This is a genomic window from Pseudomonas sp. LBUM1659 (assembly GCF_059716045.1).
Window position 1 is genome coordinate 6,002,795 of record NZ_CP166797.1, and the last position, 55,583, is coordinate 6,058,377.

The window sequence follows — 55,583 nt, forward strand, 5'->3', positions numbered from 1 at the left end:
CTGCTGGAAGAAGTGGACAACCTGACCCTGCCGGCCGATGTGCAATCGCGGATCGGCCAGGTGCATGGGCAACGAGCAGCGGCCAGCCAGGACTTTTTCTCACGGGTTGCGGAGAAATTTCGCGCCCAGCAAGACTTGATCGCCGGCCTGCCCCAATACCGTGAAAGCGTGGTGGCCTTGCTCGACAAGTTGAGTTTCAGCACAGGCGCCACGGCCATTGAAGTCGGCCCCGGTGATGGCGAGTTTCTGCCGGAACTGGCGCGCCGTTTCACTGAAGTCACTGCGCTGGACAACAGCCCGGCGATGCTCGAACTGACCCGCCAGGTCTGTGAACGTGAAAAGCTGGCTAACGTCAGCCTGCAATTGGCCGATGCATTGGACGGTGTAAGCCTTCAAGCCGATTGCGTTGTACTGAACATGGTGCTGCACCATTTCGCCGCGCCGGCCGAAGCACTCAAACACATGGCCGACTTGCTGCAACCGGGCGGTAGCCTGCTCGTAACAGAGTTATGTAGCCACAACCAGAGTTGGGCCAGGGAGGCCTGCGGTGATCTCTGGTTGGGGTTTGAACAGGACGATTTGGCCCGTTGGGCCACCGCTGCGGGACTCGTTCCCGGGGAAAGTCTCTATGTAGGCTTACGCAATGGTTTCCAGATCCAGGTCCGCCACTTTCAGCGACCGACTGGCGACACTCACCATCGGTAAATTCAGGAAAACATCGAGATGAGCGAATACTCCCTCTTCACCTCCGAGTCCGTGTCTGAAGGACATCCGGACAAAATCGCCGACCAGATTTCCGATGCGGTGCTGGACGCCATCATTGCTGAAGACAAGTTCGCCCGTGTGGCGTGCGAGACGCTGGTAAAGACTGGCGTTGCAATCATCGCCGGTGAAGTGACCACGTCGGCCTGGGTCGATCTGGAAGAGATCGTGCGTAACGTCATTCTGGACATCGGCTACAACAGCTCCGATGTCGGCTTCGACGGCGCCACTTGCGGTGTGATGAACATCATCGGCAAGCAGTCCCCTGACATCAACCAGGGTGTCGACCGTGCCAAGCCTGAAGATCAGGGTGCAGGCGACCAGGGCCTGATGTTCGGCTACGCCAGCAACGAAACCGACGTGCTGATGCCAGCACCGATCACTTTCTCGCACCAACTGGTTCAACGCCAGGCCGAAGCCCGTAAATCCGGCCTGCTGCCTTGGCTGCGCCCGGACGCCAAGTCGCAAGTGACTTGCCGTTACGAAGGCGGCAAAGTTGTCGGCATCGACGCCGTCGTACTGTCGACCCAGCACAACCCTGACGTGTCGTACAAAGACCTGCGCGAAGGCGTGATGGAGCTGATCGTCAAGCACGTACTGCCTGCCGAACTGCTGAGCAAAGACACCCAGTTCCACATCAACCCGACTGGCCAGTTCATCATCGGCGGCCCGGTTGGCGACTGCGGTCTGACCGGTCGCAAGATCATCGTCGACAGCTACGGCGGCATGGCCCGTCACGGCGGCGGCGCGTTCTCCGGTAAAGATCCATCGAAGGTTGACCGTTCGGCCGCTTACGCCGGTCGTTACGTGGCCAAAAACATCGTTGCTGCCGGCCTGGCCGAGCGCTGCGAGATTCAGGTTTCCTACGCGATCGGTGTTGCTCAGCCTACATCGATCTCGTTGAACACCTTCGGCACCGGCAAAATCAGCGACGACAAAATCGTCAAACTGGTTCGAGAAATTTTTGACCTGCGTCCATACGCAATCACCACCATGCTCAACCTGCTGCACCCGATGTACCAGGAAACGGCTGCGTACGGCCACTTCGGTCGCACCCCGGCCACCAAGACCGTTGGCGACGATACATTCACCACGTTCACTTGGGAAAAAACCGACCGCGCCGACGACCTGCGCTTGGCTGCCGGTTTGTAAGATTTCCCGGCGGTACCCAAAGCCCTGCACGGTTCGCCGTGCGGGGCTTTTTATTGCGTTATTGCGCGAAATCCAACAAATCGCAGCCTCGTTTCACTCGACAGCTCCTACAGGGATTTGTGTAGCAGCTGTCGATTGAAACGAGGCTGCGAACTTTTGATCTCCGCGTCTCGAAACACACCGAAAAACATCGTCGCTGCCAACGCCCGAAAGCTGGCTAACCTTGAAAGCACTCCACTTGAGCAAGGACGCTCACGATGCTTCTACGCCTGTTGTCCGCTGTCCTCCTGACCTTGTTTTGCCTGAGCTCAAACGCAGCCGACTGCCCCGAGTGGCCGCCCGCCCGCGCCCTGGACGAAATTACCGCCCTGCAAAAACAAATCGACCTTTGGGACGACCACTATCACCGGGGCGAACGCTCACTGGTCGCCGACGAAATCTACGATCAGTCTCGCGCGCAATTGATCGAATGGCGTGAGTGTTTTGACTTGGGCAGTGCGCCCGAACCCTTGCGCACTGCCAGTGGCCAGACAGCCCACCCCATCGCCCACACCGGCCTGGACAAACTCCGTGATGAACAGGCCGTGGAAAACTGGCTGCGCGATCGCAAGGACCTCTGGATACAACCCAAGATCGATGGTGTGGCCGTGACTTTGATCTATCGCGATGGCCTGCTACACCAAGCCATCAGCCGTGGCGACGGGGTGAACGGACAGGACTGGACTACCTCGGCACGATTGATCACCAGCATTCCTCGGCAACTGGCCCAATCAGTCGATTTGCTGGTGCAAGGCGAACTCTATTGGCATCTGACTGACCACGTACAAGCCAAGGCCGGCAGCCTCAATGCCCGCTCCACCGTGGCCGGCCTGATGGCCCGCAAGACGCTCACCCCTGAACACGCCGCCAGCATCAGGCTGTTTGTCTGGGACTGGCCACAAGGCCCGGCCAATCTGCCCGAGCGTAGCGCGACTCTGGATGAGCTGGGCTTCCCGAGCACTGCACCCTACAGGCAACCGATCCAGACATTGACTGATGCGCAACGCTGGCGCGATCTCTGGTATCGCTCGCCCCTGCCGTTTGCCAGCGACGGTGTCGTCCTGCGCCAAAGTCAGCGCCCCTCGACCGAACGCTGGCAGGCAAAACCACCCTACTGGGCCGTCGCCTGGAAATACCCATTCGCTCAGGCGCTGGCTCAGGTGCGAACAATCGACTTCAAGGTCGGTCGCACCGGTCGGATCACACCGGTGCTGAACCTGAAACCGGTGGCACTTGATGACCGGCAGATCAAGCGCGTGAGTGTCAGCTCGCTACGGCGCTGGGAGGAGCTGGACATCCGTCCCGGCGATCAGGTGTCCATCAGCCTCGCGGGACTGACCATTCCCAGGCTCGACAGCGTTGTACTTCGCAACACCGAACGCCCTGAGTTGAATGTTCCGCTGGCAGCCGACTTCCATCTTTTGAGTTGCTGGAAGCCGACACCGGGGTGCGAAAGCCAATTCCTTGCGCGACTGGCCTGGCTCAGTGGCAAGCAGGGGCTGGCCTTACCTCATGTCGGCCCCGGTACTTGGAAGAAACTTTTAGAAACAGGCCGCCTGAATGGCCTGCTGGATTGGTTGACCTTCGACGCTCAAGAGCTTGCTACCATTAACGGCTTCGGCGAACGCAGCAGTGCTCGTCTTTTAAACAGTTTCAACAGCGCTCGACAGCGTCCTTTCAGTCGTTGGTTGAAAGCCTTGGGTTTACCTCCGACAGGGCAGGCGCAGCTTGCCAATTCATGGCAGGAACTGGCGAATCGAAACACCGAACAATGGCAGGCTGAAGCCGGGATCGGCCCGGGACGTGCGGCCCAACTGAGCGCTTTTTTTCGCGACCCGCAGGTCCTGGCCTTGAGTGAAACATTACGAATTGCCGGAATTGACGGTTTCTAGAGACCGACAATGCCCGGCAGCCCGGGAACCCCTAGCTGCCGATGTGCTCAAACGCCCATCGCCACACTGACCCGCTTGCCTTTGCACATGGAGCTTTTATGAAATTTCTTTCACCGCTCGCCCTGCTGACCCTTTGCAGTGTGTTGGCCGCTCCACTGATGGCGGCTGAAGAAGCGCCAGAGCTGACCGGATGCGCGGCCAAGAAACAGGGCATCATCAACCAGATCGAACTGGCCAAGTCACACGGCAACGCCGACCAGCAAGCTGGCCTGGAAACCGCCCTGAGCGAAGTCACGGCTCATTGCACCGACGCCTCGCTGAAGAAAGAGCGAGAAAACAAAGTCCTCGACGCCAAGCATGAAGTCAGCAAGCGTCAGGCCGACCTCGACAAAGCCATGAAGAAAGGTGACCCCGAGAAGATCAACAACCGCAAAGACAAACTCGCCGAGTCCCGCAAAGAATTGCAGGATGCGCTCGACGAGCTGGATAAGTAAGTCCCCCGCAAAGCGAAAGAGGTTGTAGTGATCGTTCCCACGCTCCGCGTGGGAATGCAGCCCATGACGCTCCGCGTCACTGGACGCAGAGCGTCCCTTGAGGCATTCCCACGCAGAGCGTAGGGAACGATCATCTAGCAAAGCGAGAATCAATGATCCCGAAACTGTTTATGGCAAGCACTGCAGGCATCTTCAACTTTCTGCACCGCCGGCCCAAGATTGCTGGCCTTGTAAGGCTGCACCTGGCTGGCGATCACCAATTCACCGGTGGCGGCTTCAAGGTCGCGGGACATTTCCTGAAAACGTGCCTGCTGTTGCCAGACATTGTCCTTGGCGCTGGAGTGATCTTCTTCGCGCACCTGTGGAAAATGTTTCCACGGTTCACGGGACAGCGCATCGAGCTTCACGGCACCGTCGACGAATTTCGGGCCATCAAACGCAATGCGACCACGCAACATGCCGCCCAGGTCTTCACCGGTTTTGAGCATCTGTTTGAAAATCGTCTTGCGCTGACCCAGCGGCGAATTCGGGTCGACACCGCCGCAAGCGGACAACGTCAGGCACGCCAGCAATACAACAGAAAGTCTTTTAAAAATCATGGTGGCTTCAGGTCACGGGAAACGGCGGCCAGTATCCTCGTGTCATCGACAAAGACCAATAGCCCTATTATCAATACGGGTTGTTTGAGCGCATGGAGCACTCAAGCGACCGGCAAAGGAATTACTCCATGAACAGCCGTTTCAAGGCATGGCGTCACCACCTCGCGTGGACTCTTCCAATGGTGGCCGTACTCGCCGGCTGCACCGGCGGCGATAACAACAAGCCAAAAACCCACGCACTGGCCACCTATTCCAGCGCCACTTGGGAAGCGCTGCCAACGGTGTCCGATAACGACCTGGTCGCCGGTTTCGGTTCGTGGCGCAGCGCCTGCAACCGACTCAAGGCCGACCCGGTCTGGGGCACGACCTGCGCGGCTTCCGCCAACGTGTCGCAAACCGCCCCTGATATCCGCAGTTTTCTGAAACAGAATCTGGATGTCTATGGCCTGCGCGCCGCCAATGACAACCCCAACGGTTTGATCACCGGCTACTACGAACCGGTCTACCCGGGCAGCCTGACCCAAACCACGACGGCAAACATCCCGGTCTATGGCGTACCCGAGGACATGATCATTGTCTCGCTGGACAGCCTCTATCCGGAACTCAAGGGCAAACGCCTGCGCGGTCGACTTGAAGGGCGAGTGCTCAAGCCTTACGACGATGCAGCGACGATCGGGACCAAAGGGGTCAAGGCGCCGGTGGTTGCCTGGCTGACTGATCCGATGAACCTGCAATTCCTGCAAATCCAGGGTTCGGGGCGTATCCAGCTCGATGACGGTCGCCAGCTGCGCATCGCTTACGCCGACCAGAACGGCCATCCGTATCGGCCCATCGGTCGCTGGCTGGTGGAGCAAGGTGAGCTGAAGAAAGAAGACGTGACCATGGGCGCGATCAGCACTTGGGCCAAGGCCAATCCGACGCGTATTCCCGAGCTGCTTGCCAGCAACCCTAGCTATGTGTTTTTCACCCGCAACCCGGACAGTAACGAAGGGCCTCGCGGCTCGCTGAATGTGCCGTTGACGGCGGGGTATAGCGCGGCAGTAGACCGCAAGGTGATTCCGCTGGGCAGCCTGTTGTGGCTGTCCACCACCAAACCGGACGGCACTGCACTGGTTCGCCCGGTGGCGGCTCAAGATACCGGCGGCGCGATTGCCGGCGAGGTCCGTGCGGACCTGTTCTGGGGCACAGGCGAAGCGGCCGGGCAATTGGCCGGGGACATGAAGCAGCAAGGGCAGATCTGGATGCTGTGGCCTAAAGGGGCGGCGTTGCCGCAGGTGCCTCAGGTGGCTGATGCGGTGAAGACGACCCCCTGAGCTTTGCAGCGACTGATACATAGCTTTCGCGGGCAAGTCGAATCGTCGCTCCTACAATGGATCTTCAGTGATCCACCAGACCCTGTGGGAGCGAGCCTGCTCGCGATGAGGCCGGCAAAATCACCGGAGCTATGTCAGACAGACACCACAAAGAAACTGACAATCAACCCCATCCCGACAAACCATACCAACGACCGCAAAATCGCCCAGTCCGCCAGATAGCAAATGATGTACAGCAACCGGCTGGTGATGAACATCACCGACAGCACATTGATCGTCACCAGGTCGGCATTGCCGGCCAGGTGCGCGACGATCACCGCCGCAGCGAATGCCGGGGTCACTTCAAAACTGTTCAGTTGCGCTGCATGCGCGCGCCTGCCCAAACCCTCCAGCGAATCGAGAAAATCCCGAGGATCATGGTTGTCTTTCAGCCTGTACCCACCACTGGCCTTGGCAACTCCCGTGCAGATATACGGCAGGAAAATCGCGATCAAAATGCACCACAGGGCAACCGTCATAAAGCAGTCCTTTCTTCAGTTTTGATATTCGGGTTTCGGTTAAAACTTCATCACCAACATGCCGATCAACACCAGCCCACAGGCCAGAAGTCGTGGCCGGCCGAACGGTTCTTTCAGGTAGCGCATGCCGAATAGCACCACCAGAATCACGCTGATTTCACGTAGCGCCGCGGCTTCGGCAATCGAGCCCAGCTGCATCGCCCACAGCACCAGAGCGTAGCTGAACAACACGCAAAACCCGACCGCCAACCCCAGCCGCCATTGCTCCCGCCAGAACAACATGAACGCCGGCCGTTTGCGCACCAGCGCCAATAATGGAAACGGCCAGGCACTGAGCAGTGTGACCCAAACCAGATAATCCAGCGGGTGTGACCAGCGCCTCAATGCCTGGCCGTCGATGAAGGTATAACAACCGATACACAGTCCAATGAGTGCCACCACCGGCAACATCGACCATGGCAAACGGACACCACCCCCACCCTGCCACAACAGGCAAAGCATGCCGAACGGAATCAGCAGGATCCCGAAAATTTGCTGATTCGTCAGCACTTCCCCGGCGAAGATCAGCGTCAGGGCCAGCACCACCAGTGGCGACAGTCCGCGCATCAGCGGATAGACCAGCCCCAGATCACCGACCCGATAGGCCTGGATCAGCAGATAACGATAGAGCAATTCGAACGCCGCCGACGCCAGGATCCATGGCCAGATTTCAACCGGCGGCACGCTCACAAATGGCAACATCACGGCGACAAACAACATCGCCACGCTGTCCATGCAGGCCACCACCAGCAAGCGTTCGGCACTGAATTTGATCAGGGTATTCCACGCTGCGTGCAACAGCGCTGCTACTAACACCAGTGCTGTTGCAAGCACGGCACACTCCTTTCTATGTTTTTGTTCACTGCAGGAAGCGCCCAGATAATTGATTCGCCATATGTCGGCAGTGTTTATACTGCACGCGACCACGCCGCACTCAGTTGCGCACAGACTAATTCCAATAATTTCTGTCCATGCCCGCTCTCAACGAGAACGGTCATCGGCATGCGTATGCATGATCACAGCGTCAAGACTACCGACAGAGACCTTGCGCATGCCACTCGCTTTGCTTGCCCTCGCTGTTGCCGCGTTCGGCATCGGCACCACTGAATTCGTCATCATGGGCCTGCTGCCCGACGTCGCTCGCGACCTCGCCGTCAGCATCCCGAACGCCGGCTTGTTGATCACCGGCTATGCCCTGGGGGTGGTGTTCGGCGCGCCGATCCTTGCGGTCGGCACCGCCAACATGCCGCGCAAGGCGACATTGCTGGGGATGACGCTGATGTTCATCCTCGGCAACGTCTTGTGTGCCCTGGCGCCGAACTACGCCACCTTGATGGCTGCCCGTGTGGTCACCGCGTTGTGCCATGGTGCGTTCTTCGGTATCGGTTCGGTGGTCGCGGCCGGGCTGGTCGCACCGAACAAACGGGCACAAGCCATTGCAATGATGTTCACCGGCCTGACGCTGGCCAATGTGCTGGGCGTGCCATTAGGCACCGCGCTTGGGCAGTACGCCGGCTGGCGATCGACCTTCTGGGCGGTCTCGGTGATTGGTGTAATTGCCGCTATCGCGCAATGGCGCTGGCTGCCGGCACACATCGCCATGGACAAGGCCAATCTTGCCAGCGAGTTCAAGGTGCTGGGCAAGGTCAATGTGGTGTTGGCGCTGGGCATGAGCGTGCTCGCGTCGACCAGTCTGTTCAGCGTGTTCACTTACATCGCGCCGATCCTGCAAGACATCACCGGCGTCAGCCCGCATGGCGTGACTATCATGCTGTTGCTGTTTGGCGTGGGTTTGACGGCGGGCAGCATGCTCGGCGGTCGACTGGCGGACAGTCGTTTACTGCCTTCGCTGGTGGGCATGGCGCTGGCCGTGTTGGTGGTGCTGGCGGCGTTCACGCAGACCAGCCACTCGGTGATTCCCGCAGCGATCACGCTGGTGCTGTGGGGGATTTTTGCTTTCGCCCTGTGCCCGATCCTGCAACTGCTGATCATCGATCAGGCGCACGAAGCACCTAACCTCGGCTCGACGTTGAATCAGAGCGCGTTCAATCTCGGTAATGCCGCGGGTGCGTGGATTGGCGGATTGGTGGTTGCCAGTGGCGCGGACTTGGCGGACTTGCCGTGGACTGGTGCGCTGGTCAGTGGGTTGACGGTGCTGACGGCGTTGTTCTTCATTTACCTGCAACGTCGCGGTGCGACGGCGGTCAATGTGTCCGGTGATTAATTGCTTTGTTGCTGAAACCGCTATCGCGAGCAGGCTCACTCCCACATGGACCGCACCCCTCTCTGTAGGAGTGAGCCTGCTCGCGATGAAGTTGACGCGGTGCACCTGTCTTTACTTCTCTTCGCGCTTGCGCGGATCAGGTGCCTGATCCGCGCTTTTCTTCGGCGGCCCGCTCTCGCTGCGAATCTGTGCATGGCTGATCAAAGCAAAGATAAAGCTGCCACCAATGATATTCCCCGCCAGTGTGGGCCCGGCGAACACCAGCCAGAAATCCTTCCACGGCAATTCACCGGCAAACACCAGGTAAGACACCTCGGCGGAGCCGACCACGATGTGGGTGAAATCACCCAGCGCCATGAGGTAGGTGATGAGGATGATGATCCACATCTTTGCGCTCTCCATGGACGGAATCATCCACACCATCGTGGCGATCATCCAGCCTGAGACGATGCCCTTGGCGAACATTTGACTGGCGTGGTTTTCCATGACTTTGCGGCCGATATCGAGAAAAGCCAGGTCGGTTTTGCTGTCGAAAATCGGCAGATTCAGCATTACATAAGCCACTAGCAACGTACCGCACAGGTTGCCCACCAGCACCACCGTCCACAGGCGCAGCAACCGACCGAAGTTGTTGAATGTGGGCTTGGTCATGACCGGCAGCACGGCGGTCAGGGTGTTTTCGGTGAACAACTGCTGACGAGCGAGGATCACCGCGAGAAAACCGGCGCAGTAGCCGAAACTGGCGATCACCTTGAAGTGTTCACCGTCCGGCAATCGTGAGTTGAGCAAACCCATGGCCATCAGCGACAGGCCCATGGTCAGGCCGGCGGCCAGCGCCGACCACCACAAGGCAGCGACGCTGCGCTCAAGTTCCTGATCGCCTTGAGTGCGGATGATTTCGTGCAGCACCGCCGCACGGGGTGGCTGGTTTTTGTCGACTTCGTGCCGTTCTTCAGCCGAGAGGTTCGGGGTCTTGCCGTCTTTTGGGGTGTCCATAGCGTTCCTGAACCGGTGGCGTGTCATGTAGGTACGACACGCGTGGCTCGGAGCTGTTCAGTACTCGAATAAACGAAACCACTCCTGTAGGAGCCGAGCTTGCTCGCGATGGGTTCACTTCGGTTTCGGCGGTGATGCGAATGACGCCATCGCGAGCAAGCTCGGCTCCTATGGGGCTCGCATTACGAGCCGGCCACATCATCCTGAAACTGGTCTTTGACGTACTTGATCTCGGTACGGCCATGCGGCGCCGGTAAGCCGTCTTCGCCCAGGTTGACGAACACCATCTTTTCCACGGTGAGGATGCTTTTGCGGGTGATCTTGTTACGCACTTCACACGTCAGGCTGATCGAGGTGCGACCGAACTCGGTGGCGGTGATGCCCAGCTCGATGATGTCGCCCTGGCGCGAGGCGCTGACGAAGTTGATTTCGGAAATGTACTTGGTGACGACGCGCTGGTTGCCCAGCTGGACGATGGCATAGATCGCTGCTTCTTCATCGATCCAGCGCAACAGGCTGCCGCCGAACAGCGTGCCGTTGGGGTTGAGGTCTTCAGGTTTTACCCATTTGCGGGTGTGGAAATTCATATTCACTCCTGAGTGTCTTGCGAAATGATGGGGGGCATCATGGCAGAGCCCGGGCTAGAGCTCTATTACGCATAGACTATGGTCTCGATTACCGTTCAGACATTGACCGACAGAAACGCTTTGGAAGTATCGCTCACACGGCTATAATCGCCACCGTTTCAAAACGGTAACGTTCTATTGCTACCGTTTTCCCGCCACCTGTCCGAGGGGCGCTGCAGCAGGTTCGACCTGTCAGGCTCGGATGGGGCGTTGCTTGGCTGTGATCAGCCAGACACTAAACGCACAACGGCGCCCATTCGCATACATTACGAATGGAGGCTCATCATGAGCGCTGTTATCACGCCTGCAGATTTTAACGATTACAAAGTGGCCGACATGTCCCTGGCTGCCTGGGGTCGTCGCGAAACCATCATCGCCGAATCCGAAATGCCTGCCCTGATGGGTCTGCGCCGCAAATACGCCGGTGAGCAGCCGCTCAAAGGCGCGAAAATCCTCGGCTGCATCCACATGACCATTCAGACTGCCGTGCTGATCGAAACCCTGGTTGCCCTGGGTGCCGAAGTGCGTTGGTCGTCCTGCAACATTTTCTCGACTCAAGACCAGGCTGCTGCCGCTATCGCTGCTGCCGGCATCCCGGTTTTCGCCTGGAAAGGCGAGACTGAAGAAGAGTACGAGTGGTGCCTGGAGCAAACCATCCTGAAGGATGGCGCGCCTTGGGATGCCAACATGATCCTCGACGACGGCGGCGACCTGACCGAGCTGCTGCACAAGAAATACCCGGCGATCCTGGACCGCGTCCACGGCGTCACCGAAGAAACCACCACTGGCGTTCACCGCCTGCTGGACATGCTGGCCAAGGGCGAGCTGAAAATCCCGGCCATCAACGTCAACGACTCGGTGACCAAGAGCAAGAACGACAACAAGTACGGCTGCCGTCACAGCCTGAACGACGCGATCAAGCGCGGCACCGACCACCTGCTGTCCGGCAAGCAAGCGCTGGTCATCGGTTACGGTGACGTGGGCAAGGGCTCCGCTCAGTCCCTGCGTCAGGAAGGCATGATCGTTAAAGTCTCCGAAGTTGACCCGATCTGCGCCATGCAAGCCTGCATGGACGGCTACGAGCTGGTTTCGCCGTTCATCGACGGCATCAACGACGGCACCGAAGCCAGCATCGACAAAGCACTGCTGGGCAAGATCGACCTGATCGTGACCACCACCGGCAACGTCAATGTTTGCGACTCGAACATGCTCAAAGCCCTGAAGAAGCGCGCTGTTGTCTGCAACATCGGCCACTTCGACAACGAAATCGACACCGCTTTCATGCGTAAAAACTGGGCGTGGGAAGAAGTGAAGCCACAGGTTCACAAAATCCACCGTACCGGTCCGGGCGCTTTCGACGCTCAGAACGACGACTACCTGATCCTGCTGGCCGAAGGCCGTCTGGTTAACCTGGGTAACGCTACCGGTCACCCAAGCCGCATCATGGACGGTTCGTTCGCCAACCAGGTGCTGGCGCAGATCTTCCTGTTCGGTCAGAAGTACGCCGACCTGTCGCCAGCCCAGAAAGCCGAGCGCCTGACCGTTGAAGTACTGCCGAAGAAACTCGACGAAGAAGTGGCCCTGGAAATGGTCCGCGGTTTCGGCGGCGTTGTGACCCAACTGACCAAGACCCAGGCCGACTACATCGGCGTGACCGTCGAAGGTCCGTTCAAGCCGCACGCTTACCGCTACTGATTCACTGACCGGCGACGCGGTGTTCTGATACACCGCATCGCCTGATTCGCCAGCAAGCCGGCTCTTACAAAGGAAACGCGTACGACGCAATCCCTGTAGGAGCTGGCTTGCCAGCGAAGGCGTCATAACGGACACACCGTTGGCTCTCGCGTTTCCAAGGATATGACCATGTCCCAAGACCGTCGCTACAGCTTCGAGTTCTTCCCTACGAAGACCGACGCTGGGCATGAAAAGCTGCTCGCCACTGCCCGTCAGTTGGCCACGTATAACCCCGATTTCTTCTCCTGCACCTATGGCGCTGGCGGTTCGACCCGTGATCGCACCCTCAACACCGTGTTACAGCTCGAAAGCGAAGTGAAAATCCCTGCCGCACCGCATCTGTCTTGCGTGGGCGACAGCAAGGACGACTTGCGCGGCCTGCTGGCCCAGTACAAAGCTGCCGGCATCAAGCGTATCGTTGCCCTGCGCGGTGACCTGCCTTCGGGCATGGGCATGGCCAGCGGTGAAATGCGCCATGCCAACGACCTGGTCGAATTCATTCGTGAAGAGACCGGCGATCATTTCCACATCGAAGTCGCCGCTTACCCGGAAATGCATCCGCAAGCGCGCAATTACGAAGACGATATCGCCAATTTCGTGCGCAAGGCTAAAGCTGGCGCCGACAGTGCGATCACTCAGTACTTCTTCAACGCTGACAGCTACTTCTACTTCGTTGAGCGTGTACGGGCATTGGGCGTGAATATCCCGATCGTGCCGGGGATCATGCCGATCACCAACTACAGCAAACTGGCGCGCTTCTCTGACGCCTGCGGCGCGGAAATCCCGCGCTGGATCCGCAAACAGCTGGAAGCCTACGGCGACGACACCCAGAGCATTCAAGGCTTTGGTGAGCAAGTCATCACCGAAATGTGCGAACGCCTGTTACAAGGTGGCGCACCGGGGCTGCACTTCTACACACTGAATCAGGCTGAAGCGAGCCTGGCGGTGTGGAACAACCTGAAGTTGCCGCGCTGAAACAGTGCAAAACCATGAAAAGGCTCTGGCGAAATCCAGGGCCTTTTTTATGGAATATGTCTTGTGCCAGAGCTTCTGGATCCAGTTTCTGGCTCTTTATGATTTCTCGTCGTAATCTCAAGCCATGCCTCTGATTTCGCAATGTCTGACAGTGCTGCTTTTTACTTGCCTGAGCTTCGCAGCCCGGGGCGAGAAGCTGCGCATTGTCACTGAGCCGTGGGCGCCTTACGTCTACGAGGAAAATGGCAATGCCCTGGGGCTGGATTACGAAACCACGGCCATCGTCTTCAAACGCCTGGGGATCGAAGTGGAGTGGCAGTTCCTGCCGTGGAAACGCTGCCTGTCGATGCTCGAATCCGGTCAGGCCGATGGCGTGCTGGACATTTTCCACAGCGATGAGCGTGACGCGACCCTGCTCTATCCCGTTGAACCGCTCTCGGATGTCGAGTTCGTGATGTTCTATGCCAACGACCGGCCTTATCCGTTTCGCACCCTGAACGACCTGAAAGGCCTGACCATCGGCACCTCGCCGGGCTATCTCTACAGCAAGGACTTCAGCGAATCGCCGCTATTCACCCGTGAACCGGCGCCGACCCATGAAGCCAACTTTGGCAAGCTAGTGCGTGGGCGGATCGACCTGTTGATCACTGATCGCCGGGTCGGCCAGCACCTGCTCGATGAATTGGGTATCCGCGACAGGATCACTGAAAACCCGACCGTCATCAGCCACCAGAGTCAGTTTCTGGCGGTACGTAAAAATGCCGGTATGGATTTGCTGGTGCAGCGTTTCGGCGCCGAGCTCAAGCGTTTCAAGCGCGAACCCGCCTACGCGGAGTTGAGCACCCGTTACGGTGCCGATCCCAGTGCCGATGTGAGTGCCGATGTGAAAGCCGCCACCGCCACCACCGCCACCGTAAAAACCGTTGAGCAGCAGGAAAGCGGCGCGCAGTGATTGCTCTGTTATACTCCGGCCTTCCCGCCAGGCTCACGCCCGGACGCTCGGACTTGTTCAAGGCATCTTGACCCCGCTACAGCGCAGCTCTTCAGCCCGCGCGAGCGCTCCAGACGAGCTTTCAAGGCCCAGCAGGACCGGACGGGATTGCGTTCCTCATAAACGCCATTCGCGCCAGGCAAGACTCCCATTGGGCCAAGCCCTAACTAAAACAGGATTACTCATGTCCTTTGCTTCCCTCGGTCTCTCCGAGGCTTTAGTCCGCGCCATCGAGGCAGCGGGCTATACCGAGCCTACTCCGGTGCAACAGCGGGCCATTCCCGCCGTGTTGCAAGGTCGCGACCTGATGGTTGCGGCTCAGACAGGTACTGGTAAAACCGGTGGCTTCGCCCTTCCGATCCTGGAACGGCTGTTCCCTAACGGTCACCCGGACAAATCCCAGCGTCATGGCCCGCGCCAACCGCGCGTACTGGTCCTGACCCCGACCCGCGAGCTCGCGGCTCAAGTACACGAGAGTTTCAAGGTCTATGCCCGTGACCTGAAGTTCGTCAGCGCCTGCATCTTCGGCGGCGTCGGCATGAACCCGCAGGTTCAGGCCATGTCCCGTGGTGTTGACGTGCTGGTGGCCTGCCCTGGCCGCCTGCTCGACCTCGCCGGCCAAGGCAGCGTCGATTTGTCCCACGTGGAAATCCTCGTGCTGGACGAAGCCGACCGCATGCTCGACATGGGCTTTGTCCATGACGTGAAAAAGGTTCTGGCCCGCCTGCCAGCCAAACGGCAGAACCTGCTGTTCTCGGCGACGTTCTCCAAGGACATCACCGACCTCGCCGGCAAGCTGCTGCACAACCCGGAACGCATCGAAGTCACGCCGCCGAACACCACGGTCGAGCGTATCGAACAGCGCGTATTCCGCCTGCCAGCCAACCACAAGCGTTCGCTGCTGGCCCACTTGATCACCGCTGGCGCCTGGGAACAGGTGTTGGTGTTCACTCGCACCAAACACGGCGCCAACCGTCTGGCCGAGTACCTGGACAAACACGGCCTCAGCGCCGTCGCGATCCACGGCAACAAGAGCCAGAACGCCCGCACCAAAGCCCTGGCCGACTTCAAGGCCGGTGAAGTGCGCATTCTGGTAGCCACCGATATCGCCGCTCGCGGTCTGGACATCGATCAGTTGCCACACGTGGTCAACTTCGAACTGCCGAACGTCGACGAAGACTACGTGCACCGTATCGGCCGTACGGGCCGCGCCGGTCGTTCGGGCGAAGCGATCTCGCTGGTCGCGCCGGACGAAGAGAAGCTGCTGAAAAGCATCGAGCGCATGACCAAGCAGAAGATTGCCGACGGCAACCTGATGGGCTTCGACTCCAGCGCAGTAGAAGCCGAGAAGCCTGAAGTTCGCGAGCGTCCGGATGTGCGTAACCCGCGCAACCCACGTGGCCCACGCGGCGACGGCCCGAACGGCACCGGTGGTGGTGGCGGTCGCAAGGACAAGGGCAAGGACAAGGGCGGCAAGGAAAAACCTGCCGCGACTGGCCGTGGCGATCGCCCGGCGCGTGAACACAAGCCACGCGAAGGCACCCCGGCACGTGAACAACAGCGTCCGGCGCCACGCGCTGCTGCTGATCGTGCTCCGGACGAGTTCCTGGACGACGACGTGGATAACTTCGGTAACCGCGTTGACTACGTTCCCCAGGCCAAACCGGCTCAGGGCCGTGGTCGCCGTCCGGGTGCTCCGGCACAAAGCACGACGGCTGGCGCAGGTGCTCCGCGCACCGGCGGCAAGCCTCAGGGTCGCCAAAGCGGTCCGCGCAGCAGCGACGGCGCCACCACTGGCACGCCGCCTGCCAAGCGCAGCGGTCCACGCAGCGGTGCACCACGTGACGGTCAGGCCCGTCGCGAAGAAGGCCGCAACCGTCGCCCTGCTCGTGACGATCAGCCACGGTCGGAACCAGCCGTGCAAAACCCGCGCGGTCCAGCGCCGAAGATCATTCACAAGGAGTCGAAAACCGATCGTTTCCCGACTCCCGAGCAACTTGATCAACTGCCAGGCCGTCCGCGTGGCGAAAAACCAGCGTTGCTGACCCGCAATCGCTGATTTATCGCTGCCATAAAAAATGCCCCTGATTTCGCGATCAGGGGCATTTTTTATGCACTAACGTAAACCTGTAGGAGCAAGGCTTGCCCGCGATGGATTCACCTCGGTTTCGCAACTGTTGCCAATAGTGCTATCGCGAGCGAGCTCGGCTCCTGCAATCTCAGCATTACTTCGCTTTGACACCTTCAAACGTCACGTACAACTCGAGCGCATCGGACGCTGGGCCCAGGTCTTTCTGCTTGCCGAAATCGGAACGCTTGATGCTGGTGGTGCCTTCGAAGCCGGCACGGTAGCCACCCCATGGATCCTTGCCTTCACCCAGGAAAGTGGCCTTGACCACGACGGGCTTGGTCACGCCAAGAATGGTCAGGTCGCCGGTCACATCGGCAGTGTCTTTGCCAGCAGCGTTTTTGCCGGTGGGTTTGACGCTGGTGGAAACAAACGTGGCTTTGGTGCCGTTCAGGAAGTCTTTGCTGGAGATGTGCTTGTCACGCTCAGCGTTGTTGGTGAAAACGCTCGCAGTATTCACGTTGAACTCGATCTTGCTGTCTTCTGGCTTGGCAGCATCAAAGCTGAACTTGCCGTCGATGTCCTTGAAGGTACCGATGATGTAGCTGTAGCCAAGGTGGCTGATCTTGAAGTCAACGAAGGCGTGCTGGCCTTCTTTGTCGACGACGTAGTCAGCAGCCATCACGTTGGCAGACAGCAGGGCCGAACCGATTGCCAGAGCAGCGAGTGTTTTTTTCAACATGCTTTCTATTCCTTTGGAGTCGTGGTTGAACATCAGGCTTTGCGGCCCAGCATTCGTTTCAGGGTCGCATCACGATCGATAAAGTGGTGCTTCAGTGCTGCCAACGCATGGAGACCGGAAAAAATGACCAGCGCCCAAGCCAGATACAGGTGAATCACACCGGCGGTGTCTGCCTGGTTCGGTAGTCCGGACACCAGTGCAGGAACTTCAAACAGGCCAAACACCGGAATCCCGACACCCTCTGCGGTGGAAATCAGGTAACCGGTAATCATCACAGCGAACAAACCGAAATACAGGAACAAATGACCGAACTTGGCGCCCAGGTGCGTCATGCGGCTATAGCTTTCCAGTGCCGGTGGCGGCGGGCTGATGAAGCGCCACAGCAACCGCAGAACCATGACGGCCAGCAACACCAGACCAATGCTCTTGTGAAGGTCCGGCCCTTCTTTGCGCCAAGTGCTGTAGTAGTCGAGATCGACCATCCACAAACCCAATGCAAACAGACCGAAGACTGCCAGCGCCACGCCCCAGTGCATGAAGATGCTGACCCAGCCGTAGCGAGAGGTAGAGTTTCGTAGTTGCATTGCCGAGTCCCTGTAAGTGCTGGCCCAAGACTAACGAGTTATCTATCGAATTAAAGCGGAAAATTTCGCTTTGAAATATCGAGAAATACGATCAAGAGCTTGAAATGAGCGTGTTAAGGAAAGATTAAAGACTACTCTGTGAGAAAAAATGAAACCCAACTGAAGAACACCTGCGCCCCAGGGTTTATTCGATTCCTGAAACTGGTTTTCTTCAGACATAAAAAAACGCGGCATCTCTGCCGCGTCTTTTTAATCCCGACGCTTACTGCGCCTTGGTAACCGTTGTCGGTGTCGCAGCGGGTTTAGCCGCTGGTTTCTTCACCGGAGCCTTTTTGGCTTCGGTTTTGGCGGCAGGTTTCTTCGCCGGGGCTTTCGCCGGGGCCTTTTTGGCAGGCTCGGCTTTCACAGGCGTTGCAGGCTTCGGTGCTTCGACCGGTGCCGGTGCAGCTACCGGAGCTGGAGCCGGTGCTGGTGGAGTGACAGGCTCAGGTGCCTTGACCGGCTCTGGCTTCTTGTCATCATCCGAACCACCGAACAGGTTGCTGAAGAAGTTACCTTTCTTCGCCGCCACCGCGCCGGCCGCTGCTGCCGCCGCCACTTTCGCCGGTTCAAACGACTTGCCCGCCGCCAGGTCTTCAACCTGACTGGCCGCACGCTGACCGGTGCGCAATGCGCCTTCCAGAGTGCCTGGGTACAAGGTATCGGTGTGTTCGCCGGCAAAGGTTACACGCTGAATCGGACGTTCCCACAGGCGCCAGTACTTGCTGATCTGGCCCGGACCGAAGGCCAGGTAAGCGCCGCCCATCGAAGGGTCGGTGCTGTAGCGGCGAAGTTCATAGCCGGTGAACGAACCACGCGCCTGTGGATAAAAGGCGTGCAGGCGAATCAGCACCTGATCTACAACTTGCTTGTCGCCAAACGCCTGCATCACGCGCGCGTTGTCGCCGGACAGGTTGATCACCACGTTGGCGCCGCCCTTCGGCGCCGGCTCGATCCACAACATGCCAAGGCCGGTGTTGCTGAAGATCTCGCCGGACATGCGCGCTTTGGATTCCCACACCGGCGTCTTGAACTTCAGCATGATCTGGTCGCGCCAACCGTAGTTGGTGCCTTTGATGGCGCCCATGTGCTGGGCATCCAGCGACGGGGTCATCTGGATCTTGCCCAGTGCGCGCAACGGCACCGCCAATACCACGTAATCCGCCTGATAGCCGACGCTACCGACTTTGACGGTCACGCCGTCCTTGTCCTGAGTGATCGAGGAGACCGGGGAGTTGGTCTTGATCGTTTTCAGTTGTTTGACGAACGCCTGGGCCAGTACCGGGCTGCCGCCGACCAGTCGCGAAGCACGCAGATCACGATCGGAAGTGCCACGGTAAACACGGCTCTGTTGTGCGAAGTACAGCAACGACAGACGCGAAGGTTCGTCATAGCGGGTACGAATCTGCTGATTCACCAACTGACGAGCAGTCGCTGGCAGGTTCTGCTTGTCGAGCCAGCTGGACACGGTGATCTGATCCAGCGCGTGCAGCGTGTTGTTGGCAATCGGGTTCAACGGATCGTCGATCGAACGCGCCAGATCATCCAGGGTTTTTTCGTAGCGCTTGAGCGCTTCGGCAGTGGCTGGCTCCTTGGTCGCCAGATCGGCGGCGGTGAAATATTCACCATCGATCAGATAGCTTGGAGTCCGCACGAATTCAGGGGCTGGCGTGGTGCTCAGCTTGAAGGTCGACACGTACTTGTTCAGCACCGGCTGAGTCTTGTCGTTGCCGATCCACTCGCTGGTGGCCATGCCGGAGCGACCGCCCAGGCTCGACTTGGCTTCCAGCAGCGTGACCTGCCAGCCTTTATTCTGCAGCTCGTAAGCCGCGGTCAGGCCAGACAGCCCGCCACCGATCACGATCGCAGTTTTATCCTTGGCCAGCGCAGACACGCTGAACAGCCCCAACATCACCAGCGCACAGGCGCGCAGCCAACCGACAGACATTCAGCGAACTCCGGAAATACATGAAGAAAAAGCAGTTTTTGCGAGTCATTCGACTCCAGGAACCGCGAAGGATACGTCAGGCTTCAGACGCCCGCCAGCAACGTCTTTCGGCCTATTCAAAGTAGCTCAATCGACACAATGGGTTGTCCCCAAGCCACGCATTGCATAGGCTTGCGCGATTGTTTGCCCGCCTACGTCGCGGGTAGCCTCGAGGAGACAGAAAATGGGCCTGAATAAACAGTGGATGGAACGCGATCTCGCGGTGTTGTGGCATCCCTGCACCCAGATGAAAGACCACGAACAGCTACCGCTGATCCCGATTAAACGCGGGGAAGGTGTGTGGCTGGAAGACTTCGAAGGCAAGCGCTACCTCGACGCTGTCAGCTCCTGGTGGGTCAACGTGTTTGGCCACGCCAACCCGCGCATCAATCAGCGCATCAAGGATCAGGTCGATCAGCTGGAGCACGTGATCCTCGCCGGCTTCAGCCATCAGCCGGTGATCGAGCTTTCCGAGCGGCTGGTGAAGATGACCCCGGAAGGCCTGACCCGGTGCTTCTACGCCGATAACGGTTCGTCCTGCATCGAAGTCGCGCTGAAAATGAGCTTTCACTACTGGCTCAACCGCGGCCAGCCGAACAAGAAGCGCTTTGTCACCCTGACCAATAGCTACCACGGCGAAACCATGGCGGCGATGTCGGTGGGCGACGTGCCGCTGTTCACCGAAACCTACAAGGCGCTGCTGCTGGACACCATCAAGGTGCCGAGCCCCGATTGCTACCTGAGCCCCGAAGGCATGAGCTGGGAAGAACACTCGCGCAACATGTTCGCCGCCATGGAACAGACCCTGGCGGAGAATCATGACAGCGTCGCGGCAGTGATCGTCGAGCCGCTGATCCAGGGCGCTGGCGGCATGCGCATGTACCACCCGGTTTACCTCAAACTGCTACGCGAAGCCTGCGACCGCTACGGCGTACACCTGATCCACGACGAAATCGCCGTCGGCTTTGGCCGCACCGGCACGATGTTCGCCTGCGAACAGGCCGGCATCCGCCCGGATTTCCTCTGCCTGTCCAAGGCCCTGACCGGCGGTTACTTGCCGCTGGCGGCCTGCGTGACGACCGAAGATGTCTACAGCGCGTTCTATGACGACTACCCGACCCTGCGCGCCTTCCTGCATTCGCACAGCTACACCGGCAACCCGCTCGCGTGCGCGGCAGCATTGGCGACGCTGGACATCTTCGAAGAAGACAACGTCATCAAGAACAACAAGGCACTGGCCCAGCGCATGGCCTCCTCCACCGCACACCTGGCTGATCATCCGAACGTCTCGCAAGTGCGCCAGACCGGCATGGTGCTGGCCATCGAGATGGTCAAGGACAAGGCTACGAAAGAAGCCTACCCGTGGCAGGAACGTCGTGGCTTGAAGGTGTTCCAGCACGCACTGGAACGCGGTGCTTTACTACGACCGTTGGGCAGCGTGGTGTATTTCCTGCCACCGTACGTGATCACGCCGGAGCAGATCGACTTTCTGGCCCAAGTGGCCAGCGAAGGGATCGACATCGCGACGCGCGACAGCGTCAGCGTGGCGGTGCCGAAGGACTTCCACCCCGGTTTCCGCGATCCGGGCTGATCGATTCCACTTGGACGACTGTGGTGCCTGGACTGCCGCCATCGCGGGCAAGCCCAGCTCCCACAGTTGACTGCGTACCCCCTGTGGGAGCCGGGCTTGCCCGCGATGGGGCCGCCACTACTTCACACCTTTTACAGAGACACCGCATGAGACTGTCCCGCTTCTTTATCGACGCCCCCCTGAGCACCGGCGAGCACGAGTTGCCCGAAGCCCAGGCCCATTACATCAGCCGCGTGCTGCGCATGGCCGAGGGTGATGCGTTGCAGTTGTTCGACGGTTCGGGCCATGAGTTTCGCGCCACGCTGGTGGAGGTCGGCAAGAAACGCGTCGTCGTACAGATCGATGACAGCTTCGCCGGGCAGGTTGAGTCGCCACTGGCGATTCATCTCGGCCAGGGCCTGTCCCGTGGTGAGCGCATGGACTGGGCGATTCAGAAAGCCACCGAATTGGGCGTCACCGAAATCACCCCGATCTTCAGCGACCGCTGCGAAGTCCGGTTGAAGGACGAGCGCGCCGACAAGCGCCTGATGCACTGGCGTCAGGTGGCGATCAGTGCCTGCGAGCAATGCGGGCGGTCACGGGTGCCGGTGATTCATCCGCCGCTGCTGCTGGCGGATTGGTTGAAGCAGACTGAAGCGCAGTTGAAGTTGGTGCTGCATCCGGTGGCAGAGCCGCTGGTGAGTCATGCGAAGCCCGGGACGTTGGCGTTTCTGATTGGCCCGGAAGGCGGATTGTCGGACGCCGAGGTTGATCAGGCCAAGTCGGCGGGTTTTCATGCTGCCCGACTTGGGCCTCGGGTGTTGCGGACTGAGACTGCGCCGGTAGTTGCGCTCGCGGTGGCCCAGCAGCTTTGGGGTGACTTCTAAGACGCCATCGCGGGCAAGCCCGCTCCCACAGGGTTTTTTGGTGATTCAATGTGGGAGCGGGCTTGCCCGCGATGGCCGCACCTCGGTCTAAAGGACATAAAAGAAAATCGCCACAAAGTGCAGCAAGCTCCCGGCAATCACGAACAAATGCCAGATCCCGTGGGCATGCCGCAGCCGATGGTCCAGGGCAAAAAAGATAATCCCCACGGTATACAAAATCCCACCCGTCGCCAGCCACGCAAACCCGGCACTGCCCAGCGCCGCGAGTAACGGCTTGACCGCCACCAGCACGATCCAGCCCATCACCGCGTAAATCACGATCGACAGAATCCGCGCTTCCGAACGCGGCTTGATCTCTTGCAGGATGCCGACCAGCGCCAGCCCCCAGACAATTCCGAACAGCGTCCAGCCCCACGGCCCGCGCAGGGTTACCAGACAAAACGGTGTGTAACTGCCGGCGATCAACAGATAGATCGAAAAGTGATCCACCTTCTGCATGATCGCTTTCTTGCGCCCGCGCACGCTGTGGTAAACGGTCGAGGCGCTGTAAAGCACCATCAAGGTAAAACCGTAAATCGCCACGCTGACAATCTTCCACGGGCTGCCGTCCATGCTGGCGATGACCAACATCCACACCACCCCGACCGTTGCCGCCACGGCCCCGACCAAATGCGTCCAGGCGTTCAATCGTTCCCCGTGATACATGCGTCACTCACCTCAAAATTCACTGCAACATCGCGCAAACTGTAGGCGCTGTCGAGTGAAACGAGGCTGCTCGCAGCTCTGAGTATTACGACCTCGTCATCTGCTGCTGCACACGAACCAGCAACTGCTCAGCGCTTTCCAACAACTGCGCCAACAACGCAGCATCTTCGTCCATGTAGCCTTCGTACTCCGCCAGGTTTCGTCGCTCATGGCACAGCGCGAATAATCGAACCTGCACTTTGCCAATATCAGCGGTATGAACCAGGCACTGAAACACCAGGTATCTCTTGTCTGAACGGTAACCACACAAACGAAGAGCTGTTAGAGCCAATGCATGGGTAGCGTTGTAAGCCAGGTCAAAACGGCTCGCGAAGGAAAGTGAAGACGTTTGCGCATCTTTCAATCGATCCACAGCGGAACGCATCAGCCCTTCGCATTCCTTGCGATCCGGCGGCTCGGCTTTCAGTCCACCGCTACGTAACAGGTTCTCCAGATTCTCGTTGCTGCCCATCCTTGGACTCCAAAGGGTTTTCCCCCATCAGGTTGATCTTGTCCTGCTGCGCCACCCGTACGACAAAGCTGTTTTCAGCCGCCAGTTTTGCGGCCCAGTCGTCCGGGGTGTAGAGCGTTGGGTTGAGGACGCGGCCCAGTTGCTCCTCCAGAGGCATGAGCCGCTCCATCACTTCACTGTAGTGGAGGCTTTCGCCGATCAGCATGAGATCAATGTCACTGGATGCGTTTGCCGAATCCTTGGCGATTGAACCGTACACAAATGCCCAGGAGATCTGTTCTGCAAAGGGTTGCAGCGCTTGGCGCAAAGGCTCGGCAATGCCGAATGTCTTGCGGGCGATGCCCAACAGTTCGGCATAGATCGGGCAGTGCGGATTGGCTTGATAGTGGGTCTGGTTGCCCTGACGGCTCAGGGTCAGCACGCCGGCCTGCTGCAATCGATCCAGCTCGCGCATGAGGCTGCCTTTACCCACTTGAGCCCAGCGGGCGATCTCGTTGGCGTAAAAACTGCGGTCGGGTTTGCCGAACAACAAGCCCAGCACTTTTTGCTGAGTGGTCGTGAACAAGGCTTCGCTGAGGGAAAGGTTTTTCACAGTGGCAACCAATGAGTCCCAAAAAGGGAACGATAGGTCCCTTTTTGGGAATCTTCAACATTTGCCAGTCGATTGGGATTTTGTGTTTAAAAGTTTGTAAGCAGGAAGGGTGTCTGGCTACGTAGCCTGGCGTCGCTGCCTACAGCAATGCCGGAAGCCGCTGACTGGTGGGGTTTGGCGTGGATCTTTATCGTTTGTTTGTCGCTCGGATTCAGCGACCGGGCCTGGAACCCCGAAAAAAACGGAGAAAAAGCGCCATTCATTACGAGTGGACCAACTCCAATCTGTAAGCGGAAACTCATTATGTCCAAGGTTACGTCCAACCCAGCCGATCACACTGACGCCGATTCCCAAGCATCCCTCGAAGCCGAGAAACTCAAGGAAGCCGCCGACCGCGTCTTCGCCCATTACTTTCCCCCGGCCCACGAAAAACCAACCAAACGGCGTAAAAACCATCTCTTCACCGTCTCCCCTGATATCGACGCCGAAGCCCTATTGGCCAACGCCTCCGAAGACTTGCTGTCGATCAGCGCGATTGCTGCCGATCTGGCAGACGATGTGGAAGGCTCTCGCCGCTCGGTAGCCTTGGCGATCAGCCGAATGGCGGATGGGGTGCAGTTGTTGGTGGAGCGGGCGTTGGATCATTACGAGGCGTTGCAGATGCAGATGCGCGCTCAGGCCAAGGTTTAGCCGTCAGGTTTTGCGGTGAATTGAAGGCCGTCATCGCGAGCAGGCTCCCGCAGGTTTTGTGTACGCCGCAAATCCAATGTGGGAGCAGTCCCGCTCGCGATGGCATCAACCAGCCAACGTAAAACCGAATCACGCAATAAGAATCCGAGGCATTTCCCACTGCCCTAAGGGAAGCGTCCTACATTTTTTCTTCTGCACGTTTGTTTAGCTTACTGCCCTTGCGCCTGACTCGTTACAGCGTGGCGCCAAGTGCCTGTGCCCACCAAACAGGCTGATGAAATTCGCCTGACCAATGCTCATCGCTGCACCGGCGAGACCCCAAGCGAACATTTGGAGCGGGAGCATCAAGCAACGGCATTTTGGCAAGGAGAAGCCCCGCTATGAAGCGTGCATTACGAACCGCAAGTCTGGGCTGTTGCCTCGCCTTCACCGCAGGCTGCGCCACCAGTCAGCCAAACACGTTCACCTTCACCGCCGATTTACCGCCCCACTTCACCTACCAGGCCATTGCCGTGTATGTGCCCGCAAAAGGGGAAACCTGCACCGTACCCGGCGGGCGCAATACCGAAGTTGGATACAACATGAAATGGCGTGAGAACTACCAGCCAAACGCTGAGATCGCCCTGCGTAGAACGGTCAGTGCGTGCCCGCTGGTCATTAGCCGCATCAAGCTGGATATCAATGCGACCTATGGAAAAACCCGGGGTGATTTTGGCGGAGATTCCGCAGGGGTCGTCATTCGCGATGAATTAGACCCGCAGTACAAACGTACTTTCAACGAGGCAGGGGAAAGTACCTTTTTCGGTGAATGCCAGTGGCTGTTCCGCACTTCGGGCAAGCCGCGCATCCTCAGAAAAATCCTTGATTGCAAAAAAACCGATGCACAGGGCGAACCGGGGCGCGGTCGTCCGTTTTCGGCGTACACCCTCGATCAGTTGCCGGGGAAAACCGTGAGGATGCGCATCAAGTTGGCGGATGAGGAAAAGCCTGGTTGGGGAGACACGTGGGTCAAAGTGCCAAATGGCTGGAAGCGTTGCATGGGCAAAGGCTTTGAGGACCAGGATGCTTACTGCTTCGGCAACTACAAGGACTTCAGCGGTTTTCAAATGCCTGACGGCCGGCAATGCACCATTTACCCAGGCTGTACGGAATAAGGACATCCCCATGACAACGTCGTATCCGCTGGTGAAGTTGCTGTTTAAAAGCCCTGTTTTGGGCTGTTGTCTCGCATTAAGCGCAGGTTGCGCCACCAGCCAGCCGAACACATTCACCTTCACCGCCGATTTACCAGTCGACTTCGCCTACCAGGCGATTGCCGTGTATGTGCCCGCAAAAGGCGAAACCTGCACAGTGCCGGGCGGGAGAAATACCGAAGTCGGATTCAACATGCAATGGCGTGAAAACTACCAGCCGAGTGCAGAAATCGCCCTGCGCCGAACAGTCAGTGGGTGCCCGCTGGTCATTAACCGCATCAAGCTGGATATCAATGCGACCTATGGAAAAACCCGGAGAGATTTTGGAGGGGATTCCGCAGGGGTCGTCATTCGCGATGAATTAGACCCGCAGTACAAACGTACTTTCAACGAGGCGGGGGAAAGTACCTTTTTCGGTGAATGCCAGTGGCTGTTCCGCACTTCGGGCAAGCCGCGCATCCTCAGAAAAATCCTTGATTGCAAAAAAACCGATGCACAGGGCGAACCGGGGCGCGGTCGTCCGTTTTCGGCGTACACCCTCGATCAGCTGCCGGGGAAAACCGTGAGGATGCGCATCAAGTTGGCGGATGAGGAAAAGCCTGGTTGGGGAGACACGTGGGTCAAAGTGCCAAATGGCTGGAAGCGTTGCATGGGCAAAGGCTTTGAGGATCAGCGTGCTTACTGCAACGGTAATTACACCGACTTCAGCGGTTTTCAAATGCCTGACGGCCGGCAATGCACTATTTACCCAGGCTGTACGGAATAAGGACATCCCCATGACAACGTCGTATCCGCTGGTGAAGTTGCTGTTTAAAAGCCCTGTTTTGGGCTGTTGTCTCGCATTAAGCGCAGGTTGCGCCACCAGCCAGCCGAACACATTCACCTTCACCGCCGATTTACCAGCCGACTTCGCCTACCAGGCGATTGCCGTGTATGTGCCCGCAAAAGGCGAAACCTGCACAGTGCCGGGCGGGAGAAATACCGAAGTCGGATTCAACATGCAATGGCGTGAAAACTACCAGCCGAGTGCAGAAATCGCCCTGCGCCGAACAGTCAGTGGGTGCCCGCTGGTCATCAGCCGCATCAAGCTGGATATCAATGCGACCTATGGAAAAACCCGGGGTGATTTTGGCGGAGATTCCGCAGGGGTCGTCATTCGCGATGAATTGGACCCGCAGTACAAACGTGCCTTCAACGAGGCGGGTGTAAGTACCCTCTTCGGTGAATGCCAATGGCTATTTCGCACCGCGGGAACAAACCGACGCATCGTAAAAATTCTAGATTGCAAAAAAACCGATGCACAGGGCAAACCGGGGCGGGGTCGTCCGTTTTCGGCGTACACCCTCGATCAGTTGCCGGGGAAAACCGTGAGGATGCGCATCAAGTTGGCGGATGAGGAACGGCCTGCCATTGGGAATACATGGGTAAAAGTGCCGAACGGTTGGAAGCGATGCATGGGCGATAACTTTCAAGACCAATACGCGTTTTGCTTTGGCAACTACAAGGACTTCAGTGGTTTTCAAATGCCCGATGGAAAGCAATGCACCATTTACCCAGGCTGCACTGAATAAGGAGAATTCGACATGACGTCATTGGAAAAAGAACTCAAATCGCCGCTGAGCAGCCAAGTACTGGCATGCCCCGCACAGGGTCGATGGAGCAGCTTTCAGTTAGTCGACGAGTTCGGCTCTGGCGAACCCTATGCCGGGCTGGCCTACGTCGTAACCGACTCGGAAGGGCAAAAATACGGCGGTGTGTTGGATATAACGGGCACAGGTAAAGTGGACAACCACTTTGCCGGCCCTATCTCGCTACTCCTTGACCAAAAATACCAGGGGCGTGAAAAGAGCTATGAATTTTTACAGACAAGACCCCATTACCCCTTAGAAATCACCGAACTCCAGGTCCGCGCCGAGCAAACCCGCTACCTGAACCAAAACTCCACCCGCACCCAAGAAAACCCCGCACAAGCCTGCGCGGATGAGTATTTTCAGGTGGAAGTGCGCCATCTGGTCAATCAAGTCTCGCACCTGCCTCCTGAGGTCTATCGCCATTACCCACACAGTACGGGGCGGGCGAAAGTCATGGGTAAACATGGCGCACTTGGCATTGCCCTGTTGCCGTTGCAACACACCGTGCTGGAAGTGCACCCGATGCGGGCTTTGCGGCCCATGCTCTCGACCGACCCTGAATTCTGTGCGCTCAACCTGTACCAACTCGCGCTAATGGCCACCTTGAGCTATTGCCCCTTTGGTCAGCAGCCCGATGAACAACCCGTCAGGACCAGAACCGTTAGCTTCCCCCTGCAACCCAGCGTCGGCAACTGGTTCGGGGATGCACTGGCCAAATTTGATGAACTTGGGAAAGTCGATGCGACGCAGACAAGAGCTTATTACCCACTGTACGAGGATGTACCGTACTCCAAGCGACTGGAGATCGTGCCCTTTGACCCCGATCTCTATGCGGTAAACGACCCGGAACTGGGTGAAGATCAGGAACACCCTGCCAAGATTCATTTCCTCGACGACAGGAAGCTGGGCGCAGATTCGACTGATAGCCAGGCCTTCATTACCCACCACGACGAACTGATCCTGATCGCAGTACGTGGCACCTATGAAATCGTCGCGGATGGCCTGCGCGACGCCGATGCATTCCAAGTGCCGTTTGAAACCACCGACAGCAAAGTACATCGTGGTTTCTATGAAGCTGCGCAGAAAGCCTACGACTTCATCGTCAAATATCTAGACAAATTTTATACCGGTCAAAAGCTACTGATCTGCGGCCACAGCCTGGGGGGTGCAGTGGCTTTGTTACTCTCAGAAATGCTGCGTCGACGAGCCGGCTTCAACTACAACATCCAGCTCTACACCTACGGCGCCCCCCGCGCCGGCGATGCCAATTTCGCCCAAGGTGCCACGGACTTGGTGCATTACCGAATGGTCAACCACAACGACCCGGTACCAAGCGTGCCCGGCACCTGGATGAACACCAAGGCTGGCGTTTTCGGGGCGGGGGCAGCGCTGACCTTCGTCAATGTGCCGGCTGGCCTTTCCGTATTTGTCGCCGGCATCACTAACTGGACAGGCGAACCCTACGAACACCACGGCACCTTGCGTCACGCGATGCCGGTGCAGTTCAGCCGCAAGGAAATGTCCATGATCCTGTGGGAGCCCGGCTGCGACACCATTACTCAGCACGCCGCCTGTTCGGTGGCCATCCAGCAACAAAACGGCCTCCCGGATCGCCCTTCGTTGCTGACTCAACTCTTCAATGGCGCAAACCACTCGATGGTCGGCAGCTACATCCCTGCAAGCTGGGCAACGTTACGGCGCTGGCAGGAAGCGCAAACGTCGAAACGTTCCCTAGTTACTGACCGGGAGTTTGAATGGATAGAAAACGCTCTGGCGCGAATCACCCAGCAGTTGCGCGAGAAGCGTCGCGACCTGCTGGCGCGCCCCGACGCCTACGTACGCGCTCACGAAAAGACGATCGATGCCCTCAGTCATGAGGTCGGAAAAGTACAAGCTACTCGCGCTCGACTGAAGCCCCTTTGGTACCAGCGCATAAGCGAAAAGGATGTTTACGGATCGCTATCAGCTCAACCGGAGTGGTTGGCAGAAAATCTGCCACGCTGGCTTGCCCACGCAGAAAATCGAGTAGCGGAACAGTTGGCCATGGCGCCAAGCACCGGGAATGATGAGGCGCTATTGTCGATCTACGGACATACCATCGGGGCGCCGTATATCCTCGATATCGATTCGATCGTTTGAAAAAGATGCAACGGTCGACGAATGCCTGGTTTCCTGCGATCCCCACACCCTCAAAGTTGGGCGGTTACCCCGCCAGATTTGAAGCAGGGCCCAGTTTCGTAAGCCGCTTTGGCGGATGGAGTTCAATTGTTGGTGGAGCGGGCGCTGGACCATTACGAGGCGTTGCAAATGCGCGCTCAGGCCAAGGTTTAGCCGTCAGGTTTTGCGGTGAATTGAAGGCCGTCATCGCGAGCAGGCTCGCACACATAGGATCGGCGGCGAACACAAAACCCTGTGGGAGTGAGCCTGCTCGCGAAGGGGCCGGTCAGACCAACCCAGCACTTACAAGTAGTTCTTCCAGCGCCAGCAAGTCAGGCACTTTGGCCACTTGCTCCCCCACCTGCACCGCCGCCTGTTCCAACGGACACAACGGCACATCCACATAACTCAACTGACTGTCGAGCTTGTGCGACCGAGGAATCCCCTGCACCAGCAACGCAATGAACTTCAACGCCGGCCGACCGCCCAGCGCATTGAGAATCACAATCCGCGCCCGCTCGCCGATGACGGTTTTCTGGCCACAGGCCGACTCGAAACTCAGCAACGGAATCTGCCGGTCGCGCCACTTCACAAGGCCCAGATACCACGGTGGCGTATCCAGATCGAACGCCCCCGGCTGATAGTCGATCAGCTCCGCCACCGCGACGTTGGGCACGATCAGATTGCGGTCCGCCAAGGGCAGCAACAGGCCGGTGAGGTTGTTGGTGCGCTGGTAAAAATGGTCATCAAGCATGGGATTTGCTCCACAGGGCGATGCTTTCGAGCAGCACCGATTCCTGGTACGGCTTGCCGAGGTAATCGTTAACGCCGATGGCCATCGCACGGTCGCGGTGTTTCTGGCCGGTGCGTGAGGTGATCATGATGATCGGCAGGTGCTGCAAACGCTCGTCGGCGCGCACTTGGGTCGCAACTTCGAAGCCGTCCATGCGCGGCATCTCGATGTCCAGCAGCATCAGGTCCGGCATGTGCTCTTCGAGCAGCAACATGGCGTCGACGCCGTCCTTGGCGGTCAGCACGTTCATGCCGTGGCGTTCGAGTAATCGACTGGTGACCTTGCGCACAGTCACCGAGTCATCGACCACCAGCACCAGCAAGGGTTTGTGTGGCTCGACCTCGGTGTCCTGGGTCTTCGCCTGTTGCGGCGCAGGCGCCTGCAGGGCGCGGATCGGCGCCAGCAAATCAAGAATGAGCACCACTCGGCCATCGCCCAGAATCGTCGCGCCGGACAAGCCCTGCACCGCTGCAAACTGTGGACCAAGGCTTTTCACCACGATCTCACGAGTGCCGGCCATGGAATCGACCTGCACGGCAATGTGCCGCTCGTTGCATTGCACCAGCAGCACCGGCAACGGCAGGCTTTGGCCCAACAGTTTCGGGCGGATGCTGGTTTTCAGCAACTCGCCGAGGTAGCACAACTCATAGTCCTGCCCGGCGTACTTGTACCTTGGAGGATCGAGTCGGTAATGCCCTTCAAGTTCGTTGGGCAGCACACGGACGATGCCGTCGATGGTATTCAGCGGGATCGCATATTGATCTTCAAAGCACTGCACCATCAGCGCGCGGTTGACCGACACGGTGAACGGCAGGCGAATGCGGAAATGCACGCCCTGCCCCGGCACCGAGTCGATGACCATCGAGCCACCGAGCTGGCGAACTTCTTCATGGACCACGTCCATGCCGACGCCACGTCCGGAAATCTGGGTGATTTTCTCGGCCGTCGAAAACCCCGGTTGCAGGATGAACTGCAACACGTCGCGGTCGCTGATATCGGCGTCCGCGGCCAGCAAGCCGCGCTTGATCGCCTTGCGTCGCACCGCGTCCAGAGGCACGCCGGCACCGTCGTCGCGGATGTCGAAAATCATGTCGCCGCCCTCGCGGGACAAGTCGAGGGTGATCCGCCCCTTGGCCGGTTTGCCGGCCGCGATTCGCACCTCGGCCGATTCCAGGCCATGGTCCACGGCGTTACGCAGCATGTGTTCCAACGGCGGCGCCATACGCTCAAGCACGTTGCGGTCCATCTCGCCTTCAGCGTTGCCGACAATGAATTCCACGTCTTTGCCCAACTCGCTGGAGACCTGCCGAACGATGCGCCTCAAACGCGGCAGCATCCGCTCGAACGGCACCATGCGCGTGCGCATCAGGCCTTCTTGCAACTCGGTATTGATGCGGCCCTGCTGTTGCAGCAGGTTCTCCGCGTCCTGGTTGCGCCGATCGAGGGTTTCCTTCAGGTCCAGCAAGTCAGAGGCCGATTCGAACAGCGCACGGGACAGTTGCTGCAATTGCGAGTGGCGGTCCATTTCCAGCGGGTCGAATTCTTCGTAGCCCAAGCGTTCGGCGTCGACTTGCTGGCGGCTGAGAATCCGGCCCTGAGTTTCGGTATCGAGCCGGCGCAACTGGTCGCGCATCCGCTCGATGGTGGTTTCCATCTCGCTCAAGGTGACCTGCGCATCGTTGACCTGCTGTTCGATACGGCCACGGAAGATTGAAGTTTCGCCGGCCAGATTAACCAGGTCGTCCAGTAGTTCCGCCGAGACCTTGACCATGTCGGCGCCCGCTTCCGCTTGTGACGCGGTCGTCTCCGGCTTGGCGGCGACGGTCGTCACAACGGCCGGCTGAAGCATGGCCGGATGGCTGAAATTCCTGATCGCCTCGATCAGTCGGTCAGCGGGCGGCAATGGCTGCCCGGCGCGAGTCGCATCGAGCATCTGCGCCAACCGGTCGTGACTGCTTTGCAACAACGTGAACAGCGCCGCGCTCGGTTGCAGCGAGCCCGCCGAGAGGCTTTCGTAGAGAAATTCCAACTCATGGGCCAGATCGCCAATCGGGGCGATTTCGACCATTCGCGCGCCGCCCTTGAGCGTGTGCAGGTCACGCAGCAGGGTTTCTATTTCTTGTCGGTTCGACGGTTCGGCTTGCCAGCGCACGAGCGCGGCGCCGGAGTTTTCGATGATGTCGAAACCTTCCTCGAGGAAGATCTCCAGCAACTCCGGATCATGCCCCGGCAAATCCTTGGCCGGGGCAGGCTCCGCCACTTCGGCGGCGTTGGCATTGCCCTGACGAAACTCGCGAATCGCCTCGATCAGCTCGCTCGGGGTGCCCAGCGATTGTTGATTCTGCAACTGTTCAAGCAACACCGCGAGCCGGTCATGGCTTTGTTGCAGCAACTGCGCCAGGGTTTCACTGTGGTTGTAACGGCGGTCCACCAAGCCTTCGTAAAGGCTTTCCAATTCATGGGCGAGGTCGCCGACCGGCTGGACTTCGGCCATCCGCGCACCACCCTTGAGGGTGTGCAAATCTCGCTGCAAGGACAACAGCGGTGCGGCGTTGTCCGGGTCACTCAACCAGCGTTGCAGCGCGTGGCCGGCACTTTCGAGGATATCCACCGCTTCTTCGAGGAAGATCGAAACGATTTCCTCATCCAGATCAACCTGGGTAGCCGATTGCTCCAGTTCGGCGGTGGCGCTGCCCAGCTCCCGGATACTCAGGGTACGGCTGCCATCACTGCGGATCAGGCCCATGGACGACGGATCAAGACTTTCGTCGAGCAAACCGCGCAAGGCCCGGATACGTTCCGGTTGCGGGCTGATTTCCTGGCCGGCAGCCAGTTCGTCGAGCATGTTGATCAGCGCTTCGTGAGCACTTTGCGCCTCATGGAAAAACCGTTCGCTGACCGCCAGGCTGCTCTCTTCCACCGCGCCGTACAGGTCGAGCAAGGCTTCGCAGAGCGCATCCACCGGATGCAAATCGGCGAGGTGCGCGCCTTCGCCGAGGGTGGTCAGCTCGTCGAGCAGCGCGGTCAGTTCCTGACGTTCGCCGGGATGCTGCTGCCAGCGCTGCAACAGGCTTTCGGCGTCCAGCAAGATGTCCATGCCCTGGGACAGGAAGTTGTTGATCAGCTGCGGGTCGCGCTTGGTTCGCAGCGCGGTATTGGGTGTGCTCGACAGGGTTTGCAGACGCTCGGCGAGTAACGACTGGGTGCGTTCGATCAATGGGCCGGCGCCGCGTATCTGCGCCAACGGATCCGTCTTGAGCTGTCGCAACCCGAGCCGGAACAACCCTTCGGCTTCCAGCAACAGCTCGACTTCGTCCAGATCCAGTGCGATCAGGTGCGCCTTGTACTCGCGGGCCAGTTGATCCAGTGCCGTCGCCAGCTCGGCAATCGGCAAGACGCCGGCCATCGAGGCGCTGCCCTTGAGCGTGTGCAACGCCCGCTGCAACGCGTCGCTGGCCTGAAGTGGCACATGCTCGGCGGCCTGATCGAGAAAGCGGTTGAGGCTGGCCAGATGGGTTTCGGCTTCTTTGCGGAAGATCTCCAGCAGCAGCGGGTCAAGGGCCGCCACGTCCTGGGTATCTTCATCGCTGGCCGGCGTATCACCCTTGGCTAGCGCATGTGCGCTCGCGGCCAACTGGTCGACATCATTGCGCTGACGCTGGGCATTGCCGGCGTATTCGGCCACCAGTTCCGGCAGTAAATTCAATGCATCCGTCAGCAGTTGTTGCACGGCCGCCCCAGGCGCGACGCTGTCCTCCAGCACACGGTTGAGCAGGTTTTCCACCGCCCAGGCCAGCTCGCCCAGCACCAGCGCCCGGACCATCCGGCCACTGCCTTTCAAGGTATGAAAGGCTCGGCGCAATTCGCTCAAGGCAGACTTGTCGTCGGGGTTGGCCACCCAGCGCGGTAAATATTCCTGGAGGATATCCAGGACTTCATCGGTCTCTTCGAGAAAGACTTCGCGCAGTTCATCGTCGACCGGCTCTTCTCCAGCGGGCGGCGGCAACAGGCTGCCCGGTGTGGTCAGGGCAGGTGGATTGACCGTAGACACGGGACTGGCCAGCACATCGGCCAGCGACTGCACGGTCTCGGGGTCATCGAGTTCCTGCATCTCCTGCATGACCTGGGCTTCGCTCGGGCTCAGCACATCGTCGAGCATCGGCACCTGCAGTTCGCTGGGGAAAAACCCGAGCGCCGCCAAACTCTTCTCGGCGACATCGAGCAGTTGTTCGCCCGGTGCTTCGGGATCGTCACCAAGGCGCTCCAGGTAATACTCGATGCTGGTGACCACGTCGGCCAGGCTGTCCAGTTCCTGCCAATCGGGCTGGTCCGGCTCCAGCAGCAAATGTTCGCGGATGAAGTGATTGCACGTTTCGATCAGGCTCGCCGCACGGCTCAACGGGATCATCGCCAACGCGCCGCGCACCTGGGTCAGCAAGGCTGGCAACGCCTGCAGATGCTGGCGATCCCAGTCGGCGTCGATGTAGTCGACGATCATGTCCTTGGCCTGTTGCAGGCAGATGCGCGCTTCGCGGATGACGATCTGGTGGATCTGCGTCAGGTCGGTGGTCGGCAGGCGGCTTTCTTCCAGGCTCTCGGGCTCTACCGTGCCCATCATGCCGGCCAAATTGGCTTCGACGTAGAGCAAGGCGCCCGCGACGTCCATGAGGATCGCGTCGTTGGGTTCGCGCTGGCCCTGAGCCAGGCTCAGCACCACCGCCAGTTGATCGATGATGACTTTGCGCGGCTGACCAAACCCCAGCACTGCCAGGGTGTCGGCGATTTGCCGCAGCGGCGCCAGCAGGCTCTCGAGGTCCGAGATGTGCTGGCGGTCGCTGCGCACGAACAGATCCAGGCGCTCCTTGACCCGCACCAGCTCTTCACAGAGCGCAGCCAGCACCGAGCGCATGGCATCGCGGTCGGGGCCGGCCAGCCGTGCCCGTTCTTCATCGACCATCGCGCTGTCGGGCAACGCGTCGTCCAGTGAGTAGCGATCTTTCATGGTCAGCATCTGCCCGGTGGGATGGTCGGCCTTGGCAATGTAGAACAACAAACTCTTGAGCAGCTCCGGCGGTGCCGGCTGATTGATTCCGTGGATGCCTTGCTCCAGCAGACGCTTGAGCTCATGGTCGGCCTCCTTTAACAGGCTGCGCAACGCCGGGCTGTTGGCGATCACGCCGGCGCGCATGCCTTCGACCAGCGCCGAGGCGACTTGCCACAGCGGGCTCAGGGGCGCACCCGCGCACAGCCCTTCGAGACGTGTAAAAACCCTGGCCAAATAATCGAGGTGGGTCTGGTCATCCTGTTCCCGCAGCAACCCGACCAGCGCCATCTGCAGCATCTGGCGCAATTTGCGCAGCACATTGGCGAAGTCCGCGGGCTCCAGCAGTGTCAGCGAAGCTTCGTCCAACGGCGGCAGATCTGTCAGTTGCGGGCTGAACAGGCTGGTTTCCGAGAGCAGGGTTTCCCCCCGGGCACTGCGTAAATCGTTGAGCAGCGGCAACACCACCAAGGGTAGGTCACGGCGCGCACCTTGCACCCGGTCGAGGTAAATCGGCAGTTGCCCGAGGGCTTGCATCAACAGGTGAAGCGCCTCGTCACGATGGCTGACGCGGTTGTGCTGCAAGGCGCGGCTCAACTGTTCCATCTCTTCGGCGAGCAGGGCCGCACCGTAGAATTCGACCATCTGCAAACTGCCGTGAACCTGATGGATGTACGCCAGGCAATCGCTCAAGGCGTACAACGCCTGCGGGTCATCAAGCAGGGTTTCGATCGCTTGATGGGCCTGCTTCAGCGTTTCGGCAATCTCGCCTTTGACCCACTCGAGGGCCACATAGTCGTGCCGATCACCCATAACCACTCCAGTCCCTACGCCAATCAAAAATCATACGCCTGTGGACGGTTCACGCTTTGTCTGCCGCCTGCGCCTTGACGGCCGGCAAGGTGAAGCCGGACACCGAACGCCGCAGCTGACTGGCCATTTTCGCCAGGTTGCCGATGCTCTCGGCAGTGGCGGTGGAGCCGGACGAGGTCTGCGAGGTGATCTGTTGAATCACGTTCATCGTCAGGGAAATCTGCCCGGCCGAAGAGGTTTGCTGCTGCGCCGCGTTGGAAATGCTCTGGATCAACGCGGCGAGGGTCTTCGATACGCCTTCGATTTCTTCCAGGGCCACACCGGCATCCTGCGCCAGACGCGCACCGCGCACCACTTCGGTGGTGGTCTGCTCCATCGAAATCACCGCTTCGTTGGTGTCCGTCTGGATCGCCCGCACCAGGGTTTCGATTTGCCGGGTCGCGGCGGACGAGCGCTCGGCCAGGCGCTGGACTTCATCGGCCACCACCGCAAAACCGCGCCCGGCGTCACCAGCCATCGACGCCTGGATGGCCGCGTTGAGCGCTAGGATGTTGGTCTGGTCGGCAATGTCATCGATCAGGCTGACAATATCTCCGATTTCCTGCGACGACTCACCCAGACGCTTGATGCGCTTGGCGGTGTCCTGAATCTGCTCTCGAATGTTGTCCATGCCGTGGATGGTGTTGTGCACCACCTCGTTGCCCTTGTTGGCAATTTCCACCGAGCGCTCGGCCACCGCCGACGACTCGGCGGCGTTGGCCGAGACCTGATCGATGGACTGGGCCATGTCGTTAATGGCCGTGGAGGCTTCGGAAATCTGCTGCGCCTGATGCTCCGAGGCCTGCGCCAGGTGCATGGCGGTGGCCTGGGTTTCCTGCACGGCGGCGGCTACTTGACCGGCAGTGAGGTTGATGGTCGCCACCAGGTCGCGCAATTGGTCCACGGAATAGTTGATCGAGTCGGCGATGGTCCCGGTGAAGTCTTCAGTTACCGAGGCGGTAACGGTCAAGTCGCCGTCGGCCAGGTCTGCAATTTCATCCAGAAGCCGCATGATCGCGGTCTGGTTGCGTTCGTTTTTCTCGGCGGTTTCCTGAAGCTGACGGTTGGTTTCGCGAACCATCACCAGGCCGATCAGGATGATCGACATGAGCGCCAGCAGACCCAGCACGTAACCGCCGATGGTGTCGACATTGCGCCCGCCGGCGAGGTTTTCGAAACCGATGGCCAGGTGCGAGGCTTCGTCGAGCAGGGTTTGCGACAGGGAGAAAATGTTGGTGGCTGACTCGCGGACCTTGAACAGTTCGGGCGAGGTCTCGAGGATTTCATCCACCGAGCCGGAGACGAACTCGAACAGTTCGGAAATCTCGCTCAATCGGGCGCGGGCATCGCGGTCCTCGACCTGGCTGATCCTCAGCGCCACGTTACCCTGAAGCATGCCGTTGAGTACCTGGCCGAAACGCGCGGCGTCGCGCCCGAAGGCATCGGCGGCCTGCTGCGAGTTTTCGTCGCCGGACAGCACGGTGTTCACCGCACCCAAAATGCGCTCGGCCAGCAGCGATTGACGCTGGGCCACCGCAACCTGCGCAGCCGGCGCACCACGTTGCAGGAGGATCTCGACGACTTTCTCGTACTCGACCTGCAACTGCGGCACGGTTTCGGCCAGGGTCGCGGCGACCTGATGCAGCGACAGCACGGTCTGCTCACTGGAAAGGATCGCGTCGGTGTTTTTCAGCAAACGCTCCCAATCGAGCTGCACGGCGCGCATTTCCGGGCGCACGGTGGACGGCGCTGGCGGCAGGCCAGTGGCCGGGTCGCCCTTCTTCAGGTAACCCCAACGCAGCGCAAAGTCATTGCGCGCATCGCTGAGCAATTTGAACGCGGCCGCTTTGCCGGCGGCGGCTTCGGTGGCATTTTTGGCGATGCGCTGGGACAGCACGCGCAGCTCACCGGCATGGCCGATGTACTGTTTGTCGTACGTGGCTTGGGTGTTGAGGTAAGCGAAATTGGCGAACAGCAGCATGATGAACACGATCAGCGCGATAAACAGCGCGATGATCTGCGAGCGGCTGCGTGATCCTTCTGGCTTGCCTGTTTTTGCTTTTATCATCGGTCCTCGCCTGTCCTGCCCAATTCGAACGATTACGCGGTGTGCCTGCAAAACCGCGTCGTCTGCATCGCGGGCAAGCCTTGCTCCTACAAGGTTTACAGCGCTACATGCATAAAGCTTTGCGACTGCGCCAACGCAAACGGGCTGAACACTTGCCAGGTCTGCTCACGCTGGAATCGGCCTTTGACGAACGCCGACATTGGCCCACTCCACTGATCTGCCGGTTCCAGGCTGTCCTGGGCAAAGTGCTGCAAGCCGAAGACTTCGTCGACCAGCAACCCGGCAAACACCTCGTCATGTTCCACCACCAACACCCGCCGCTGCTTGCGCGCCGCGGAGACTTCGTGACCAAAGAAACCGTACAAATCCATGATCGGCAACAATCGCCCACGCAGGTTGGCCACCCCTTTGACCCAGGGTTTGACGCCCGGCAACTGGGTAAAACGCGGTTCATGCAGGACTTCGCTGACTTCGCCCATTGGTGCGACGTACCAATCCTCGCCCAAGCGAAAACCGATGCCGCTCCAGCTGTCCTGCCGGGTCGGCTGCGATGGAAGATCAGCCGCCAGCAGACGACAGCGCTGGTCGATCTGCAGCAGCAGTTCGAAAGCCGTCAGCGACTCGCTCATGGCCGGACGATCAACCGGCCAACACGTTGTTCAGGGTTTTGATCAGGGTCTCTTCATCAACCGGCTTGGTCAGGTAGTCCCTGGCGCCCTGGCGGGTGCCCCAGACCTTGTCGGTTTCCTGATCCTTGGTGGTGATGATGATCACCGGGATGTGCCCGGTGTCCGGGTCTTTGGTCAGCTGGCGGGTCGCCTGAAAACCGTTGAGGCCGGGCATGACGATGTCCATCAGCACTGCGTCGGGTTTTTCCTGACGGGCCAGGGCCACGCCGTCGGCACCGTTTTCGGCTTTCAACACTTCGTGACCGTGCTTTTCCAGCATGCCGGTCAGTTTGTACATTTCGGTCGGCGAATCATCGACGATCAGAATACGTGCCATGGTCTTCCCCATTTTTGTCGACGCCGGGCCCGCTGGCCGAGCGTCACTGTGCGTGTCCTACTGCGGCAAAACGGCGGCGAAGCCCGGAACATGGGCCTGGATCGCGCTCAGCAGTTCTTCCTTGCTGAAAGGCTTGGTCAAAAACTGGTCGGAGCCGACGATGCGCCCCTTGGCCTTGTCGAACAGCCCGTCCTTGGACGACAGCATAATCACTGGCGTGGACTTGAACGCACTGTTGTTCTTGATCAAAGCGCAGGTCTGATAGCCATCCAGACGCGGCATCATGATGTCGACAAAGATAATGCCGGGATGATTATCGGCAATCTTGGCCAGCGCATCGAAACCGTCGATGGCCGTAATGACTTCACAACCCACATTCTTCAACAGCGTTTCGGCGGTGCGACGAATCGTCTTCGAATCGTCGATCACCATGACCTTCAAGGCGCTGGAATGCTGATCCATAAATGCTCTACCGTCGCCTTTGCGAATCAAATTGTCCGTTTGGCGGCTCGAAACCCTTAACCTTCAAGGGCCGGCACGACATGGCAGCCTTTTTAGCACAGTCTCCAAATGCAATCTATCGGCCGGTTTTTGCGGTGGTTTTTCCTTGACCGGGAACACACTCAGCGCCACTCTGACGCCACTTTTTCACGTCCATTCGGACCACCCATTTTCGAGGAAAAACCCATGAGCGTTCGCGTCGGGATTGTCATGGATCCTATTGCCAATATTTCCTATAAAAAGGATAGCTCGCTGGCCATGCTGCTGGCTGCGCAGAAGCGCGGCTGGGAACTGTTCTATATGGAACAGCGCGATTTGTACCAGGGCGAAGGTGAAGCACGGGCACGGATGCGCCCACTGAAGGTGTTCGCCAACCCGGAAAAATGGTTCGAACTGGACGCTGAAACCGACGCCCTGCTGAGCGACCTGGACGTGATCCTGATGCGCAAGGATCCGCCGTTCGACATGGAATTCGTTTACTCCACCTACCTGCTGGAGCAAGCCGAGCGCGCCGGCGTGCTGGTGGTCAACAAGCCGCAAAGCCTGCGTGACTGCAACGAAAAGCTGTTCGCCACGCTGTTCCCGCAGTGCACGCCGCCGACCGTGGTCAGCCGTCGCGCCGATGTACTGCGCGAATTCGCCGCCAAGCACGGCGACGTCATCCTCAAGCCACTGGACGGCATGGGCGGCACGTCGATCTTCCGTCACCGTGCTGGCGACCCGAACCTGTCGGTGATTCTGGAAACCCTGACCGCGCTGGGCACCCAGCAGATCATGGGCCAGGCGTACCTGCCGGCAATCAAGGACGGCGACAAGCGCATCCTGATGATCGATGGCGAACCGGTGGATTACTGCCTGGCGCGCATTCCGGCCGCTGGCGAAACCCGTGGCAACCTGGCGGCTGGCGGTCGTGGCGAAGCTCGCCCGTTGACCGACAAGGACCGCTGGATCGCCGCGCAAGTCGGCCCGACCCTGCGTGAAAAAGGCCTGTTGTTTGTAGGTCTGGACGTGATCGGAGAACACCTGACCGAAATCAACGTCACCAGCCCGACCTGCATACGCGAAATCGACAATGCCTTTGGCACCGACATTGGCGACCTGCTGATGGATGCCATCGATCAGAAGCTCAAGGCTCGTTGATATAGAACAGCCAAGGCACGACCAACATTGCGTTATCATGCGCGGCCTGTAAAAAACGCGATGTTGGTTTTCTTGACATGACTCTTCCGTCCGATCTGCCCGCTGAACTCGCCCATCGTGGCGTGCGCCCGGCTGATCGTCTCGGTTTTACTCTGTTTCTTGCGGCGTTGATCCACCTGGCCGTGCTGTTGGGCGTCGGCTTCACGATGGTCGAACCCAAACAGATCAGCAAAACCCTGGAAATCACCCTCGCCACCTTCAAAAGCGAAAAGAAGCCCGAAAAAGCCGATTTCCTTGCCCAGGAAAATCAGCAGGGCAGCGGCACCCTGGATAAAAAGGCTATCCCCAAGACCACCGAGGTCGCGCCGTTCCAGGACAACAAGGTGCAAAAGGTCACACCACCGCCCGCCGCCAAGCCTGAAGTTCAGGAAGCCGCGCCCAAGGCTGCCGTGACCACCGTCGCACCCAAGCCGAAAAAAGCGGCGGCCAAGAACGAAGAGGTCAAACCGCAAACCAAACCCGCGGTGGCTGCACCGACTTTCGACAGTTCCCAGCTGTCCAGCGACATCGCCAGCCTCGAAGCGGAACTGGCCAACGAACAACAGCTGTACGCCAAACGCCCGCGCATCCACCGCTTGAGCGCGGCGTCGACCATGCGCGACAAAGGCGCCTGGTATAAGGACGAATGGCGCAAGAAGGTCGAGCGCATCGGCAACCTCAATTACCCCGACGAAGCCCGACGCCAACAGATTTACGGCAATTTGCGCCTGATGGTTTCGATCAACAGCGATGGCTCGCTGTATGAAGTGCTGGTGCTGGAGTCGTCCGGGCAACCGCTGCTGGACCAGGCGGCGCAGCGGATCGTGAGGCTCGCGGCACCGTTTGCGCCATTTACCGGCGATCTTTCGGACATCGACCGCCTGGAAATCATCCGCACGTGGAAGTTTGCGCGCGGGGACAGACTCTCTAGCAACTGACTGGTATATGACCTGTAGGAGCTGGCTTGCCAGCGAAGGCGTTTTCGACAGCGCTTTCGCTGGCAAGCCAGCGCCTGCAGGAGGATCAATCTCACGCAAACATCCATTCCCCGGCTTGTCAGTTCGCCCCTCCAACGCCACACTATCGCTCATGAAAAACGTCAGCCCCAGCTACCTCAAGCATCACTTCCTGATCGCCATGCCTCACATGGCCGACCCGAACTTTGCGCACACCTTGACCTACATCGTCGAGCACACGGCCAATGGTGCCATGGGGCTGGTGATCAACCGCCCGCAAGACCTGAGTCTGGCTGACATCCTTGAGCAACTGCGCCCGGACATCGAGCCGCCAGCGCTGTGCCGGCATGTGCCGATTTTCATGGGCGGTCCGGTGCAGACGGATCGCGGCTTTGTCCTGCACCCCAAAGGGCAGAGCTATCAGGCGACCGTTGATCTGGAAGGCGAGCTGTCCCTGTCTACCTCTCAAGACGTGCTGTTCGCCATCGCCGACGGCGTGGGTCCGGCGAAAAGCCTGATCGCCTTGGGTTACGCGGGCTGGGAAGCGGGGCAGCTGGATGCCGAACTGGCCCAGAACGCCTGGCTGACCTGCCCGTTCGACGCCGACATCCTGTTCAACACCAGCAGCGAGCTGCGCCTGGAAGCGGCGGCCAAGCATTTGGGCGTCAACCTCAGCCTGCTCACCAGCCAGGCGGGGCACGCCTGATGGCCCTGCGCCTGATTTTGGGTTTTGACTACGGCACCAAACAGATCGGCGTCGCGGTCGGCCAGGTGATTACCGGCCAGGCTCGCGAGTTGTGCACCTTGAAGGCCCAGAACGGCGTTCCCGACTGGAATCAGGTCGAAGCCCTGATTAAAGAGTGGAAACCCGACGCGGTAGTGGTCGGCCTGCCCTTGAACATGGACGGCACCCCGAGCGACATGTGCCTGCGCGCGGAAAAGTTCGCCCGCCGCCTGAACGGTCGTTACAACCTACCCTTCTATACGCACGATGAACGCCTGACCACGTTTGAAGCCAAAAGCGAGCGACGTGATCGGGGCGGGCAAAAAGGCAGTTACCGCGACAACCCGGTGGACGCCATCGCCGCCGCCCTGCTGCTGCAAGGCTGGCTCGACGAAAACACCGCACTGTTCGAGTCCTGAAGTAACGAATCCTCAAGAGCCGCTGCCAGCGACTCTTTATAGCGACAACCCGAGCCACCCCTCAAGCAGCATCGGCTCGGGCCCAAGAAGGAGCAACCATGAGCCTGCCCAATCCCGCCGAACTGATCAGCCAGATGGCGATCCGGCTTGACGCCTACCTGGCCAAACGAGGCATCAGTGAACCGCGCTACATCGGTATTCGTACCGGCGGTGTCTGGGTCGCCCAGGCCTTGCTCAAGGAACTGGGCAGCGACTCGCCGCTCGGCACCCTGGACGTTTCCTTCTACCGCGACGACTTCAGCCAGAGCGGCTTGCACCCTCAGGTTCGCCCGTCTGCGCTACCGTTCGAAATCGAAGGCCAGCACCTGGTGCTGATCGACGACGTGCTCATGAGCGGTCGGACCATCCGCGCGGCCCTGAACGAACTCTTCGACTACGGCCGCCCGGCCAGCGTAACCCTGGTCTGCCTGCTGGACCTGGACGCCGGCGAGTTGCCGATTCGCCCGAACGTGGTGGGCGCGACGCTGTCGCTGGCCGCCCACGAGCGGGTGAAACTGTCCGGCCCCGAGCTCAAGCTTGAACTGCAAGACCTCGCCCTTTAATTCGCCCTATTGAGAGTCCCCTCGCGATGACGCCTCTAGATACCAAGCGCCCGCTGCAGCTCAATGATCAGGGCCAGCTGCGCCACTTCCTCTCCCTCGACGGTTTGCGCCGCGAGCTGCTGACGGAAATCCTCGACACCGCCGACTCGTTCCTCGAAGTCGGCGCCCGTGCGGTGAAGAAAGTCCCGTTGCTGCGCGGCAAGACCGTGTGCAATGTGTTCTTCGAAAACTCCACCCGCACCCGCACCACTTTCGAACTGGCGGCCCAGCGGCTGTCGGCAGACGTGATCACCCTGAACGTGTCGACCTCTTCGGCCAGCAAGGGCGAAACCCTGCTCGACACCCTGCGCAACCTGGAAGCCATGGCCGCCGACATGTTTGTCGTGCGCCATGGTGACTCCGGTGCCGCGCACTTCATCGCCGAGCATGTGTGCCCGCAAGTGGCAATCATCAATGGCGGCGACGGCCGTCACGCGCACCCGACGCAGGGCATGCTCGACATGCTCACCATCCGTCGACACAAGGGCGGCTTCGAAAACCTCTCGGTGGCCATCGTCGGCGACATCCTGCATTCGCGGGTGGCGCGCTCGAACATGCTGGCGCTGAAAACCCTGGGTTGCCCGGACATCCGCGTGATCGCGCCGAAAACCCTGCTGCCGATCGGCATCGAGCAATACGGCGTGAAGGTTTACACCGACATGACCGAAGGCCTGAAAGACGTCGACGTGGTGATCATGCTGCGCCTGCAACGCGAGCGCATGGCCGGCGGCCTGCTGCCGAGCGAAGGTGAGTTCTACCGCCTGTTCGGCCTGACCACCGCACGCCTGGCCGGGGCCAAACCGGACTGCATCGTCATGCACCCAGGGCCGATCAACCGTGGGGTGGAGATTGAGTCGGCGGTGGCCGACGGACCGCACTCGGTGATCCTCAACCAGGTCACCTACGGTATTGCGATTCGTATGGCCGTGCTGTCCATGGCCATGAGCGGGCAGACTGCGCAACGTCAATTCGAGCAGGAGAACGCCCAGTGAAGCTCAGTATTCTCGGCGCCCGCGTGATTGATCCAGCCACTGGTCTGGATAAAGTGACTGACATCCACATTGAAGCCTGCAAGATCGTCGCCCTGGGCGCCGCTCCAATCGGTTTTGTCGCCGTCGACACCCTCGACGCCCAAGGCCTGGTGGCCGCCCCTGGCCTGGTTGACCTGAACGTCGCCCTGCGCGAGCCGGGCTACAGCCGCAAAGGCTCGATCATCAGCGAAACCCGCGCGGCGGCGGCCGGCGGCGTGACCAGTCTGTGCTGCCCGCCGAAAACCAAACCGGTGCTGGACACCTCGGCCGTGGCCGAACTGATCCTCGACCGCGCTCGTGAAGCCGGCAACACCAAAGTCTTCCCGATTGGCGCCCTGAGCAAAGGCCTGGACGGCGAACAGCTTGCAGAGCTCGTTGCCTTGCGCGATGCCGGCTGCGTGGCCTTCGGCAACGGTCTGGAGAGCTTCCGCAACACCCGCACCCTGTGCCGGGCGCTGGAATACGCGGCGACGTTCGACCTGACGGTGATATTCAACTCGCAGGACCATGATCTGGCCGAAGGTGGTTTAGCCCACGAAGGCCCGACTGCCAGTTTCCTTGGCTTGCCGGGCATTCCGGAAACCGCTGAAACCGTGGCCCTGGCCCGGGACCTGTTGCTGGTCGAGCAGAGCGGCGTGCGTGCGCACTTCAGCCAACTCACCAGCGCTCGCGGTGTGGCCCTGATCGCTCAGGCCCAGGCCCGTGGGCTGCCGGTGACCGCCGATGTGGCGTTGTATCAGCTGATCCTCACCGATGAAGCCTTGATCGACTTCAGCAGCCTCTATCACGTCCAGCCGCCACTGCGAACCCGCGCCGACCGCGACGGCCTGCGTGAAGCGGTGAAATCGGGCGTGATCTCAGCCATCTCCAGCCATCACCAACCGCACGAGCGCGATGCCAAACTGGCACCGTTCGGCGCCACTGAGCCCGGTATCAGCAGCGTTGAATTGCTGCTGCCGCTGGCGATGACACTGGTGGAGGATGGCTTGCTGGATCTGCCGACGTTGCTGGCGCGTTTGAGTGCAGGGCCTGCCGAGGCGCTGCGTTTGCCGGCCGGCAAGCTGACGGTGGGTGGGCCGGCGGACATCGTGCTATTCGACCCGACGGCTTCAACCGTTGCAGGTGAAACCTGGTTGTCCAAAGGGGAAAACTGCCCGTTCCTTGGCCATACCCTGCCGGGTGTAGTGCGCTACACACTGGTGGATGGGCGGATTAGCCACCAGGTTTGAGACCGCGTCGCTACAATCGCGAGCAAGCTATTCTCCTACGGGATTGTGTATGAACACCCTGTAGGAGCATGGCTTGCCAGCGATGGCTTACTGGAAAGCGCCTCTGTTCTGCACATTACGCACGGAAACCTGGTCATTCAGCGTCCAGAAGTCATATAACACCCCGACAAAGAACAACCCGCCCGTCACCAGGTACAGCAACCCGCTGATCCACTTCCCCTGATACATCCGATGTACGCCGAACACCCCGAGAAACGTCAGCAGAATCCACGCCACGTTGTATTCGATAGGCCCAGCGGTGAACCGAAGGTCAGCTTCGCGGTCCATTGCCGGGATCAGAAACAGGTCGATCAGCCAGCCAATCCCCAGCAAGCCAAAGGTGAAGAACCAGATCGTCCCGGTGACCGGTTTGCCGTAATAGAAGCGGTGAGCGCCGGTAAAACCGAAAATCCACAGCAGATAACCAATCACTTTGCTGTGCGTATCTTGATGCGCGGCGGACTGTTGATAGCTGTTCATTAAGGACCTCGACTCACACGATAGATAAATATTCTTTAAATCTTTGTGACTTTTTTACAGGTTGCCGACGTATGGCAAATGCTACCGTGGCTCCCGTCAAAGCCTTATAACACCTGACTTCTGTCCGACAATTGCGGCAATCTGCCGCTTCTTTGGTTCCATTGCCACCCTGTTGAATCGACCAACGGCCTCGGAAGGGCAAAAAAAGCTGTTATAAAGTTGCGCGTTCACCCATACGAGCCCTGCCTAATGCGTCCATTTTTCAAGACATGGCTAACCATTTGCCTTTTGATGCCACTGGCCGCCCACGCCACCAATCGTGAGCAACGTCTTCCAAACGTTAATGGTTACACCCAAAAATCCCATGTTTCTGCTCCTACCAGCAAAAACAAACAAACAGCAAAAAATTCGACCCCGCTGAGCGACAAAAGCAAACTTGTACCGCCAATGGCGAGCAAGGAAAGCAGCAACGTGCTGAGCCGCGCCGTAAACGTCCTCGGTACTCCTTATCGTTGGGGCGGCAGCAGCCCAAGTAAAGGGTTCGACTGCAGTGGCCTGGTGAAATATGCGTTTAACGACACCACGTTTGACCTGCCGCGCACCTCCAATGCCATGGCCAGCGGTCATGGCGAGAAAATCGATCGCGACGACCTGAAGCCGGGCGACCTGATTTTCTTCAACATCAAGAGCCGTCGGGTCAATCACGTTGCCATCTACCTGGGCAACGACCGCTTCATCCACGCACCACGCCGTGGCAAGTCGGTGAGCATCGATACGCTGAAGAAGCCGTATTGGGAAAAACACTACGTGGTTGCCAAGCGGGTTCTGCCTAAAGAGCAGAATCAGATGCGCGTCGCTCAGCGTTGATTTAAGTACCTGAGATTTGTTTTGATTTTGCTGGCCCCTTCGCGGGCAAGCCTCGCTCCTACAGGATTTATGCGATCCCTGTAGGAGCGAGGCTTGCCCGCGAAGGCGTTTCTGGATCCGTCAAAAATTATCCGGCGACCGCGCCTTCTCCCGCGCATGCTCGCGACTGATCAAGCCCTTGGTCACCAACTCCTTCAAGCACATATCCAGCGTCTGCATCCCCAGGTTCCCACCGGTCTGAATCGACGAGTACATCTGCGCGACCTTGTCTTCGCGGATCAGGTTACGAATCGCCGATGTCCCGAGCATGATCTCGTGCGCCGCAATCCGCCCGCCGCCGATCTTCTTCACCAGTGTCTGCGACACCACCGCCAGTAACGACTCGGACAGCATCGAGCGAACCATCGACTTTTCATCCCCCGGAAACACATCCACCACCCGGTCGATGGTTTTCGCCGCTGATGTGGTGTGCAGCGTGCCGAACACCAGATGCCCGGTCTCGGCGGCGGTCAGCGCCAGGCGAATGGTCTCCAGGTCACGCATCTCCCCCACCAGGATCACGTCCGGGTCTTCACGCAACGCCGAACGCAAGGCGGTCGCAAAGCTGCGCGTATCGCGATGGACTTCGCGCTGGTTGATCAGGCATTTGCGCGATTCGTGGACGAACTCGATCGGGTCTTCGATGGTGAGGATGTGGTGATGGCGATGGTTGTTCAGGTAATCGATCATCGCCGCGAGGGTGGTGGACTTGCCGGAGCCGGTCGGGCCGGTCACCAGCACCAGCCCGCGTGGCGCTTCGGTTATTTTGCGAAACACCTCGCCCATGCCCAGGTCGTCCATGCTCAGGACCTTCGATGGAATGGTCCGGAACACGGCGCCTGCGCCACGATTCTGGTTAAAGGCGTTGACCCGGAAACGCGCCACACCGGGCACTTCAAAGGAGAAATCGGTTTCCAGGTGTTTCTCGAAGTCCACCCGCTGGGTGTCGTTCATGATGTCGAAGATCAGCGTTTGCACCTGTTTGTGGTCCAGGGCCGGCACGTTGATGCGTCGCACATCGCCGTCGACGCGGATCATCGGGGGCAGGCCGGCGGACAAGTGCAGGTCGGACGCGCCCTGTTTAGCGCTGAATGCCAGCAGCTCAGTGATATCCATAGCGCCCCTCAATTCCAGTAGAATGCCGCGAACCTTCAGACCGCTGGCGCACATTGAATGTCCACGATAGCAGACAACATTGCTCAGGTAAGTTCACGCATTCGTGCCGCCGCCCTGGCCACTCAGCGCGATGAGCACAGCGTTCAGCTGCTGGCCGTGAGCAAGACCAAACCCGCCGAGGCCCTGCGTGAAGCGTACGCCGCCGGCTTGCGTGACTTTGGCGAGAACTACCTGCAGGAGGCCTTGGGCAAACAGCTCGAGTTGGCCGACCTGCCCTTGATCTGGCACTTCATCGGCCCCATTCAATCGAACAAGACTCGCGCTATCGCCGAGCACTTCGCTTGGGTGCATTCCGTGGATCGATTGAAAATCGCACAACGCCTGTCCGAACAACGACCAGCCGATTTGCCGCCCCTGAACATCTGCATCCAGGTCAACGTCAGCGGTGAAGCCAGCAAATCCGGCTGCACCCCGGCCGACCTGCCGGCCCTGGCCAAGGCCATCAGCGAATTGCCGCGCCTTACGTTGCGCGGGTTGATGGCGATTCCCGAGCCGACGGATGATCGTGCTGAACAAGATGCCGCTTTTGCTGCTGTGCAAAATCTGCAAGCCAGCCTGAACCTGCCGCTCGACACACTTTCCATGGGCATGAGCCATGACCTCGAATCGGCCATTGCCCAAGGCGCCACCTGGGTCCGCATCGGTACGGCCCTGTTTGGTGCCCGCGACTACAGCCAGCCTTGACCACTTTCTTTTCTAAGGACCTGACATGAGCAAAACTCGTATTGCCTTTATCGGTGCCGGCAACATGGCCGCCAGCCTGATCGGCGGCCTGCGCGCCAAAGGTCTGGACGCCTCGCAAATCCGCGCCAGCGATCCGGGTGTTGAAACCCGCACCAAAGTGGCTGCCGAACATGGCATCGAAGTCTTCGCCGACAACGCCGACGCCATCCAGGACGCCAACGTCGTCGTATTGGCGGTCAAACCCCAAGCGATGAAAGCCGTGTGCGAAGCGATTCGCCCGAGCTTGAAGCCGAATCAACTGGTGGTGTCGATTGCCGCTGGCATCACCTGCGCCAGCATGAACAACTGGCTCGGCGCCCAGCCGATCGTGCGCTGCATGCCCAACACCCCGGCGCTGCTGCGTCAGGGCGTGAGCGGTTTGTATGCCACCGCCGAAGTGAACGCCGAACAGCGCCAGCAGGCGCAAGAGCTGCTGTCCGCCGTGGGCATCGCCCTGTGGCTGAACGAAGAACAGCAGCTGGATGCGGTTACCGCCGTGTCCGGCTCCGGTCCGGCGTACTTTTTCCTGCTGATCGAAGCCATGACCGCCGCTGGCGTCAAGCTCGGCCTGCCAGCGGACATCGCCGCACAACTGACCCTGCAAACCGCGCTGGGCGCCGCACACATGGCGGTCGCCAGCGATGTCGATGCCGCTGAACTGCGTCGTCGTGTAACGTCGCCTGCTGGCACCACGGAAGCCGCGATCAAGTCGTTCCAGGCCGGTGGCTTCGAAGCCCTGGTCGAAACAGCACTCGGCGCCGCCGCGCATCGCTCGGCCGAGATGGCTGAGCAACTCGGTCGCTAATCAGCTCTTACAAAGGAATCAAAGATGCTCGGACTCAATGACGCTGCCATTTTCATCATTAAAACCCTTGGCAGCCTGTACCTGCTGATCGTACTGATGCGCTTCATCCTGCAACTGGTTCGCGCGAATTTTTACAACCCGCTCTGCCAGTTCATCGTCAAAGCCACGCAACCGCTACTCAAGCCACTGCGTCGGGTGATCCCGAGCATGTTCGGGCTGGACATGTCGTCATTGGTGCTGGCGCTGATCGTGCAGATGGTGCTGATCGCCGTCATCCTGGCGCTCAAAGGCTTCATGGTCGACTGGCTACTGTTGGTGCCGTGGGCTCTGATCGCGCTGTTCTCGCTGTTTTTGAACATTCTGTTCTACGCAATGATCATCAGTGTGATTCTGTCCTGGGTCGCACCAGGCAGCCACAATCCCGGCGCCGAGCTTGTCGCGCAGATTACTGAACCGGTACTCGCGCCGTTCCGCCGGATCATCCCGAACCTGGGCGGTCTCGACATTTCGCCGATCTTTGCGTTCATCGTGATCCAGTTGCTGCAAAGCTGGCTGATCCCGCGCCTGGCGTATTTCGCTTTCATGCCGCAAGGGCTGCTCGGCCTGATCTGATGAGTTACTTTCGCTGGGACGGTGACGACCTGATTCTGGAGTGTCACCTGCAACCGGCGGCCCGCAGTGATGATTTCTGCGGGCTGCACGGGGATCGCCTGAAGATCCGCCTGACCGCGCCGCCGGTTGAAGGCAAGGCCAATGCATATCTGATGGCGTTTCTGGCCAAGGCCTTTGGGGTGTCCAAGAGCCAGGTCAGCTTGATCAGCGGTGAGTTGAACCGGCAGAAACGGGTGCGGATCTGTTCGCCGAAGAAACTGCCGGAGTTGCCTGATCTGGTGCGTCCGGCAGGTTGACCGCTTCATCGTTCATCGCGGGCAAGCCCGGCTCCCACATTGGAATGCGTTCCCCTGTGGGAGCGTGGCTTGCCCGCGATGGCCGCACCTCGGTCTGACAGGAAAAATCAGCTCGGGCCTTTGCTTGCCGCTAACCCCACCGGTCTTTAGACTTACGCCTCATTTCAACGAGAGCAGGGTCGATGCCAACTGCCTTTCCCCCCGATTCTGTTGGTCTGGTGACGCCGCAAGTGGCGCACTTCAGCGAACCCCTGGCCCTGGCCTGCGGGCGTTCGCTTCCAGCGTATGACTTGATCTACGAAACCTACGGCACGCTGAACGCCACGGCGAGCAACGCCGTGCTGATTTGCCACGCGTTGTCCGGCCACCATCACGCTGCCGGTTTTCACAGCCCCGACGACCGCAAACCCGGTTGGTGGGACAGCTGCATCGGCCCCGGCAAACCGATCGACACCAACAAATTCTTCGTGGTCAGTCTGAACAACCTCGGCGGTTGCAACGGTTCAACTGGCCCGAGCAGCATCAACCCGGACACCGGCAAGCCCTTCGGTGCCGATTTCCCGGTGTTGACCGTGGAAGACTGGGTGCACAGCCAGGCGCGTCTGGCCGACCGCATCGGCATCAGCCAATGGGCGGCCGTGATTGGCGGCAGCCTCGGCGGCATGCAGGCGATGCAATGGAGCATCACCTACCCGGATCGCATTCGGCACTGCCTGGCCATTGCCTCGGCCCCCAAGCTGTCGGCGCAGAACATCGCTTTCAACGAAGTGGCACGCCAGGCCATCCTCACCGACCCCGAGTTTCACGGCGGTTCGTTCCAGGAAGCGGGCGTGATCCCCAAGCGCGGCTTGATGCTCGCGCGGATGGTCGGGCACATCACCTACCTGTCCGACGACTCCATGGGCGAGAAATTCGGCCGGGGCCTGAAGAGCGAAAAGCTCAACTACGACTTCCACAGCGTCGAGTTCCAGGTCGAAAGCTACCTGCGCTATCAGGGCGAAGAGTTCTCCGGGCGGTTCGACGCCAACACTTATTTGCTGATGACCAAAGCGCTGGACTACTTCGACCCGGCAGCGAACTTCGACGATGACCTGGCGAAAACCTTCGCCAACGCTCAAGCCAAGTTCTGCGTGATGTCTTTCACCACCGACTGGCGCTTCTCCCCTGCCCGCTCGCGGGAACTGGTGGACGCGTTGATGGCCGCCAAGAAAGACGTCTGCTACCTCGAGATCGATGCTCCGCAAGGCCATGACGCCTTCCTGATTCCGATCCCGCGGTACTTGCAGGCATTCAGCAATTACATGAACCGCATTACGTTGTGAGAAAGCCATGAGAGCTGATCTGGAAATCATCCAGGAATGGATCCCCGCCGGCAGCCGTGTGCTTGACCTCGGCTGCGGTGATGGCGAACTGCTGACCTGGCTGCGCGATAACAAGCAAGTGACCGGCTACGGCCTGGAAAATGACCCGGACAACATCGCCGAGTGCGTCGCCAAAGGCATCAACGTCATCGAGCAGGACCTGGACAAGGGCCTGGGCAACTTCGCCAGCAACAGCTTCGACGTCGTGGTCATGACCCAGGCGCTGCAAGCGGTGCACTACCCGGACAAGATCCTCGATGAAATGCTGCGGGTCGGCCGCCAGTGCATCATCACCTTTCCCAACTTCGGTCACTGGCGTTGCCGCTGGTACCTGGCGAGCAAGGGTCGGATGCCCGTTTCCGAGTTCCTGCCGTACACCTGGTACAACACGCCAAACATTCACTTCTGCACTTTTGCGGACTTTGAAGCCTTGTGCCTCGAACGTGAAGCCAGGGTCATTGATCGGCTGGCCGTGGATCAACAGCATCGGCACGGGTGGGCCAGCAAGCTATGGCCTAATCTGTTAGGCGAGATCGGTATTTATCGCGTCAGCAGCCCAGGACTTGCAGACCATAAGGTCGCGGTCTGACCCGCCCCCATTCCGAGGAGAACGATCATGGTTCGTCTAGCACTGTTTCTACTCACTGCCTGTTTGAGCGTCACCACTTTTGCCGCTGACACGATCAATCCCAAGCGCGAACAAACATTTGGTGACGTGACGGTGTACTACAACACCTTCAACTCAACGTTCCTGACACCGGACATCGCCAAAGCGAACGAACTGGTGCGTAGTCCAAATCTGGGCCTGATCAACGTTACGGTGATAAAGGATGAAAAGCCCCTGATGGCGCAGGTCAGCGGCACAGTCAAGGATCTGACCAGCCAGAGCGTGCCACTGAATTTCAGACAAATTACCGAAAAGGGCGCTATCTACTACATCGCTCAGTACCCGGTGCCCCAGACGGAAACCCGCACCTTCGACATCAAGGTGCAGATCGGTGACAAAATCAACACCATCAATTTCAACCAAGAGATTTTCCCAGGCCAATGATCAACTTCACACAGCTCGTACTGGCCAGCCACAACGCCGGCAAGCTCAAGGAGCTCCAGGCCATGCTTGGCCACTCGGTGCAACTGCGCTCGATCGGCGAGTTCAGCACGGTCGAGCCTGAAGAAACCGGCCTGTCGTTCGTCGAAAACGCCATCCTCAAGGCCCGCAATGCCGCGCGCATTTCCGGCTTGCCGGCGCTGGCGGACGATTCCGGACTGGCGGTGGATTTCCTCGGCGGTGCGCCAGGGATCTACTCGGCTCGTTATGCGGATGGCCAGGGCGATGCGGCGAACAACGCCAAACTGCTCGACGTCTTGAAAGACGTGCCTGAAGCCGAGCGCGGCGCGCAGTTCGTCTGCGTCCTGGCATTGGTGCGCCACGCCGACGATCCATTGCCGATCCTCTGCGAAGGCCTGTGGCACGGGCGCATTCTACCGGCGGCCAGTGGTGAGCACGGGTTTGGTTACGATCCGCTGTTCTGGGTACCGGAGCGCGATTGCTCCAGCGCCGAACTGAGCCCGAGCGACAAGAACCTCATCAGCCACCGCGCCCGTGCAATGGATTTGCTGCGCCAGCGTCTGGGCCTGAAATGAGCCACGACTCATCCGCGTCACCGCTGATCTTCGGCGGCGACGCCCAATCGCCACGGGCGGCGCTGCCCGTGTTGCCGCCCCTGGCGTTGTACATCCACATCCCGTGGTGTGTGCGCAAATGTCCTTATTGCGACTTCAACTCCCACACCGCCAGCCCGGTGCTGCCGGAAGAAGAGTACGTCGACGCGCTGCTGGCTGACCTCGACCAGGATCTGCACGCGGTGTATGGCCGTGAACTGAGTTCTATCTTCTTCGGTGGCGGCACGCCGAGCTTGTTCAGTGCCGAAGCCTTGGGCCGCTTGCTCAAAGGTGTTGAACAGCGCATTCCGTTTGCCAGCGATATCGAAATCACTCTGGAAGCCAATCCGGGGACGTTCGAGCAAGAGAAGTTTGTCGCTTACCGCGCCTTGGGCATCAATCGCCTGTCGATTGGCATCCAGAGCTTTCAGGAAGAAAAACTCAAGGCATTGGGGCGGATTCACAACGGTGACGAAGCGATGCGTGCCGCCGGCATGGCGCGCCAGGCCGGCTTCGACAACTTCAACCTGGACTTGATGCACGGTTTGCCCGACCAGTCGCTGGACGACGCGCTGAGCGACCTGCGCCAGGCTATCGCTCTGAAACCGACCCATTTGTCCTGGTACCAGCTGACGCTGGAGCCGAACACGGTGTTCTGGAACCAGCCGCCGACGCTGCCGGAAGACGACACGTTGTGGGACATTCAGGAAGCGGGTCAGGCACTGCTCGCCGAACACGGTTACGCGCAATACGAAGTCTCGGCTTACGCCCAGTCTGGTCGCCCGGCGCGGCATAACCTCAATTACTGGAGCTTCGGCGACTTCATCGGCATTGGCGCCGGCGCCCACGGCAAGCTCAGCCATCCGGACGGGCGCATCGTGCGTACCTGGAAGACGCGTTTGCCCAAGGACTACCTCAACCCGGCCAAAAGCTTCAAGGCTGGCGAGAAAGCACTGACCAACAATGAACTGCCGTTCGAGTTCCTGATGAACGCGCTGCGCCTGACCGAGGGCGTCGAATCACGGCTGTATCCGCAGCGCACCGGGCTGAACCTGGAAAGCCTCGCCGAAGGCCGTCGCGAAGCCGAACAAAGTGGCTTGTTGCAGGTCGAACCGACACGTCTGGCGGCCAGCGAGCGCGGACAGCTGTTTCTCAATGACTTGCTGCAAAAATTTCTGAGCTGATTTCAGCACTAAGGGAAAACGAATGGATTTGATACTCGACCTGCTCGCCACCGTGTCCCGCTGGAGCCGCAGCAACTTAGCGGAAATCGCCCTGGCCTTGGTGGGCTGTCTGCTGGTGCTGTTCGGTTCGGATTTCAAAGGCTGGGTCGAGCAACGCCTGGGCAGCATTGCCGGCGCCCTGCGCGTCCCA

The 55,583-nt window shown here is 59.4% G+C and carries 54 protein-coding genes, 1 pseudogene and 1 riboswitch (2 of these 56 running past the window's edge); of the genes and pseudogenes, 36 read left to right on the forward strand and 19 right to left on the reverse strand.

The window, feature by feature from the left end; all coding sequences use genetic code 11:
* From ACA048_RS27420 to ACA048_RS27435, 4 genes are all read left to right on the forward strand, one after another.
* Window positions 1-705, forward strand: partial view of an ArsR/SmtB family transcription factor gene (locus ACA048_RS27420; RefSeq protein ID WP_497627054.1) — the 3' portion only. It extends 291 nt beyond the left edge of the window; only the last 705 of its 996 coding nucleotides appear in the window; the start codon falls outside the window, past its left edge; its stop codon occupies window positions 703-705.
* Between the two features lie 18 nt (window positions 706-723).
* Window positions 724-1,914, forward strand: a complete 1,191-nt coding sequence (gene metK / locus ACA048_RS27425) for a methionine adenosyltransferase (protein WP_497627055.1) — start codon at window positions 724-726, stop codon at window positions 1,912-1,914.
* Between the two features lie 257 nt (window positions 1,915-2,171).
* Window positions 2,172-3,845, forward strand: a complete 1,674-nt coding sequence (gene ligB, locus ACA048_RS27430) for an NAD-dependent DNA ligase LigB (protein ID WP_497627056.1) — start codon at window positions 2,172-2,174, stop codon at window positions 3,843-3,845.
* 98 nt (window positions 3,846-3,943) lie between these two features.
* On the forward strand, window positions 3,944-4,339 hold the full coding sequence (locus ACA048_RS27435; RefSeq protein WP_497627057.1) for a DUF1090 domain-containing protein: 396 nt from the start codon (window positions 3,944-3,946) through the stop codon (window positions 4,337-4,339).
* Window positions 4,340-4,488: 149 nt separating this feature from the next.
* Here the strand turns inward: ACA048_RS27435 and ACA048_RS27440 are convergent, their stop codons facing one another.
* Window positions 4,489-4,938: a c-type cytochrome gene (locus tag ACA048_RS27440; RefSeq protein ID WP_497627058.1), complete on the reverse strand. Its 450-nt coding sequence runs from the start codon at window positions 4,936-4,938 to the stop codon at window positions 4,489-4,491.
* A gap of 128 nt (window positions 4,939-5,066) precedes the next feature.
* On the opposite strand from ACA048_RS27440, the gene mltA reads away from it, so the two are divergent.
* Window positions 5,067-6,251, forward strand: coding sequence for a murein transglycosylase A (mltA, locus tag ACA048_RS27445; RefSeq protein WP_497627059.1), 1,185 nt, complete (start codon window positions 5,067-5,069; stop codon window positions 6,249-6,251).
* Window positions 6,252-6,385: 134 nt separating this feature from the next.
* Here the strand turns inward: mltA and ACA048_RS27450 are convergent, their stop codons facing one another.
* A complete protein-coding gene (locus tag ACA048_RS27450; RefSeq protein ID WP_497627060.1) occupies window positions 6,386-6,769 on the reverse strand; it encodes an MAPEG family protein in 384 nt (127 codons plus the stop codon).
* Between the two features lie 39 nt (window positions 6,770-6,808).
* On the reverse strand, window positions 6,809-7,642 hold the full coding sequence (locus tag ACA048_RS27455; RefSeq protein ID WP_497627061.1) for an EamA family transporter: 834 nt from the start codon (window positions 7,640-7,642) through the stop codon (window positions 6,809-6,811).
* 217 nt (window positions 7,643-7,859) lie between these two features.
* Between ACA048_RS27455 and ACA048_RS27460 the strand changes: the two genes are divergently transcribed.
* Window positions 7,860-9,032, forward strand: coding sequence for an MFS transporter (locus ACA048_RS27460; RefSeq protein WP_497627062.1), 1,173 nt, complete (start codon window positions 7,860-7,862; stop codon window positions 9,030-9,032).
* A gap of 111 nt (window positions 9,033-9,143) precedes the next feature.
* On the opposite strand, the gene ACA048_RS27465 is transcribed toward ACA048_RS27460, so the two are convergent.
* On the reverse strand, window positions 9,144-10,028 hold the full coding sequence (locus tag ACA048_RS27465) for a formate/nitrite transporter family protein (protein WP_497627063.1): 885 nt from the start codon (window positions 10,026-10,028) through the stop codon (window positions 9,144-9,146).
* Between the two features lie 182 nt (window positions 10,029-10,210).
* Window positions 10,211-10,615, reverse strand: a complete 405-nt coding sequence (locus tag ACA048_RS27470) for an acyl-CoA thioesterase (RefSeq protein WP_317849413.1) — start codon at window positions 10,613-10,615, stop codon at window positions 10,211-10,213.
* A 198-nt stretch (window positions 10,616-10,813) separates the two neighbouring features.
* A riboswitch (S-adenosyl-L-homocysteine riboswitch) is annotated at window positions 10,814-10,916 on the forward strand.
* 23 nt (window positions 10,917-10,939) lie between these two features.
* On the opposite strand from ACA048_RS27470, the gene ahcY reads away from it, so the two are divergent.
* The 4 genes from ahcY (at window position 10,940) to rhlE2 (ending at window position 16,413) form a co-directional block, all read left to right on the forward strand.
* Window positions 10,940-12,349 carry an adenosylhomocysteinase gene (gene ahcY, locus ACA048_RS27475; RefSeq protein ID WP_497627064.1) on the forward strand — a complete coding sequence of 470 codons (1,410 nt, stop codon included), beginning with the start codon at window positions 10,940-10,942 and terminating at the stop codon, window positions 12,347-12,349.
* Between the two features lie 168 nt (window positions 12,350-12,517).
* Complete coding sequence (gene metF, locus ACA048_RS27480) at window positions 12,518-13,363, forward strand: methylenetetrahydrofolate reductase [NAD(P)H] (RefSeq protein ID WP_497627065.1); 846 nt, start codon at window positions 12,518-12,520, stop codon at window positions 13,361-13,363.
* Window positions 13,364-13,487: 124 nt separating this feature from the next.
* Window positions 13,488-14,315, forward strand: a complete 828-nt coding sequence (locus ACA048_RS27485; RefSeq protein WP_497627066.1) for a substrate-binding periplasmic protein — start codon at window positions 13,488-13,490, stop codon at window positions 14,313-14,315.
* 223 nt (window positions 14,316-14,538) lie between these two features.
* Window positions 14,539-16,413, forward strand: a complete 1,875-nt coding sequence (gene rhlE2, locus ACA048_RS27490) for an RNA helicase RhlE2 (RefSeq protein WP_497627067.1) — start codon at window positions 14,539-14,541, stop codon at window positions 16,411-16,413.
* Between the two features lie 166 nt (window positions 16,414-16,579).
* On the opposite strand, the gene ACA048_RS27495 is transcribed toward rhlE2, so the two are convergent.
* The 3 genes from ACA048_RS27495 to ACA048_RS27505 form a co-directional block, all read right to left on the reverse strand.
* Entirely contained in the window at window positions 16,580-17,164 is a 585-nt protein-coding gene (locus tag ACA048_RS27495) for a YceI family protein (protein ID WP_497627068.1), read from the reverse strand.
* 32 nt (window positions 17,165-17,196) lie between these two features.
* Entirely contained in the window at window positions 17,197-17,748 is a 552-nt protein-coding gene (locus tag ACA048_RS27500; protein WP_497627069.1) for a cytochrome b, read from the reverse strand.
* A 262-nt stretch (window positions 17,749-18,010) separates the two neighbouring features.
* Window positions 18,011-19,735, reverse strand: coding sequence for a flavin monoamine oxidase family protein (locus ACA048_RS27505; protein WP_497627070.1), 1,725 nt, complete (start codon window positions 19,733-19,735; stop codon window positions 18,011-18,013).
* Window positions 19,736-19,958: 223 nt separating this feature from the next.
* Between ACA048_RS27505 and ACA048_RS27510 the strand changes: the two genes are divergently transcribed.
* Both ACA048_RS27510 and ACA048_RS27515 read left to right on the forward strand, forming a co-directional pair.
* Window positions 19,959-21,365, forward strand: a complete 1,407-nt coding sequence (locus ACA048_RS27510) for an adenosylmethionine--8-amino-7-oxononanoate transaminase (RefSeq protein ID WP_497627071.1) — start codon at window positions 19,959-19,961, stop codon at window positions 21,363-21,365.
* A gap of 146 nt (window positions 21,366-21,511) precedes the next feature.
* Window positions 21,512-22,231 carry a 16S rRNA (uracil(1498)-N(3))-methyltransferase gene (locus ACA048_RS27515; protein WP_497627072.1) on the forward strand — a complete coding sequence of 240 codons (720 nt, stop codon included), beginning with the start codon at window positions 21,512-21,514 and terminating at the stop codon, window positions 22,229-22,231.
* 87 nt (window positions 22,232-22,318) lie between these two features.
* Here the strand turns inward: ACA048_RS27515 and trhA are convergent, their stop codons facing one another.
* From trhA to ACA048_RS27530, 3 genes are all read right to left on the reverse strand, one after another.
* A complete protein-coding gene (gene trhA / locus ACA048_RS27520; RefSeq protein ID WP_497627073.1) occupies window positions 22,319-22,936 on the reverse strand; it encodes a PAQR family membrane homeostasis protein TrhA in 618 nt (205 codons plus the stop codon).
* 85 nt (window positions 22,937-23,021) lie between these two features.
* Entirely contained in the window at window positions 23,022-23,447 is a 426-nt protein-coding gene (locus ACA048_RS27525) for a hypothetical protein (protein ID WP_497627074.1), read from the reverse strand.
* Window positions 23,410-24,039, reverse strand: coding sequence for a transcriptional regulator (locus ACA048_RS27530; RefSeq protein ID WP_497627075.1), 630 nt, complete (start codon window positions 24,037-24,039; stop codon window positions 23,410-23,412). The genes ACA048_RS27525 and ACA048_RS27530 overlap by 38 nt, the downstream gene beginning before the upstream one ends.
* A gap of 303 nt (window positions 24,040-24,342) precedes the next feature.
* Between ACA048_RS27530 and ACA048_RS27535 the strand changes: the two genes are divergently transcribed.
* From ACA048_RS27535 to ACA048_RS27560, 6 genes and pseudogenes are all read left to right on the forward strand, one after another.
* Window positions 24,343-24,729, forward strand: coding sequence for a DUF6124 family protein (locus ACA048_RS27535; RefSeq protein WP_497627076.1), 387 nt, complete (start codon window positions 24,343-24,345; stop codon window positions 24,727-24,729).
* Between the two features lie 380 nt (window positions 24,730-25,109).
* Window positions 25,110-25,883, forward strand: a complete 774-nt coding sequence (locus ACA048_RS27540; protein WP_497627077.1) for a hypothetical protein — start codon at window positions 25,110-25,112, stop codon at window positions 25,881-25,883.
* A gap of 10 nt (window positions 25,884-25,893) precedes the next feature.
* Window positions 25,894-26,688 (forward strand): hypothetical protein, encoded by a 795-nt coding sequence (locus ACA048_RS27545; protein WP_497627078.1) that lies wholly within the window; start codon window positions 25,894-25,896, stop codon window positions 26,686-26,688.
* Window positions 26,689-26,698: 10 nt separating this feature from the next.
* Window positions 26,699-27,493 (forward strand): hypothetical protein, encoded by a 795-nt coding sequence (locus tag ACA048_RS27550; RefSeq protein ID WP_497629938.1) that lies wholly within the window; start codon window positions 26,699-26,701, stop codon window positions 27,491-27,493.
* A 12-nt stretch (window positions 27,494-27,505) separates the two neighbouring features.
* The gene (locus tag ACA048_RS27555) at window positions 27,506-29,692 is read left to right on the forward strand and encodes a lipase family protein (protein ID WP_497627079.1); all 2,187 of its coding nucleotides are present in this window, start codon (window positions 27,506-27,508) and stop codon (window positions 29,690-29,692) included.
* A 108-nt stretch (window positions 29,693-29,800) separates the two neighbouring features.
* Window positions 29,801-29,884: pseudogene (locus tag ACA048_RS27560) on the forward strand (DUF6124 family protein); the annotation flags it as partial.
* Window positions 29,885-29,996: 112 nt separating this feature from the next.
* Here ACA048_RS27560 and ACA048_RS27565 read toward each other — a convergent pair.
* From ACA048_RS27565 to pilG, 6 genes are all read right to left on the reverse strand, one after another.
* Complete coding sequence (locus ACA048_RS27565; RefSeq protein WP_497627080.1) at window positions 29,997-30,464, reverse strand: chemotaxis protein CheW; 468 nt, start codon at window positions 30,462-30,464, stop codon at window positions 29,997-29,999.
* Window positions 30,457-36,357, reverse strand: a complete 5,901-nt coding sequence (locus ACA048_RS27570) for an Hpt domain-containing protein (protein ID WP_497627081.1) — start codon at window positions 36,355-36,357, stop codon at window positions 30,457-30,459. The genes ACA048_RS27565 and ACA048_RS27570 overlap by 8 nt, the downstream gene beginning before the upstream one ends.
* A 49-nt stretch (window positions 36,358-36,406) precedes the next feature.
* The gene (locus tag ACA048_RS27575) at window positions 36,407-38,464 is read right to left on the reverse strand and encodes a methyl-accepting chemotaxis protein (protein ID WP_497627082.1); all 2,058 of its coding nucleotides are present in this window, start codon (window positions 38,462-38,464) and stop codon (window positions 36,407-36,409) included.
* A 95-nt stretch (window positions 38,465-38,559) separates the two neighbouring features.
* Window positions 38,560-39,093 (reverse strand): chemotaxis protein CheW, encoded by a 534-nt coding sequence (locus ACA048_RS27580; protein ID WP_497627083.1) that lies wholly within the window; start codon window positions 39,091-39,093, stop codon window positions 38,560-38,562.
* Window positions 39,094-39,103: 10 nt separating this feature from the next.
* The gene (gene pilH / locus ACA048_RS27585) at window positions 39,104-39,469 is read right to left on the reverse strand and encodes a twitching motility response regulator PilH (RefSeq protein WP_060542929.1); all 366 of its coding nucleotides are present in this window, start codon (window positions 39,467-39,469) and stop codon (window positions 39,104-39,106) included.
* A 57-nt stretch (window positions 39,470-39,526) separates the two neighbouring features.
* Window positions 39,527-39,931, reverse strand: a complete 405-nt coding sequence (gene pilG / locus ACA048_RS27590) for a twitching motility response regulator PilG (protein ID WP_223518062.1) — start codon at window positions 39,929-39,931, stop codon at window positions 39,527-39,529.
* A gap of 225 nt (window positions 39,932-40,156) precedes the next feature.
* On the opposite strand from pilG, the gene gshB reads away from it, so the two are divergent.
* The 7 genes from gshB to ACA048_RS27625 all read left to right on the forward strand — a co-directional run bounded on the left by gshB (window position 40,157) and on the right by ACA048_RS27625 (window position 46,149).
* A complete protein-coding gene (gshB, locus tag ACA048_RS27595; protein ID WP_497627084.1) occupies window positions 40,157-41,110 on the forward strand; it encodes a glutathione synthase in 954 nt (317 codons plus the stop codon).
* Window positions 41,111-41,187: 77 nt separating this feature from the next.
* Window positions 41,188-42,087, forward strand: coding sequence for a TonB family protein (locus tag ACA048_RS27600; RefSeq protein ID WP_497627085.1), 900 nt, complete (start codon window positions 41,188-41,190; stop codon window positions 42,085-42,087).
* Window positions 42,088-42,238: 151 nt separating this feature from the next.
* Window positions 42,239-42,811, forward strand: a complete 573-nt coding sequence (locus ACA048_RS27605) for a YqgE/AlgH family protein (RefSeq protein WP_497627086.1) — start codon at window positions 42,239-42,241, stop codon at window positions 42,809-42,811.
* On the forward strand, window positions 42,811-43,248 hold the full coding sequence (gene ruvX, locus ACA048_RS27610; protein WP_497627087.1) for a Holliday junction resolvase RuvX: 438 nt from the start codon (window positions 42,811-42,813) through the stop codon (window positions 43,246-43,248). Before ACA048_RS27605 ends, ruvX begins: the two co-directional genes overlap by 1 nt.
* A 98-nt stretch (window positions 43,249-43,346) precedes the next feature.
* Entirely contained in the window at window positions 43,347-43,850 is a 504-nt protein-coding gene (pyrR, locus tag ACA048_RS27615; RefSeq protein ID WP_497627088.1) for a bifunctional pyr operon transcriptional regulator/uracil phosphoribosyltransferase PyrR, read from the forward strand.
* A 26-nt stretch (window positions 43,851-43,876) separates the two neighbouring features.
* Entirely contained in the window at window positions 43,877-44,881 is a 1,005-nt protein-coding gene (locus ACA048_RS27620) for an aspartate carbamoyltransferase catalytic subunit (protein WP_046029744.1), read from the forward strand.
* A complete protein-coding gene (locus ACA048_RS27625; protein ID WP_497627089.1) occupies window positions 44,878-46,149 on the forward strand; it encodes a dihydroorotase in 1,272 nt (423 codons plus the stop codon). Before ACA048_RS27620 ends, ACA048_RS27625 begins: the two co-directional genes overlap by 4 nt.
* A gap of 87 nt (window positions 46,150-46,236) precedes the next feature.
* Here ACA048_RS27625 and ACA048_RS27630 read toward each other — a convergent pair whose 3' ends face one another.
* Window positions 46,237-46,668, reverse strand: a complete 432-nt coding sequence (locus ACA048_RS27630) for an NINE protein (protein WP_497627090.1) — start codon at window positions 46,666-46,668, stop codon at window positions 46,237-46,239.
* Between the two features lie 249 nt (window positions 46,669-46,917).
* Here ACA048_RS27630 and ACA048_RS27635 point away from each other — a divergent pair, with 249 nt between their 5' ends.
* Window positions 46,918-47,535 (forward strand): C40 family peptidase, encoded by a 618-nt coding sequence (locus ACA048_RS27635; RefSeq protein ID WP_497627091.1) that lies wholly within the window; start codon window positions 46,918-46,920, stop codon window positions 47,533-47,535.
* A gap of 120 nt (window positions 47,536-47,655) precedes the next feature.
* On the opposite strand, the gene ACA048_RS27640 is transcribed toward ACA048_RS27635, so the two are convergent.
* Entirely contained in the window at window positions 47,656-48,690 is a 1,035-nt protein-coding gene (locus tag ACA048_RS27640; RefSeq protein ID WP_497627092.1) for a type IV pilus twitching motility protein PilT, read from the reverse strand.
* 57 nt (window positions 48,691-48,747) lie between these two features.
* Between ACA048_RS27640 and ACA048_RS27645 the strand changes: the two genes are divergently transcribed.
* From ACA048_RS27645 to ACA048_RS27690, 10 genes are all read left to right on the forward strand, one after another.
* Window positions 48,748-49,434 carry a YggS family pyridoxal phosphate-dependent enzyme gene (locus ACA048_RS27645; RefSeq protein ID WP_497627093.1) on the forward strand — a complete coding sequence of 229 codons (687 nt, stop codon included), beginning with the start codon at window positions 48,748-48,750 and terminating at the stop codon, window positions 49,432-49,434.
* Between the two features lie 25 nt (window positions 49,435-49,459).
* A complete protein-coding gene (gene proC / locus ACA048_RS27650) occupies window positions 49,460-50,278 on the forward strand; it encodes a pyrroline-5-carboxylate reductase (protein WP_223518026.1) in 819 nt (272 codons plus the stop codon).
* A 24-nt stretch (window positions 50,279-50,302) separates the two neighbouring features.
* Entirely contained in the window at window positions 50,303-50,890 is a 588-nt protein-coding gene (locus tag ACA048_RS27655; protein ID WP_497627094.1) for a YggT family protein, read from the forward strand.
* Entirely contained in the window at window positions 50,890-51,186 is a 297-nt protein-coding gene (locus ACA048_RS27660) for a DUF167 domain-containing protein (protein WP_149659730.1), read from the forward strand. Before ACA048_RS27655 ends, ACA048_RS27660 begins: the two co-directional genes overlap by 1 nt.
* Before the next feature lie 182 nt (window positions 51,187-51,368).
* On the forward strand, window positions 51,369-52,508 hold the full coding sequence (metX, locus tag ACA048_RS27665; RefSeq protein WP_497627095.1) for a homoserine O-succinyltransferase MetX: 1,140 nt from the start codon (window positions 51,369-51,371) through the stop codon (window positions 52,506-52,508).
* A gap of 7 nt (window positions 52,509-52,515) precedes the next feature.
* Window positions 52,516-53,136: a methionine biosynthesis protein MetW gene (metW, locus tag ACA048_RS27670; RefSeq protein ID WP_497627096.1), complete on the forward strand. Its 621-nt coding sequence runs from the start codon at window positions 52,516-52,518 to the stop codon at window positions 53,134-53,136.
* 27 nt (window positions 53,137-53,163) lie between these two features.
* Window positions 53,164-53,598: a DUF4426 domain-containing protein gene (locus ACA048_RS27675; RefSeq protein ID WP_497627097.1), complete on the forward strand. Its 435-nt coding sequence runs from the start codon at window positions 53,164-53,166 to the stop codon at window positions 53,596-53,598.
* The gene (rdgB, locus tag ACA048_RS27680) at window positions 53,595-54,191 is read left to right on the forward strand and encodes an RdgB/HAM1 family non-canonical purine NTP pyrophosphatase (RefSeq protein ID WP_497627098.1); all 597 of its coding nucleotides are present in this window, start codon (window positions 53,595-53,597) and stop codon (window positions 54,189-54,191) included. The genes ACA048_RS27675 and rdgB overlap by 4 nt, the downstream gene beginning before the upstream one ends.
* Complete coding sequence (gene hemW, locus ACA048_RS27685; RefSeq protein ID WP_497627099.1) at window positions 54,188-55,393, forward strand: radical SAM family heme chaperone HemW; 1,206 nt, start codon at window positions 54,188-54,190, stop codon at window positions 55,391-55,393. Before rdgB ends, hemW begins: the two co-directional genes overlap by 4 nt.
* A 22-nt stretch (window positions 55,394-55,415) precedes the next feature.
* Window positions 55,416-55,583, forward strand: partial view of a DUF3392 domain-containing protein gene (locus ACA048_RS27690; RefSeq protein ID WP_497627100.1) — the 5' portion only. The gene runs 156 nt beyond the window's last position; the window shows 168 of its 324 coding nt (coding positions 1-168); it begins with the start codon at window positions 55,416-55,418; the stop codon falls past the right edge of the window.

What these genes read in the sequence shown, in the direction of transcription:
- pilH (WP_060542929.1), bottom strand. Translation starts at nt 39,469, where the DNA reads ATGGCACGTATTCTGATCGTCGATGATTCGCCGACCGAAATGTACAAA.
- ACA048_RS27570 (WP_497627081.1), bottom strand. Translation starts at nt 36,357, where the DNA reads ATGGGTGATCGGCACGACTATGTGGCCCTCGAGTGGGTCAAAGGCGAG.
- ACA048_RS27600 (WP_497627085.1), top strand. Translation starts at nt 41,188, where the DNA reads ATGACTCTTCCGTCCGATCTGCCCGCTGAACTCGCCCATCGTGGCGTG.
- ACA048_RS27660 (WP_149659730.1), top strand. Translation starts at nt 50,890, where the DNA reads ATGAGTTACTTTCGCTGGGACGGTGACGACCTGATTCTGGAGTGTCAC.
- metW (WP_497627096.1), top strand. Translation starts at nt 52,516, where the DNA reads ATGAGAGCTGATCTGGAAATCATCCAGGAATGGATCCCCGCCGGCAGC.
- gshB (WP_497627084.1), top strand. Translation starts at nt 40,157, where the DNA reads ATGAGCGTTCGCGTCGGGATTGTCATGGATCCTATTGCCAATATTTCC.
- ACA048_RS27580 (WP_497627083.1), bottom strand. Translation starts at nt 39,093, where the DNA reads ATGAGCGAGTCGCTGACGGCTTTCGAACTGCTGCTGCAGATCGACCAG.
- ACA048_RS27435 (WP_497627057.1), top strand. Translation starts at nt 3,944, where the DNA reads ATGAAATTTCTTTCACCGCTCGCCCTGCTGACCCTTTGCAGTGTGTTG.
- ACA048_RS27495 (WP_497627068.1), bottom strand. Translation starts at nt 17,164, where the DNA reads ATGTTGAAAAAAACACTCGCTGCTCTGGCAATCGGTTCGGCCCTGCTG.
- ruvX (WP_497627087.1), top strand. Translation starts at nt 42,811, where the DNA reads ATGGCCCTGCGCCTGATTTTGGGTTTTGACTACGGCACCAAACAGATC.
- rhlE2 (WP_497627067.1), top strand. Translation starts at nt 14,539, where the DNA reads ATGTCCTTTGCTTCCCTCGGTCTCTCCGAGGCTTTAGTCCGCGCCATC.
- ACA048_RS27675 (WP_497627097.1), top strand. Translation starts at nt 53,164, where the DNA reads ATGGTTCGTCTAGCACTGTTTCTACTCACTGCCTGTTTGAGCGTCACC.
- proC (WP_223518026.1), top strand. Translation starts at nt 49,460, where the DNA reads ATGAGCAAAACTCGTATTGCCTTTATCGGTGCCGGCAACATGGCCGCC.
- ligB (WP_497627056.1), top strand. Translation starts at nt 2,172, where the DNA reads ATGCTTCTACGCCTGTTGTCCGCTGTCCTCCTGACCTTGTTTTGCCTG.
- ACA048_RS27460 (WP_497627062.1), top strand. Translation starts at nt 7,860, where the DNA reads ATGCCACTCGCTTTGCTTGCCCTCGCTGTTGCCGCGTTCGGCATCGGC.
- ACA048_RS27450 (WP_497627060.1), bottom strand. Translation starts at nt 6,769, where the DNA reads ATGACGGTTGCCCTGTGGTGCATTTTGATCGCGATTTTCCTGCCGTAT.
- ACA048_RS27510 (WP_497627071.1), top strand. Translation starts at nt 19,959, where the DNA reads ATGGGCCTGAATAAACAGTGGATGGAACGCGATCTCGCGGTGTTGTGG.
- rdgB (WP_497627098.1), top strand. Translation starts at nt 53,595, where the DNA reads ATGATCAACTTCACACAGCTCGTACTGGCCAGCCACAACGCCGGCAAG.
- ACA048_RS27485 (WP_497627066.1), top strand. Translation starts at nt 13,488, where the DNA reads ATGCCTCTGATTTCGCAATGTCTGACAGTGCTGCTTTTTACTTGCCTG.
- ACA048_RS27515 (WP_497627072.1), top strand. Translation starts at nt 21,512, where the DNA reads ATGAGACTGTCCCGCTTCTTTATCGACGCCCCCCTGAGCACCGGCGAG.
- ACA048_RS27640 (WP_497627092.1), bottom strand. Translation starts at nt 48,690, where the DNA reads ATGGATATCACTGAGCTGCTGGCATTCAGCGCTAAACAGGGCGCGTCC.
- hemW (WP_497627099.1), top strand. Translation starts at nt 54,188, where the DNA reads ATGAGCCACGACTCATCCGCGTCACCGCTGATCTTCGGCGGCGACGCC.
- ACA048_RS27620 (WP_046029744.1), top strand. Translation starts at nt 43,877, where the DNA reads ATGACGCCTCTAGATACCAAGCGCCCGCTGCAGCTCAATGATCAGGGC.
- ACA048_RS27655 (WP_497627094.1), top strand. Translation starts at nt 50,303, where the DNA reads ATGCTCGGACTCAATGACGCTGCCATTTTCATCATTAAAACCCTTGGC.
- ACA048_RS27440 (WP_497627058.1), bottom strand. Translation starts at nt 4,938, where the DNA reads ATGATTTTTAAAAGACTTTCTGTTGTATTGCTGGCGTGCCTGACGTTG.
- ACA048_RS27540 (WP_497627077.1), top strand. Translation starts at nt 25,110, where the DNA reads ATGAAGCGTGCATTACGAACCGCAAGTCTGGGCTGTTGCCTCGCCTTC.
- metF (WP_497627065.1), top strand. Translation starts at nt 12,518, where the DNA reads ATGTCCCAAGACCGTCGCTACAGCTTCGAGTTCTTCCCTACGAAGACC.
- ACA048_RS27550 (WP_497629938.1), top strand. Translation starts at nt 26,699, where the DNA reads ATGACAACGTCGTATCCGCTGGTGAAGTTGCTGTTTAAAAGCCCTGTT.
- ACA048_RS27645 (WP_497627093.1), top strand. Translation starts at nt 48,748, where the DNA reads ATGTCCACGATAGCAGACAACATTGCTCAGGTAAGTTCACGCATTCGT.
- trhA (WP_497627073.1), bottom strand. Translation starts at nt 22,936, where the DNA reads ATGTATCACGGGGAACGATTGAACGCCTGGACGCATTTGGTCGGGGCC.
- ACA048_RS27500 (WP_497627069.1), bottom strand. Translation starts at nt 17,748, where the DNA reads ATGCAACTACGAAACTCTACCTCTCGCTACGGCTGGGTCAGCATCTTC.
- ACA048_RS27575 (WP_497627082.1), bottom strand. Translation starts at nt 38,464, where the DNA reads ATGATAAAAGCAAAAACAGGCAAGCCAGAAGGATCACGCAGCCGCTCG.
- metK (WP_497627055.1), top strand. Translation starts at nt 724, where the DNA reads ATGAGCGAATACTCCCTCTTCACCTCCGAGTCCGTGTCTGAAGGACAT.
- ACA048_RS27470 (WP_317849413.1), bottom strand. Translation starts at nt 10,615, where the DNA reads ATGAATTTCCACACCCGCAAATGGGTAAAACCTGAAGACCTCAACCCC.
- ACA048_RS27605 (WP_497627086.1), top strand. Translation starts at nt 42,239, where the DNA reads ATGAAAAACGTCAGCCCCAGCTACCTCAAGCATCACTTCCTGATCGCC.
- ACA048_RS27525 (WP_497627074.1), bottom strand. Translation starts at nt 23,447, where the DNA reads ATGGGCAGCAACGAGAATCTGGAGAACCTGTTACGTAGCGGTGGACTG.
- pilG (WP_223518062.1), bottom strand. Translation starts at nt 39,931, where the DNA reads ATGGATCAGCATTCCAGCGCCTTGAAGGTCATGGTGATCGACGATTCG.
- mltA (WP_497627059.1), top strand. Translation starts at nt 5,067, where the DNA reads ATGAACAGCCGTTTCAAGGCATGGCGTCACCACCTCGCGTGGACTCTT.
- pyrR (WP_497627088.1), top strand. Translation starts at nt 43,347, where the DNA reads ATGAGCCTGCCCAATCCCGCCGAACTGATCAGCCAGATGGCGATCCGG.
- ACA048_RS27565 (WP_497627080.1), bottom strand. Translation starts at nt 30,464, where the DNA reads ATGCTTGATGACCATTTTTACCAGCGCACCAACAACCTCACCGGCCTG.
- ACA048_RS27635 (WP_497627091.1), top strand. Translation starts at nt 46,918, where the DNA reads ATGCGTCCATTTTTCAAGACATGGCTAACCATTTGCCTTTTGATGCCA.
- ACA048_RS27505 (WP_497627070.1), bottom strand. Translation starts at nt 19,735, where the DNA reads ATGTCTGTCGGTTGGCTGCGCGCCTGTGCGCTGGTGATGTTGGGGCTG.
- ACA048_RS27545 (WP_497627078.1), top strand. Translation starts at nt 25,894, where the DNA reads ATGACAACGTCGTATCCGCTGGTGAAGTTGCTGTTTAAAAGCCCTGTT.
- ahcY (WP_497627064.1), top strand. Translation starts at nt 10,940, where the DNA reads ATGAGCGCTGTTATCACGCCTGCAGATTTTAACGATTACAAAGTGGCC.
- ACA048_RS27535 (WP_497627076.1), top strand. Translation starts at nt 24,343, where the DNA reads ATGTCCAAGGTTACGTCCAACCCAGCCGATCACACTGACGCCGATTCC.
- metX (WP_497627095.1), top strand. Translation starts at nt 51,369, where the DNA reads ATGCCAACTGCCTTTCCCCCCGATTCTGTTGGTCTGGTGACGCCGCAA.
- ACA048_RS27555 (WP_497627079.1), top strand. Translation starts at nt 27,506, where the DNA reads ATGACGTCATTGGAAAAAGAACTCAAATCGCCGCTGAGCAGCCAAGTA.
- ACA048_RS27465 (WP_497627063.1), bottom strand. Translation starts at nt 10,028, where the DNA reads ATGGACACCCCAAAAGACGGCAAGACCCCGAACCTCTCGGCTGAAGAA.
- ACA048_RS27630 (WP_497627090.1), bottom strand. Translation starts at nt 46,668, where the DNA reads ATGAACAGCTATCAACAGTCCGCCGCGCATCAAGATACGCACAGCAAA.